General features: G+C 63.1%; 50 protein-coding genes and 2 pseudogenes (1 of these 52 running past the window's edge). 30 read left to right on the plus strand and 22 right to left on the minus strand.

Annotation, left to right across the window (positions count from 1 at the left end):
* Positions 1-116 precede the first annotated feature (116 nt).
* Positions 117-590, minus strand: a complete 474-nt coding sequence (locus NKI50_RS24190; RefSeq protein WP_023717939.1) for a VOC family protein — start codon at positions 588-590, stop codon at positions 117-119.
* Positions 591-872: 282 nt separating this feature from the next.
* Between NKI50_RS24190 and ilvD the strand changes: the two genes are divergently transcribed.
* From ilvD to NKI50_RS24205, 3 genes are all read left to right on the plus strand, one after another.
* Positions 873-2,717, plus strand: coding sequence for a dihydroxy-acid dehydratase (gene ilvD / locus NKI50_RS24195; RefSeq protein ID WP_352548904.1), 1,845 nt, complete (start codon positions 873-875; stop codon positions 2,715-2,717).
* Positions 2,718-2,745: 28 nt separating this feature from the next.
* Entirely contained in the window at positions 2,746-4,020 is a 1,275-nt protein-coding gene (locus NKI50_RS24200; protein ID WP_352717808.1) for an amidohydrolase family protein, read from the plus strand.
* A 114-nt stretch (positions 4,021-4,134) separates the two neighbouring features.
* Positions 4,135-5,055, plus strand: coding sequence for a DMT family transporter (locus NKI50_RS24205; RefSeq protein ID WP_352483994.1), 921 nt, complete (start codon positions 4,135-4,137; stop codon positions 5,053-5,055).
* On the opposite strand, the gene NKI50_RS24210 is transcribed toward NKI50_RS24205, so the two are convergent.
* Complete coding sequence (locus NKI50_RS24210; protein WP_352483993.1) at positions 5,052-5,954, minus strand: phosphotransferase; 903 nt, start codon at positions 5,952-5,954, stop codon at positions 5,052-5,054. The genes NKI50_RS24205 and NKI50_RS24210 overlap by 4 nt on opposite strands.
* 104 nt (positions 5,955-6,058) lie before the next feature.
* On the opposite strand from NKI50_RS24210, the gene NKI50_RS24215 reads away from it, so the two are divergent.
* A complete protein-coding gene (locus NKI50_RS24215; protein ID WP_023717942.1) occupies positions 6,059-6,691 on the plus strand; it encodes a class I SAM-dependent DNA methyltransferase in 633 nt (210 codons plus the stop codon).
* A gap of 18 nt (positions 6,692-6,709) precedes the next feature.
* Here NKI50_RS24215 and NKI50_RS24220 read toward each other — a convergent pair whose 3' ends face one another.
* Positions 6,710-9,163 (minus strand): GcvT family protein, encoded by a 2,454-nt coding sequence (locus NKI50_RS24220; protein WP_352483992.1) that lies wholly within the window; start codon positions 9,161-9,163, stop codon positions 6,710-6,712.
* Positions 9,160-10,044 carry a phosphotransferase family protein gene (locus NKI50_RS24225; RefSeq protein ID WP_023717944.1) on the minus strand — a complete coding sequence of 295 codons (885 nt, stop codon included), beginning with the start codon at positions 10,042-10,044 and terminating at the stop codon, positions 9,160-9,162. The genes NKI50_RS24220 and NKI50_RS24225 overlap by 4 nt, the downstream gene beginning before the upstream one ends.
* A 435-nt stretch (positions 10,045-10,479) precedes the next feature.
* Here NKI50_RS24225 and NKI50_RS24230 point away from each other — a divergent pair, with 435 nt between their 5' ends.
* The 7 genes from NKI50_RS24230 to NKI50_RS24260 all read left to right on the plus strand — a co-directional run bounded on the left by NKI50_RS24230 (position 10,480) and on the right by NKI50_RS24260 (position 18,006).
* Positions 10,480-11,256: a DeoR/GlpR family DNA-binding transcription regulator gene (locus NKI50_RS24230; protein WP_352484001.1), complete on the plus strand. Its 777-nt coding sequence runs from the start codon at positions 10,480-10,482 to the stop codon at positions 11,254-11,256.
* A gap of 66 nt (positions 11,257-11,322) precedes the next feature.
* Positions 11,323-12,249, plus strand: coding sequence for a LysR family transcriptional regulator (locus NKI50_RS24235; protein WP_023717947.1), 927 nt, complete (start codon positions 11,323-11,325; stop codon positions 12,247-12,249).
* A 198-nt stretch (positions 12,250-12,447) separates the two neighbouring features.
* Positions 12,448-13,602 (plus strand): ABC transporter substrate-binding protein, encoded by a 1,155-nt coding sequence (locus tag NKI50_RS24240; RefSeq protein ID WP_352483991.1) that lies wholly within the window; start codon positions 12,448-12,450, stop codon positions 13,600-13,602.
* Between the two features lie 182 nt (positions 13,603-13,784).
* The gene (locus NKI50_RS24245) at positions 13,785-14,783 is read left to right on the plus strand and encodes an ABC transporter ATP-binding protein (RefSeq protein WP_352483990.1); all 999 of its coding nucleotides are present in this window, start codon (positions 13,785-13,787) and stop codon (positions 14,781-14,783) included.
* Between the two features lie 14 nt (positions 14,784-14,797).
* Positions 14,798-15,748, plus strand: a complete 951-nt coding sequence (locus tag NKI50_RS24250) for an ABC transporter permease (RefSeq protein ID WP_352484000.1) — start codon at positions 14,798-14,800, stop codon at positions 15,746-15,748.
* Positions 15,738-16,553 carry an ABC transporter permease gene (locus tag NKI50_RS24255; protein WP_352483989.1) on the plus strand — a complete coding sequence of 272 codons (816 nt, stop codon included), beginning with the start codon at positions 15,738-15,740 and terminating at the stop codon, positions 16,551-16,553. Before NKI50_RS24250 ends, NKI50_RS24255 begins: the two co-directional genes overlap by 11 nt.
* A gap of 25 nt (positions 16,554-16,578) precedes the next feature.
* Positions 16,579-18,006 (plus strand): gamma-aminobutyraldehyde dehydrogenase, encoded by a 1,428-nt coding sequence (locus NKI50_RS24260; RefSeq protein ID WP_352717812.1) that lies wholly within the window; start codon positions 16,579-16,581, stop codon positions 18,004-18,006.
* A gap of 49 nt (positions 18,007-18,055) precedes the next feature.
* On the opposite strand, the gene nhaA is transcribed toward NKI50_RS24260, so the two are convergent.
* The 5 genes from nhaA to NKI50_RS24285 all read right to left on the minus strand — a co-directional run bounded on the left by nhaA (position 18,056) and on the right by NKI50_RS24285 (position 24,933).
* Complete coding sequence (nhaA, locus tag NKI50_RS24265; protein ID WP_352640675.1) at positions 18,056-19,249, minus strand: Na+/H+ antiporter NhaA; 1,194 nt, start codon at positions 19,247-19,249, stop codon at positions 18,056-18,058.
* Between the two features lie 91 nt (positions 19,250-19,340).
* Positions 19,341-19,904 (minus strand): ActR/PrrA/RegA family redox response regulator transcription factor, encoded by a 564-nt coding sequence (locus tag NKI50_RS24270; RefSeq protein WP_023676342.1) that lies wholly within the window; start codon positions 19,902-19,904, stop codon positions 19,341-19,343.
* Between the two features lie 63 nt (positions 19,905-19,967).
* Complete coding sequence (locus NKI50_RS24275) at positions 19,968-21,293, minus strand: ActS/PrrB/RegB family redox-sensitive histidine kinase (RefSeq protein WP_352717814.1); 1,326 nt, start codon at positions 21,291-21,293, stop codon at positions 19,968-19,970.
* Between the two features lie 91 nt (positions 21,294-21,384).
* Positions 21,385-23,967, minus strand: coding sequence for an ATP-dependent helicase HrpB (gene hrpB / locus NKI50_RS24280; protein WP_352717816.1), 2,583 nt, complete (start codon positions 23,965-23,967; stop codon positions 21,385-21,387).
* A gap of 75 nt (positions 23,968-24,042) precedes the next feature.
* A complete protein-coding gene (locus NKI50_RS24285) occupies positions 24,043-24,933 on the minus strand; it encodes a DMT family transporter (protein ID WP_352640679.1) in 891 nt (296 codons plus the stop codon).
* Positions 24,934-24,959: 26 nt separating this feature from the next.
* Between NKI50_RS24285 and NKI50_RS24290 the strand changes: the two genes are divergently transcribed.
* The 14 genes from NKI50_RS24290 (at position 24,960) to dhaK (ending at position 37,678) form a co-directional block, all read left to right on the plus strand.
* Positions 24,960-25,649 carry a PIG-L deacetylase family protein gene (locus NKI50_RS24290; protein WP_352717818.1) on the plus strand — a complete coding sequence of 230 codons (690 nt, stop codon included), beginning with the start codon at positions 24,960-24,962 and terminating at the stop codon, positions 25,647-25,649.
* 210 nt (positions 25,650-25,859) lie between these two features.
* The gene (locus NKI50_RS24295; RefSeq protein ID WP_023717957.1) at positions 25,860-27,191 is read left to right on the plus strand and encodes an ABC transporter substrate-binding protein; all 1,332 of its coding nucleotides are present in this window, start codon (positions 25,860-25,862) and stop codon (positions 27,189-27,191) included.
* A 122-nt stretch (positions 27,192-27,313) separates the two neighbouring features.
* On the plus strand, positions 27,314-28,261 hold the full coding sequence (locus NKI50_RS24300) for a carbohydrate ABC transporter permease (protein ID WP_031211681.1): 948 nt from the start codon (positions 27,314-27,316) through the stop codon (positions 28,259-28,261).
* A complete protein-coding gene (locus tag NKI50_RS24305) occupies positions 28,258-29,208 on the plus strand; it encodes a carbohydrate ABC transporter permease (RefSeq protein ID WP_023717959.1) in 951 nt (316 codons plus the stop codon). The genes NKI50_RS24300 and NKI50_RS24305 overlap by 4 nt, the downstream gene beginning before the upstream one ends.
* Positions 29,205-29,405 carry a hypothetical protein gene (locus tag NKI50_RS24310; protein WP_352640685.1) on the plus strand — a complete coding sequence of 67 codons (201 nt, stop codon included), beginning with the start codon at positions 29,205-29,207 and terminating at the stop codon, positions 29,403-29,405. Before NKI50_RS24305 ends, NKI50_RS24310 begins: the two co-directional genes overlap by 4 nt.
* A 3-nt stretch (positions 29,406-29,408) precedes the next feature.
* The gene (locus NKI50_RS24315) at positions 29,409-30,521 is read left to right on the plus strand and encodes an ABC transporter ATP-binding protein (RefSeq protein WP_352495753.1); all 1,113 of its coding nucleotides are present in this window, start codon (positions 29,409-29,411) and stop codon (positions 30,519-30,521) included.
* Positions 30,514-31,527, plus strand: a complete 1,014-nt coding sequence (locus tag NKI50_RS24320; RefSeq protein ID WP_352717820.1) for an ABC transporter ATP-binding protein — start codon at positions 30,514-30,516, stop codon at positions 31,525-31,527. Before NKI50_RS24315 ends, NKI50_RS24320 begins: the two co-directional genes overlap by 8 nt.
* 67 nt (positions 31,528-31,594) lie before the next feature.
* Positions 31,595-33,238, plus strand: coding sequence for a dihydroxyacetone kinase subunit DhaK (locus tag NKI50_RS24325; protein ID WP_352717822.1), 1,644 nt, complete (start codon positions 31,595-31,597; stop codon positions 33,236-33,238).
* An 81-nt stretch (positions 33,239-33,319) separates the two neighbouring features.
* A complete protein-coding gene (gene dhaL / locus NKI50_RS24330) occupies positions 33,320-33,922 on the plus strand; it encodes a dihydroxyacetone kinase subunit DhaL (RefSeq protein ID WP_352717824.1) in 603 nt (200 codons plus the stop codon).
* Positions 33,919-34,308 carry a dihydroxyacetone kinase phosphoryl donor subunit DhaM gene (gene dhaM / locus NKI50_RS24335; protein WP_006325214.1) on the plus strand — a complete coding sequence of 130 codons (390 nt, stop codon included), beginning with the start codon at positions 33,919-33,921 and terminating at the stop codon, positions 34,306-34,308. Before dhaL ends, dhaM begins: the two co-directional genes overlap by 4 nt.
* Before the next feature lie 23 nt (positions 34,309-34,331).
* Positions 34,332-34,634, plus strand: a complete 303-nt coding sequence (locus NKI50_RS24340) for an HPr family phosphocarrier protein (protein ID WP_352717826.1) — start codon at positions 34,332-34,334, stop codon at positions 34,632-34,634.
* On the plus strand, positions 34,618-36,234 hold the full coding sequence (ptsP, locus tag NKI50_RS24345; RefSeq protein WP_352717828.1) for a phosphoenolpyruvate--protein phosphotransferase: 1,617 nt from the start codon (positions 34,618-34,620) through the stop codon (positions 36,232-36,234). Before NKI50_RS24340 ends, ptsP begins: the two co-directional genes overlap by 17 nt.
* A gap of 8 nt (positions 36,235-36,242) precedes the next feature.
* Positions 36,243-36,665 carry a hypothetical protein gene (locus tag NKI50_RS24350; protein WP_352717830.1) on the plus strand — a complete coding sequence of 141 codons (423 nt, stop codon included), beginning with the start codon at positions 36,243-36,245 and terminating at the stop codon, positions 36,663-36,665.
* 26 nt (positions 36,666-36,691) lie between these two features.
* The gene (gene dhaK / locus NKI50_RS24355; protein WP_352717832.1) at positions 36,692-37,678 is read left to right on the plus strand and encodes a dihydroxyacetone kinase subunit DhaK; all 987 of its coding nucleotides are present in this window, start codon (positions 36,692-36,694) and stop codon (positions 37,676-37,678) included.
* Between the two features lie 282 nt (positions 37,679-37,960).
* On the opposite strand, the gene NKI50_RS24360 is transcribed toward dhaK, so the two are convergent.
* Positions 37,961-38,758 (minus strand): DUF2259 domain-containing protein, encoded by a 798-nt coding sequence (locus NKI50_RS24360; protein ID WP_352591612.1) that lies wholly within the window; start codon positions 38,756-38,758, stop codon positions 37,961-37,963.
* Positions 38,759-38,929: 171 nt separating this feature from the next.
* Between NKI50_RS24360 and NKI50_RS24365 the strand changes: the two genes are divergently transcribed.
* Positions 38,930-40,837 (plus strand): propionyl-CoA synthetase, encoded by a 1,908-nt coding sequence (locus tag NKI50_RS24365; protein WP_352591609.1) that lies wholly within the window; start codon positions 38,930-38,932, stop codon positions 40,835-40,837.
* A gap of 128 nt (positions 40,838-40,965) precedes the next feature.
* A complete protein-coding gene (locus NKI50_RS24370) occupies positions 40,966-41,730 on the plus strand; it encodes a metallophosphoesterase family protein (RefSeq protein ID WP_352495745.1) in 765 nt (254 codons plus the stop codon).
* 103 nt (positions 41,731-41,833) lie between these two features.
* Here the strand turns inward: NKI50_RS24370 and NKI50_RS24375 are convergent, their stop codons facing one another.
* Complete coding sequence (locus tag NKI50_RS24375) at positions 41,834-42,001, minus strand: Thivi_2564 family membrane protein (protein ID WP_023717974.1); 168 nt, start codon at positions 41,999-42,001, stop codon at positions 41,834-41,836.
* A gap of 222 nt (positions 42,002-42,223) precedes the next feature.
* On the opposite strand from NKI50_RS24375, the pseudogene NKI50_RS24380 reads away from it, so the two are divergent.
* Positions 42,224-42,556: pseudogene (locus NKI50_RS24380) on the plus strand (BA14K family protein); the annotation flags it as partial.
* Between the two features lie 109 nt (positions 42,557-42,665).
* On the opposite strand, the gene NKI50_RS24385 reads toward NKI50_RS24380, so the two are convergent.
* A complete protein-coding gene (locus NKI50_RS24385) occupies positions 42,666-42,854 on the minus strand; it encodes a hypothetical protein (RefSeq protein WP_352495744.1) in 189 nt (62 codons plus the stop codon).
* Positions 42,855-43,016: 162 nt separating this feature from the next.
* Positions 43,017-44,087 (minus strand): sensor histidine kinase, encoded by a 1,071-nt coding sequence (locus tag NKI50_RS24390; RefSeq protein ID WP_352640702.1) that lies wholly within the window; start codon positions 44,085-44,087, stop codon positions 43,017-43,019.
* A gap of 166 nt (positions 44,088-44,253) precedes the next feature.
* Here NKI50_RS24390 and NKI50_RS24395 point away from each other — a divergent pair, with 166 nt between their 5' ends.
* Positions 44,254-45,534 carry a glucoamylase family protein gene (locus NKI50_RS24395; RefSeq protein ID WP_352717835.1) on the plus strand — a complete coding sequence of 427 codons (1,281 nt, stop codon included), beginning with the start codon at positions 44,254-44,256 and terminating at the stop codon, positions 45,532-45,534.
* 65 nt (positions 45,535-45,599) lie between these two features.
* Here NKI50_RS24395 and NKI50_RS24400 read toward each other — a convergent pair whose 3' ends face one another.
* The 6 genes from NKI50_RS24400 to NKI50_RS24425 all read right to left on the minus strand — a co-directional run bounded on the left by NKI50_RS24400 (position 45,600) and on the right by NKI50_RS24425 (position 53,211).
* On the minus strand, positions 45,600-48,020 hold the full coding sequence (locus tag NKI50_RS24400; protein WP_352717837.1) for a polysaccharide biosynthesis tyrosine autokinase: 2,421 nt from the start codon (positions 48,018-48,020) through the stop codon (positions 45,600-45,602).
* A 148-nt stretch (positions 48,021-48,168) separates the two neighbouring features.
* Positions 48,169-49,065: a UTP--glucose-1-phosphate uridylyltransferase GalU gene (gene galU, locus NKI50_RS24405; RefSeq protein ID WP_352483974.1), complete on the minus strand. Its 897-nt coding sequence runs from the start codon at positions 49,063-49,065 to the stop codon at positions 48,169-48,171.
* Between the two features lie 76 nt (positions 49,066-49,141).
* Positions 49,142-50,092 (minus strand): glycosyltransferase family 2 protein, encoded by a 951-nt coding sequence (locus tag NKI50_RS24410; RefSeq protein ID WP_023717979.1) that lies wholly within the window; start codon positions 50,090-50,092, stop codon positions 49,142-49,144.
* Positions 50,082-51,032, minus strand: a complete 951-nt coding sequence (locus NKI50_RS24415; protein ID WP_023717980.1) for a glycosyltransferase family 2 protein — start codon at positions 51,030-51,032, stop codon at positions 50,082-50,084. Before NKI50_RS24415 ends, NKI50_RS24410 begins: the two co-directional genes overlap by 11 nt.
* A complete protein-coding gene (locus tag NKI50_RS24420; protein ID WP_352483973.1) occupies positions 51,032-52,027 on the minus strand; it encodes a glycosyltransferase family 2 protein in 996 nt (331 codons plus the stop codon). The genes NKI50_RS24415 and NKI50_RS24420 overlap by 1 nt, the downstream gene beginning before the upstream one ends.
* A gap of 11 nt (positions 52,028-52,038) precedes the next feature.
* Positions 52,039-53,211, minus strand: a complete 1,173-nt coding sequence (locus NKI50_RS24425; RefSeq protein ID WP_023717982.1) for a glycosyltransferase family protein — start codon at positions 53,209-53,211, stop codon at positions 52,039-52,041.
* Positions 53,212-53,503: 292 nt separating this feature from the next.
* On the opposite strand from NKI50_RS24425, the pseudogene NKI50_RS24430 reads away from it, so the two are divergent.
* A pseudogene (locus NKI50_RS24430) lies at positions 53,504-54,556 on the plus strand (polysaccharide pyruvyl transferase family protein); the annotation flags it as partial.
* A 222-nt stretch (positions 54,557-54,778) separates the two neighbouring features.
* Here NKI50_RS24430 and NKI50_RS24435 read toward each other — a convergent pair.
* From NKI50_RS24435 to NKI50_RS24445, 3 genes are all read right to left on the minus strand, one after another.
* Positions 54,779-56,242, minus strand: a complete 1,464-nt coding sequence (locus NKI50_RS24435) for a lipopolysaccharide biosynthesis protein (protein WP_352717839.1) — start codon at positions 56,240-56,242, stop codon at positions 54,779-54,781.
* A complete protein-coding gene (locus NKI50_RS24440) occupies positions 56,239-57,408 on the minus strand; it encodes a glycosyltransferase (RefSeq protein ID WP_352483999.1) in 1,170 nt (389 codons plus the stop codon). The genes NKI50_RS24435 and NKI50_RS24440 overlap by 4 nt, the downstream gene beginning before the upstream one ends.
* 187 nt (positions 57,409-57,595) lie before the next feature.
* Positions 57,596-57,671: the end of a glycosyltransferase gene (locus NKI50_RS24445; protein WP_023717986.1), read on the minus strand. 1,004 nt of this gene lie beyond the right edge of the window; only the last 76 of its 1,080 coding nucleotides appear in the window; the start codon falls outside the window, past its right edge; the stop codon is at positions 57,596-57,598.

Here is a 57,671-nt window from a genome sequence, read left to right on the forward strand (position 1 = left end):
GTTCCCATCAGCCATCGCATCAAGAAATGCGCCTGGAACGACGACTATCTCATCAATGCCATCACTCATATGCGATAGCCCTGCCTTACAGGGGGAGAAGGGAAGATCGCGTTCGTTCACGCCTTGGCCGCCTCTTCGATCTTGGCGACGTCGATCTTGGTCATCTGCATCATCGCCTGCATCACGCGGCCGGCCTTTTCCCTGTCGGGGTCCAACAGCAGTTTGGGCAGCTGCTCGGGAACGACCTGCCAGGAGAGGCCGAATTTGTCCTTCAGCCAGCTGCACTGGCTGGGCTCGCCACCGCCCGCGATGAGCCTGTCCCAGAAATAGTCGACCTCTTCCTGCGTCTTGCAGTCGATGGAGAGCGAGACCGCCTCGGTGAACTTGAATTGCGGGCCGCCGTTGAGGGCCTGGAACGGAACGCCGTCGAGCTCGAATGAGACCATCAGCACCTTGCCCTCACGATCGCCGCTGCCCTTGGGCCAGCGCATCACGCTCAGCACCTTCGAATTCTTGAAGATGGAAACGTAGTGGTTCATGGCCTCCTCGGCCTGGTCGTCGAACCACAGGCAGGTGGTGATCTTTTGCATTCTCTTGCTCCTCGGGCTGGTTTGTTTGCTTTCGAAACGGCCGGCTGGTGATTGATGCCCCGCTCCTGCCGTCTGCCCAAGGACGCTCGAGTAAAACACGATCCGACAGCACCTCTGACTTTTTTGCGGTCTGGACCGGCTGCGTCTTTGGCTGGCCGTTCGTTCCGCTACCTGGCGCAGCGCAAAATTGTGGCCAGACCAGAGCGTGGCGTCTATAAGGCCTGCGGCTCAATTCCGGTTTTCCGCACCTTTGGGTGCGACGCAGACAGCAAGGACAGTTCAATGCCCGCCTACCGTTCCCGCACCACCACCCATGGCCGCAACATGGCCGGCGCCCGCGGCCTGTGGCGCGCCACCGGGATGAAGGATTCGGATTTCGGCAAGCCGATCATCGCCGTGGTCAATTCCTTCACCCAGTTCGTGCCGGGCCACGTCCATCTCAAGGACCTCGGCCAGCTGGTTGCCCGCGAGATCGAGAAGGCCGGCGGCGTCGCCAAAGAATTCAACACCATCGCCGTCGACGACGGCATCGCCATGGGCCATGACGGCATGCTGTATTCGCTGCCGTCGCGCGAATTGATCGCCGATTCCGTCGAATACATGGTCAACGCGCATTGCGCAGACGCCATGGTCTGCATCTCGAATTGCGACAAGATCACGCCGGGCATGCTGATGGCGTCGCTGCGCCTCAACATCCCGACTGTCTTCGTCTCCGGCGGACCGATGGAGGCCGGCAAGGTGGTGCTCGCCGGCAAGAGCCAGGCGCTCGACCTAGTCGACGCCATGGTCGCCGCCGCCGACGACAAGATCTCCGACGAGGACGTCAAGATCATCGAGCGCTCGGCCTGCCCGACCTGCGGCTCGTGCTCGGGCATGTTCACCGCCAATTCGATGAACTGCCTGACCGAGGCGCTCGGCCTCTCGCTACCCGGCAACGGCTCGACGTTGGCGACGCACGCCGACCGCAAGCGCCTGTTCGTCGAGGCCGGCCATCTGATCGTGGATCTCGCCCAGCGCTATTACGAGCAGGACGACGACACCGCGCTGCCGCGCAGCATCGCCTCGAAGGGCGCCTTCGAGAACGCCATGACGCTCGACATCGCCATGGGCGGTTCGACCAACACCGTGCTGCACATCCTTGCCGCAGCTCATGAGGGCGAGGTCGACTTCACCATGGAGGACATCGACCGGCTGTCGCGGCGGGTACCGGTGCTTTGCAAGGTGGCTCCGGCCAAGGCCGACGTCCACATGGAGGATGTCCACCGCGCCGGCGGCATCATGGCGATCCTCGGCCAGCTGGATAGCGCCGGGCTGATCAACCGCGACCTGCCGACGGTGCACACCGCGAGCCTCGGCGAAGCGCTCGACCACTGGGATATCTCGCGCACCACCAGCCAGAATGTCCGCGATTTCTTCCTGGCGGCACCCGGCGGCGTGCCGACGCAAGTCGCGTTCAGCCAGGACCGCCGCTGGGATGATCTCGATCTCGACCGCGAGAAAGGTGTCATCCGCTCGGCCGAACATCCTTTCTCAAGGGATGGTGGCCTCGCCGTGCTGAAAGGCAATCTCGCATTCGACGGCTGCATCGTGAAGACTGCCGGCGTCGATGAATCGATCCTGAAATTCACCGGTCCGGCAAGGGTGTTCGAAAGCCAGGACGCCAGCGTCAAGGCGATCCTGTCGAACGAGGTCAAGGCCGGCGATGTCGTCGTCATCCGCTATGAAGGGCCGCGCGGCGGCCCCGGCATGCAGGAAATGCTCTATCCGACCAGCTATCTTAAATCGAAGGGTCTCGGCAAAGCCTGCGCACTGATCACCGACGGGCGCTTTTCCGGCGGCACCTCCGGCCTGTCGATCGGCCACGTCTCGCCGGAAGCGGCGGAAGGCGGGCTGATCGGGCTGGTCAGGGAAGGCGACACGATCGAGATCGACATCCCCAACCGCACCATCCGGCTGGCTGTCGACGACGCGGAACTCATCGCCCGTCGCGCGGCGATGGAGGCGAAGGGAACGGCTGCCTGGAAGCCCGAGGAAAAGCGCAAGCGCAAGGTGACGATGGCCTTGCGCGCCTATGCGGCGATGGCAACCAGTGCTGCCAAGGGTGCGGTGCGGTACGTGCCGGAATAGGCATCATTCTTCAACGAGGTGGCGATAAATGGATTTCGACCTTGTGGTGCGCGGCGGGACGCTGCCCGACGGCAGGATCGCCGATATCGGCATCGTCGGCGAGACGATCGCGGCGATCGAGCCTGAGCTCAACATCAGCGCCGGCACGGCGATCGATGCCCATGGCAATCTGGTCTCGCCGCCTTTCGTCGATCCGCATTTCCATATGGACGCCACGCTTTCGCTCGGCATTCCCCGCATCAATGTCTCGGGCACCTTGCTCGAAGGCATTTCTCTGTGGGGCGAGCTGAAGCCGCTTCTGACCCACGAGGCGGTGCGCGACCGTGCGCTTGCCTATTGCGACTGGGCGGTGTCGATGGGCCTGCTCGCCATCCGCACCCATGTCGATGTCTGCGACGATCGCCTGCTGGCGGTGGAAGCGCTGCTCGACGTGAAGAAGACGGTTGCGCCGTATATCGACCTGCAATTGGTCGCCTTCCCGCAGGACGGGTTTTACCGCTCGCCGACGGCGCGCGACAACACCACCCGCGCGCTCGACATGGGCGTCGATGTCGTCGGCGGCATCCCGCATTTCGAGCGCACCATGGCCGACGGTACGCGCTCCGTCACCGAGCTCTGCGAGATCGCGGCCGAGCGCGGCCTGATGGTCGACCTGCATTGCGACGAGACCGACGATCCGCTGTCGCGCCACGTCGAGCAGCTTGCCTATGAGACGCAGCGGCTTGGATTGCAGGGCAGAGTGGCCGGCTCGCACCTCACCTCGATGCATTCGATGGATAATTACTACGTCTCGAAGCTGTTGCCGCTGATCGCCGAGGCCGGCGTTTCGGCGATCCCCAATCCGCTGATCAACATCATGCTGCAGGGCCGCCACGACACCTTTCCCAAGCGCCGCGGCTTGACGCGGGTCAAGGAAATGCTGGCGCACGGGATCCGCGTCGGCTTGGGCCAGGATTGCGTGCTCGACCCCTGGTATTCGCTGGGCACCGCAGACATGCTCGACGTCGCCTTCATGGGCCTGCATGTCGCGCAGATGTCGAGCCCAGCCGAGATGGCGCGCTGTTTCGACATGGTCACCAACGTCAATGCCGCCATCATGGGTCTCGACCACCTTGGCCTGGCCGTCGGCAAGCGCGCCAGCCTGGTCGTTCTCGATGCCGGCAACCCGCTCGAGGCGCTGCGCCTGCGCCCCGAGCGGCTCTGCGTCATTGCCAAAGGCAAGGTGGTGGCCGAGCGGAGCCGGCAGGACACGCGGCTTTCGATCGCCGGAAGGCCGGGCACCGTGAATCGGCGCCACGCTTAGACCAGCCGATTTCCGGCGCTGGTCTTACCGAATTCTCGATTTTCGCCTCGTCACGGCCGCTGCTAGCGACTACGACGCGGGTCACCGTAGCCACGGCGAGGAACCGGTAACGGAATGGCGCAGCCCGCAGCCCAGAACTCGACGATCAGGAACGTGCTGCTGGCCGGCATCCTGCTGATGCTCGCCGGCGATTTCCTGTTTGCCTTGAACGACGCGATGGGCAAGTGGCTGGTCGCCAGTTTTTCCGTCGGCCAGGTCGTGCTGATCCGCTCGATCGGCGCCTTTTTCATACTCGGGCCGATGATTGCACATCAGGGTGCGGCCAAGCTGTTTCGCATGGAGCGGCCGGAGCTGCAGCTGCTGCGCGTGGTGATGACGACGCTCGACACGGCGCTGTTCTACGCGGCGGTCGTCTATCTGCCGCTCGCCGACGTGATGAGCTTCTACATGGCCGGGCCGATCTATGTCGCGGCGCTGTCGCACTTCTTGCTTGGCGAAAGGGTCGGCTGGCGCCGCTGGGCGGCTATCCTGGTCGGTTTCTGCGGCGTGCTGATCATGCTGAAGCCGTCTTCGGCCGCGTTCTCGCTGTCGTCGATGTTCGCGCTCGCCGGCAGCATTTCCTTTGCCTTCGCCATCATCCTCAACCGGCGACTGCGCGGCACCAGCGACACCTCGCTGGTCACCTGGCAAACCATCGGCACGCTGCTGGTCGGCGCTGCGTTGACCATCGGCAGTTGGAAGACGCCGTCCTCGCTCGATTTCGGCGCCATGCTGCTTCTCGGCATTGTCTCCTGCGGCGCGCATCTGATGATCACTAGGGCATTGAAGCTTGCGCCTGCCTCGACCTTGGCGCCGCTGCATTACAGCCTGCTGTTGTGGGCAGTGGTCTTCGGCTCGGCCTTCTTCGGCGATGTGCCTGGGCCACGCATCCTGGTCGGCTCGGCCATTGTCGTGCTGGCCGGCCTGTTCATCTTCCACCGCCAGAAGGTGGTCGACACGGTGCCGCCCGAAAACGTGCCGAAGGGTGTGAACTAACCCTGGCGCACCGCCGCGAGATGCCGTGAAAATTCCGGCGTCTCCATCAGTGCCTTGCAGCGCGCGAAGCGGCCGTCGGCGTAGGCGCGGAAATCGTCGACCGGATTGCCGTTGGCAAGCTGGATCAAGCCCCACAGCGTCCACAACAGGTCGCACATCGCCTTGTAGATGACGATGCGGGCGCGCTCCGCCGGTCTCGGCTCGCCGCCGAAATAGGCCAGCATCATCTCCTCGTCCTGCGCGGCGTCGAATTGCCCTTCGACGCTGAGGTCGCCGAGATCCCAGAGCGGATCGTTCATCCCGGAATATTCCCAGTCGACGATCCACATCCTGTCGCCCGTATCGAGAAAGTTTTCGCAGAGCGGATCGCAGTGGCAGGCGACGATTGGCAGAGGATGAGCCGCAAGTGCCGAGCGCACGGTTTCCGCTTCGCGGACCCCATCGTGGTAGCCGGCAGGCAGGGCGACGTCCTTGGTCGACAGCACTTTCAGATAATCATCGATCATCGCAAACAGTTCAAAGCGGAAGGGGAACACCGCGCCGGATGTGTGCAGTTTGCGAAAGGCCTTGCCGGCGCGTGCCGGGCTGCCCGGTCGGGTCTTGAATTTTTCCGGCGACATCGTCTCGGCGCTGGCGATGAAGCGGGTCACCAGCACGCCGGTCTCGGCATCGACATGCAGCACTTCCGGGCTGACGCCGGCCTTCGCCGCTTCCCGCGCCGCCACTGCCTCGTTGGCGCGGTTGATGTATTCCTCGGTACCCTTGCCGGGGATACGCAGGCAGAAATCCTTACCCCTGAAGACGAGGTTGGTCAGGCCGCCGAGCCGTTCCAGCGGGCCGTCATAACCGGCCAGCATCGGAATGGCCGCAAGTGCGGCGCGTGCCTGGTCGTCCGCCATGGCTTTCGCTCCTTTTCCAGTCTTTATTGTCGCGACGACGGTTCCACAGTTTTCGCCGTTTGGCTATGATCGCGTCGCAGATCGATACCAGGCGACGGAAAGCGATGACGGACAGCAAACAGCAGAGCGCGCTCGCCGCAGCCTATGCGGCGAAGCGACCGGAAGACGTCGCGGCGCTCTACGACAGCTGGGCCGGCACCTATGACGCCGACATGTCGGCGGCCGGCTATCGCCATCCGACCATCTGCCTTGCCTTGCTGGCCCGCCATCTGCCGCGCGGCGCCGCTCCTCTCCTCGATGCTGGCGCAGGCACCGGGCTCATCGGCGAATGGCTTGCCATCACCGGTTATCCGCAGGTCGAGGCGCTCGACATTTCGGAAGGCATGCTGGCGCAAGCCGCGCGCAAAGGCGTCTATTCGGCCCTTCATTGCCTGGCGCTTGGCGCGCCGCTGCCTTTCGTGGACGATGCCTATGCCGGGATCATCTCAGCCGGCGTCTTCACGTCCGGCCATGTCGGGGCCGAGGGTCTGGACGAGCTGATCCGCATCTGCCGGCCGGGCGGGGTGATCGTGCTGACGGTGAAGAACACGCTGTGGGATGCGGGTTTTGCCGCGCGGATCGCCGAGCTCGAGGCGCAAGGCACCGTCACCCGCGCCGAGGAGACGCCGCCCTATGTCTCGATGCCAGGCGAGGCCGATACGGTGCCCAGCCGGGGGCTGGTGCTCATCGTGAACTGAGGCTGAAACCGGAAGGCTCTAGGCCTTCACCTTTGCTCCCGCCGGATCGTAAAGCGGCTCGAGGTGGATTTTAGCCGGCGTCCGTTCCATCGCCACCACCAGCTCGTAATCGCCGGAGGTGAGGAAATCATCGCCGACGCCATCGGCATTGCGCACATAGCCGTAGCCGATGTTCTTGCCGACGGTGTAGCCATAGCCGCCGCTGGTGAGATAACCGACGGCCTCGCCATTGCGCAGGATGGTCTCACGCCCGAGCAGCACGATATCCGGATCATCGACTGTGAAGCCGGCAAAACGTTTCCTGAGCGCCGCGCCGTCGAGCTTTTCAAGCGCCCGCCGGCCGAGGAAATCGGTGTTCTTCCTGAGCTTCACCGCCCAGCCGAGGCCGGCCTCCTGCGGCGTGTCGTTGGGCGTGATATCGGCGCCCCAGGCGCGGTAACCTTTTTCCAGCCGCAGCGATTCTAGCGCCCGATAGCCGACCGGGCGAATGTTGTGGACAGCGCCCGCCGTCATCAGCGCGTCGAAAACCTCGCCCGTCGCCGCGATCGGCGCATGCAGCTCCCAGCCGAGCTCGCCGACATAGGTGACGCGCAGTGCCCGAATGACGTGGCCGGCAATGGCGATCTCGCGAACATGGCCGAACGGAAAGGCGGCGTTCGAGACGTCGGCATCGGTCACCGCTGACAGCACGTCGCGGGCGCGCGGCCCCATCAGCGACAATGTGCCGAACTCCTCGGTGACGTCGGTCAGCGTCACGTCGAACTCGCTGCCGATATGATCGGCAATCCAGGAGAAATCATGCGTGCGGAAACCGGTGCCGGTGACGATGTAGAATTTCTCCTCATCGAGCCTCGCCACGGTCAAATCGGCCTCGATACCGCCGCGCGTGTTGAGGAGCTGCGTGTAGGTCAGCCGGCCGACCGGCTTGGCAACGTCGTTGGCGCAGATCCAGTCCAGCGCCTTCAGCGCGTCGGCACCGGTCATTTCGTATTTGGCGAAAGACGACTGGTCGAAAATGCCGATCTTTTCGCGCACGTGGCGGTGCTCGTCGCCGACGGGTGAAAACCAGTTCTGCCGGCCCATCGAATAGAGGTCCTTCGGCTCGATGCCTTCCGGCGCGAACCAGTTCGGCCGCTCCCAGCCAAGTTTCGAGCCGAACACGGCGCGATGTTTTTGCAGCCGTTCGTATAAAGGCGAAACGATGCGTGGCCGGCCGCTGACATATTCCTCGTGCGGGAAGCCGATCGTGTAGTGCTTGCCGTAGGCTTCCAGCGTGCGGTCTCGGACCCATTGCCGGTCGCGGTGCAGATCGGAAAAGCGGCGGATGTCGACCACCCACAGATCGAGCGGCGCCTCGCCGTCGACCACCCATTGCGCCAGCACCCAGCCGGCGCCGCCGCCGGATGCAATGCCGAAGGCGTTGAAGCCGGCGCCGACGAACATATTGGGGCATTCCGGCGCCACACCGAGGATGAAATTGCCGTCCGGCGTAAAGCTCTCCGGACCGTTGATCATCTGCTTGACGCCGACATTGGTGAGCGCCGGGACACGCTCGATCGCCTGGCTCATATGCTGCTCGAAATGATCGTAATCATCGTCGAACAGCCGGAACTCCCAATCGTCCGGCACATCGCCGCCGGGCAGACCGGTCGTCCAGGCCTGCGGGTTCGGCTCGTAGCCGCCCATCACCAACCCGCCGACCTCCTCCTTGAAATAGGTGCGGCGATCGGGGTCGCGAATCGTCGGCGCATCGGTCGCCAAGCCGTCGATCCTCCCGGTGATGATGTACTGGTGCTTCACCGGCTGCAGCGGCACGTTTATGCCGGCGAGCGCACCCACCTGCCGCGCCCATTGCCCGGCGCAGTTCACCACCTTGTCGCAGGCGATATCGCCCTTGCTGGTCTTCACCGCGGTGATGCGGCCGTCTCTCATTTCGAAGCCGGTGACCCGCACCTCCTCGAACAATTTTGCGCCGTGCATGCGCGCGCCTTTGGCCAGCGACTGGGTGATGTCGGAAGGGCTTGCCTGACCGTCGCTCGGCAGCCAGGAAGCGCCGACGAGGTCGCCGGTTTCCAGCAGCGGCCACATTTCCTTGACCTCGGTCGGCGACAGCAGATGCATGTCCATGCCGAAGCTCTTTGCCGTCGTTGCCAGCCGCTTATACTCAGTCCAGCGGTCGGCATTGGTGGCAAGCCGCAGGCAGCCGGTCATCTTCCAGCCGGTGGCAAGGCCGGTTTCGGCTTGCAGCCCTTTGTATAGATCGACCGAATATTTGAGCACCCGCGTGATCGACGCCGACGAGCGCAGCTGGCCGACCAGCCCGGCAGCATGCCAGGTCGAGCCCGAGGTCAGCTTGCCCTGTTCGAGCAGCACGATTTCGGCCTTGTGGTCGCGCGCCAGATGATAGGCCGTCGAACAGCCGATGATGCCACCGCCGATGACGACGATGCCGGCCTGGGCGGGCAAGGTCATGGCCGCATCCCGTATTTTGTCCTGTAGTTTTCCAGGGCGGCTTCGAGCCGCGCCAGGTTTTCGTCGGCGTAGGCGGCGTAGTCGACGCCGGGCGCATCGAGGTAGAGCTCGGAAACCATGCCCCACATCGCCTCGCGCAGCAGCGACGCGCATTGCATGGCGGCGTGCGAGCGCCGTATCGCTTCGTCCGGCTCCTTCATGAAGTAGGCGGTCAGGAAGGCGAAGGATTCCTCGTCGCTCATGCCGGCATTGGAAGCCGCGCCGGCAAGGTCGAACATCGCGGTGTTGAAGCCGGCATATTCGAAATCGATGAGCCATAGCCTGTGACCGTCATCGATTATGTTAGCCGGCAGAAGATCGTTGTGGCCGAAGACGATCGGCAGCAGTTTTTGCGCGCGCTCGAGCTCGTCCGCCAGCGTCAGCAGGCGTGGCAATTCGCCCAGCTTGCGGCTGCCGCCTTCCTCCAGCGTGCGCGCATAGTCGCGAATGACGTGGAATACCCAGAACATGAAGCCGGCGCCGGAGACATGACCGGGCATCTCCCGGTGGAAACCGCGCAGCAACGCGGCGACGCGGCCGAGATCGGCGCGCACGTCTTGCGCGACATAGGCCTTGGCGCCGAGATACTCCGTCACCATGACGCCGGGTCCGGTGTAGCGGACGGCCGGAGCGAAGCCTGCCGCGTGTGCTGCCCGCGCGGTCATCATCTCGCGCTCGCGAAAGACATGGTGGAACGGATAGTCCTGCCCGATGCGCACGACGTGCCGCCCGGCCGCGTCCTTGACCAGGTAATTGGCATTGCTCAACCCGCCCGGCAGCGGCGCAATGTCGATGCTGCCGGTCCAGCAAGGCAGCGCGCGGATGCGGTCTTCGACAGTCACGATCTCGTCCAACATTGGGTCAATTTTCCACGCATGTCATGGCTGGCCAGCGATGACAATCGGACGGAGGAATGGAGGCAACGCGAAGATCTCGTCGGTGCAGATCTCGGGATCGGTATCCCGCACCGCACCGACGAGCCCCTTTGTGCCGGGTTCTTCGACGCCGGCATCCGCCCCCGCGGATCCTAATTTTCGGTTCCCTCGCACCCGAGGATTTCCCAGGCGTTCAGGCAAGCAATTTTTCGTGCGGCTCAGCCGTCGGCCTCCGTTCCGAGCCTGTCACAGCGATAATGTCGCGCCAGGCTGGAGACGTTGTCAACGCGAAATTGTGGTGTTTTCTGCTTTTTTGCCCGAATTTTGCGAAATATCTTGGAGTAAGTGGCATTTATGCTGTAGAAACGGTCAATGGTGCAACAATTCGACCGGTTGGAACCGATGGGCCACTCGAAGCGGCATGGCGAAATCCTGCGCCTCCTCAAGGAGGAAGGCACCGTCACCATTGCCAGCCTGGCTGACCGGCTGGGCGTCTCGCTGGAGACGGTACGCCGCGATGTCAAGCCACTGACCAGCGATGGTTCCATCCTCAAGATGCATGGCGCCGTCGGCCTGCCGTCGATTGCCGGCGAAGCGCCGTTCGAGCGGCGCATGCGTGAGAACGCCGATGCCAAGCGGGCAATTGCCCGCATGGTCGCTGCCACCATCCGCGACGGCGAGTCGATCATGCTCGACACCGGCACGACCACGAGCTTCCTGGCCCGCGAGCTGCTCGGCCACCGGCGGCTGACGGTCGTCACCAATTCCTCCGACATCGCCCGCACGCTGGCCACCGTCAACGGCAACAAGGTCTATATGGCCGGCGGCGAGCTGCGCAGCGATTCCGGTGCTGCTTTCGGCGTCTCAGCCATCGAATTCGTCAGCCGCTTCTCCGTCAGCCACGCGGTGATTTCGACCGGCGCGGTCGATGCCATCACGGGTGTCATGGACTATGACCTCGAAGAGGCTGAGTTCGCCCGCATGGTGCTGTCGCGCGGCCAGCGTTCGCTTGTCGTCACCGACCACAGCAAATTCGGCCGGCAGGGTCTGGTTCAGGTCTGCGGCTTCGACGGCTTTTCCGAACTCGCGACCGACCGTCTGCCGCCGCATGACATCGCCGCCGCCCTTGCCCAGGCCGGCGCGCGGCTCAGCATTGCGGATGGCGGAAGCGAGGACTGAGCTCTATCGGGAGAACGGCACCAGCACCCACTTCCCAGCGCCGCCTCTGCCGTGTTTAGTCCGGCCATGGCTTTCACCATCCGCCAATTGCAGTTCTTCATCGCCGTCGCCGAGCAAGGCACGGTGTCGGGCGCCGCCCAGAATCTGTCGATCTCGCAATCCTCGGTCACCGAGGCGATCAAGGAGCTGGAGCACGATCTCGGCGTCGAGCTGTTCGAGCGCCACCCGCGCGGGCTGAACATCACCCACAAGGGCCACCAGTTCCTGCGCCATGCGAGGAAGATCCTTGCCGACGTTTCCGATGCGCGCCGCGCCTTCTTCGGCGAACAGATCGCGGCAAGCGGGCGGCTGCAACTTGGCGTCACCTCGCTGGTCGCCGGCTATGTGCTGTCCGATCTTCTTGCCCGCTACCGCCGCGCCTATCCGGGTGTCGAGGTCTCGGCGATCGAGGACAATGGCGACTATCTCGAGCACCTGTTGATCGGCGGCAAGCTCGACATTGCGGTCATGGTCACCTCGAACCTGCGCGACCGCACCGCGCTGCAGTCCGAAATCCTCGAAGTCTCGGCCTACCGGCTGTGGCTGCCGCTCGGCCATCCGTTGGCCGGTGCCGACATCATCGGCATCGGCGATATCGCCTCGGAACCGCTGATCATGCTGACCGTCGACGAGATCGAGGAGAATACCGGAAAGCTGCTGACGGCGATCGGCGCCAAACCGCACGTCGCATTCCGCACCCGCTCGGTCGAAGCGGTGCGCAGTCTCGTCGCCACCGGCGCCGGCGTGGCGCTGCTGCCGGACCTCGTCTACCGGCCATGGTCGCTGGAAGGCGACCGCATCGAATCGCGCGATATTTCGGGATCGTTGCCGGTCGTCCAAGTCGGCATGGTCTGGCGGCGCGGCTCCGGCCTGCCGCAGGCGGCGCGCGACTTCATCGGACTTGCCCAGTCGCAGCGCATGGTGCGCCAACGGCCCGAGAAGATCGGCCGGTGATGTATCGGAAAAACCGATATCGGCTTTCTGATAAATGAATTTGCGAAACCGGAAATTTCGCAGCACTTTTGAGCCAGGGAACAAAGCTGCCGCAGGAGCACGGCCCCTTAGAGCCGCGCATCCAACGTTTGAACGGGCGCATGACCTTTTCCGAAAACCGAAACCGGTTTCGAGGTCATGCAAAATGGGAGATCGACGATGAATTCATTGCTGAAATCATGCACTGCCTTGACGGTCGCGCTGACCTTCTCCGGCCAGGCCATCGCCCAGGTCAAGGAGCTGGGCAAGGGTGAAGGCGAGGTCAATATCGTCGCCTGGCCGGGCTATATCGAGCGCGGCGAAACCGACAAGGGCTATGATTGGGTCACCTCGTTCGAGAAGGAAACCGGCTGCAAGGTCAACGTCAAGACCGCCAACACCTCCGACGAGATGGTTTCGTTGATGAACGAAGGCGGTTTCGACCTTGTCACTGCCTCCGGCGACGCCTCGCTGCGCCTGGTTGCGGGCAAGCGCGTCCAGCCGATCAACACCGACCTCATCCCGAGCTGGAAGACGGTCGACGACCGGCTGAAGGATGCGCCCTGGTTCACCGTCGGCGGTGTCCATTACGGCGTGCCGTACCAATGGGGGCCGAATGTGCTGATGTACAACACCGAAGTGTTCAAGGAGGTGCCGAAGAGCTGGAACATCGTGTTCGAGGAAATGAAGCTACCCGACGGCAAGTCGAACAAGGGCCGCGTCCAGGCCTATGACGGGCCGATCCACATTGCTGATGCCGCCAACTACCTGATGGCCCACAAGCCGGAGCTCGGCATCAAGGATCCGTACGAACTGACTGAGGACCAGTACAAGGCTGCGCTCGACCTGCTGCGCGTCCAGCGTACGCTGGTCGGACGCTACTGGCATGACGCTGCCATCCAGGTCGACGATTTCCAGAACGAAGGCGTCGTCGCCTCCGGTTCATGGCCCTATCAGGTCAACACGCTGATCGCGGCCAAGAAGCCGGTCGCCTCGACCATTCCCGAGGAGGGCGTCACCGGCTGGGCCGACACCACCATGATGGAGGCCGATGCGGCCCACCCGAACTGCGCCTACATGTGGATTGAGCATTCGCTGTCGCCGAAAGTGCAGGGCGACGTCTCCGCCTGGTTCGGCTCGCTGCCGGTGGTGCCCGCCGCCTGCAAGGGCAACGAACTGCTCGGCGAAGAGGGCTGCAAGACCAACGGCTACGACAATTTCGACAAGATCAAGTTCTGGAAGACGCCGGTCTCGAAATGCGCCACCCAGAACGACCAGTGCGTGCCCTATTACCGCTGGGTGTCGGACTATATCGGCGTCATCGGCGGACGGTGAGTTCGTCTCACCTACGAAGCTCGGCGCTGCCCCTCACCCTTACCCTCTCCCCGTGAAGAACGGGGGGTCGCCAGCGTTGGAGCGCCTCCCTTCTCCCCGTCCACTACGGGAGAAGGTACCGGCAGGCGGATGAGGGGCAGCGCTACCCTGAATTTGATGAGCCTGACAGATCAGGACAACCCATGACCCCCGCCGTTTCTTTCCAAAAAGTCTCCCGCCATTTCGGCAGCGTGCGTGCCGTCGACGCGGTCGATCTCGACATCGTGCCGGGCGAGTTCTTCGCCATGCTCGGGCCTTCCGGCTCGGGCAAGACGACGTGCCTGCGCCTCATCGCCGGGTTCGAGCAGCCGACGGCGGGCTCGATCTCGATCTTCGGCGAACGCGCCGAGGGCGTGCCGCCCTATCGCCGCAACGTCAACACCGTGTTCCAGGATTATGCGCTGTTCCCGCATCTCAACGTGCTCGACAACGTCGCCTATGGGCTGATGGTCAAGGGCGTCGGCAGACCGGAGCGGCAAAAGGCGGCGGAAGAAGCGCTGGCGCTGGTGCGGCTTCCCGGCTACGGCGCGCGTCGCCCTGGCCAGCTTTCCGGCGGCCAGCGCCAGCGCGTCGCGCTCGCCCGTGCGCTGGTCAACCAGCCCAAGGTGCTGTTGCTCGACGAGCCGCTCGGCGCGCTCGACCTCAAGCTTCGCGAGAACATGCAGGAGGAGTTGAAATCGCTGCAGAAGGCGCTCGGCATCACCTTCGTGTTCGTCACCCATGACCAGGGCGAGGCGCTGTCGATGGCCGATCGCGTCGCCGTCTTCAACGACGGCAAGATCATGCAGATCGGCACGCCGGAAGACATCTACCAGCGCCCCAAGACCCGCTTCGTCGCCGATTTCGTCGGCTCGTCCAACGTACTGCCGCCGGATTTCGTCCAGCGCTATGCCGGCCAGCATCGCTGGGGCAGCCTGCGCCCTGAATCCATTCGCATCGGCCGGGCGGCCAAGGGCGACGGCGTTGCGGCTCGCCTGGTGTCGACCAACTATCTCGGCGCGACGATAAGACTGGCGCTCGATGCCGAAGGCTTGCGGCTGCATGCCATCGTGCCGGCGGGTGCTGCCTTGCCCCGGGAAGGCGAGGCGGTGGTGCTCACCTTCAACCGCGAGCATTTGCATCTGATGGACGAGCTGGGATGAGCCTGGACGCCGCCATGCCGCGGGCCACGACCCCCGCCATCCTGCCGGGAAGCGGCGGCCTGCGCGGCGCGCTCTCCGACCTCTTCTGGCGCCGGCCCCAACTCCTGCTTCTGCTCATGCTGCTGCCGCCGGTTCTTTGGCTCGGCATCGTCTATATCGGCTCGCTGTTCGCGCTGCTTTTGCAGAGCTTCTTCTCGATCGACGAGTTCTCCGGCCTCATCAACCGCGAGTTCACGCTGAAGACTTATGGCGACCTGCTGCAGGCCGCCAATCTCGACATCATCCTGCGCACGGTAACGATGGCGGCGCTGGTGACGTTTGCGTCGGCGGTCATTGCCTTTCCCATCGCCTATTACGCGGCGCGCTATGCGCGCGGCCGTTGGAAGGCGTTGTTTTATCTCGGCGTCATGCTGCCGCTGTGGTCGAGCTACCTGGTCAAGATCTATGCCTGGAAGCTGATCCTCGCCAAGGAAGGCATCCTGACGTGGCTGCTGACCAAATTGCATCTTCTGTGGCTGCTTGATGCCTGGCTGTCGCTGCCGATCGTCGGCGGCAACTCGCTGTCGGTATCGTCCACCGGCACCTTCATCGTCTTTGTCTATGTCTGGCTGCCGTTCATGATCCTGCCGGTGCAGGCGGCCCTCGAGCGCGTGCCGGGCAATCTGGTCGAGGCTTCTTCCGATCTCGGCGCGTCACCCGGCCAGACCTTCCGCAACGTGCTGTTCCCGCTGGCATTGCCGGGTATCGTCGCCGGTTCGATCTTCACCTTCTCGCTGACGCTCGGCGACTACATCATTCCGCAGATCATCGGCACCTCGCGGCTGTTCATCGGCCAGGCCGTCTATTCGCAGCAGGGCACCGCCGGCAACATCCCGCTCGCCGCCGCCTTCACTGTGGTGCCGATCGTCATCATGGGCTTCTATCTCTGGGGCGCCAAGCGCATGGGGGCCTTCGATGCGCTCTGACCGCGGCCAATCCGCGCCGATCGGCCTGAAGCTCGCTGCCACCGGGGGCCTGCTTTTCCTGCACCTGCCGATTCTGCTGATCTTCGTCTATGCCTTCACCACCGAGGAGAAGAGCTTCGTCTGGCCGCCGCCGGGCCTGACCACGCAATGGTTCGCCGTCACCTGGAACCGCCCCGACGTCTGGCAGGCGCTGTCGCTGTCTGTACGGGTCGCGGCGATCTCAACCGCCATCGCGCTGGTCCTCGGCACGCTCTGCGCCGCCGCCGTGTCCCGCACAAAATTCTTTGGCCGCGAAACCATCTCGCTGCTGGTCATCCTGCCGATCGCGTTGCCCGGCATCATCACCGGCATTGCGCTGCGCTCGGCCTTCGCGCTGGCCGAAATCCCGTTCTCGTTCTGGACGATCGTCCTCGGCCACGCCACCTTCTGCGTGGTCGTCGTCTACAACAATGCGGTCGCCCGTTTCCGCCGCACGTCCGGCTCGATGATCGAGGCGTCGATGGATCTCGGCGCCGACGGTTTCCAGACCTTTCGGCATGTCGTGCTGCCCAACATCGCAACCGCGCTGCTGGCCGGCGGCATGCTTGCCTTTGCGCTGTCCTTCGACGAGGTCATCGTCACCACCTTCACCGCCGGCCAGCAGCAGACGGTGCCGATCTGGATGCTCGAAGAGTTGATCCGTCCGCGCCAGCGTCCGGTCACCAATGTCGTGGCCATGGTGGTGGTGCTGGTGACGCTGCTTCCCATCCTCGCTGCCTATTACCTGACCCGCGACGGCGACCAGATCGCCGGTTCGGGCAAATGATCTCGTTCATAAGGGAGAGACTTCCATGGACACGCAGATGCTGATCGGCTCGAAATTCGAAAAAGGCACCGAGACCGAGGAACCGATCCTCAACCCGAAGACCGGGGCGAGCATCGTCAATCTGCCCGAGGCCAGCCCGGCGCAGATCGAGGCGGCGGTGCTTGCCGCCGAAAAAGCCTTCGTCACCTGGTCCCGCACAACGCCGGCGCAGCGCGCCGGCTATCTCCTGAAGATCGCCGATCGCATCGAGGCCGCGGCACAGGATTTCGCGGCGCTCGAGGCGCTGAACTGCGGCAAGCCGATCAATGCCGTGCTTAATGACGAGATCCCGGCGATCGTCGACTGCTATCGCTTCTTTGCCGGTGCGGTCCGCTCGATGCCCGGCCAGGTCGCCGGCGAATACATTCCCGGCCACACCTCGATGGTCCGCCGCGACGCCATCGGCGTTGTCGCGTCGATTGCGCCGTGGAACTATCCGCTGATGATGATGGCCTGGAAGCTGGCGCCGGCGATTGCCGGCGGCAACACCGTCGTCTTCAAGCCGTCGGAACAGACGCCGCTGACCGCGCTGAAGCTGGCGAAAATCCTTGCCGAGATCCTGCCGGAAGGCGTCGTCAACGTCGTGCTCGGCCGCGGCGACAGTGTCGGCAACACGCTGATCAACCACCCGAAGGTCAACATGATCTCGATCACCGGCGACGTCGCCACTGGCAAGAAGGTGCTGCAGGCCGCCGCCAAATCGGTCAAGCGCACACATCTCGAGCTCGGTGGCAAGGCGCCCGTCATCGTCTTCGACGACGCCGATCTCGGTGCAGTGGTCAACGGTCTGCGCGCCTTCGGCTATTACAATGCCGGCCAGGACTGCACCGCCGCCTGCCGCATCTATGCCGGCAAGAAGATCTACGACAAGCTTGTCGCCGACCTCTCCGCTGCGGTCTCGACCATCAAGTATGATCGCCCCGACGATACCGAGAACGAGATCGGCCCGCTGATTTCGCGTCGCCAGCGTGATCGCGTCTCGAGCTTCGTCGAGCGCGCGTCTGAGCTCAAGCACATCGAGATCACCACGGGCGGCAAGCCGGGCGAGGGCTCCGGCTTCTTCTACCAGCCGACCGTCGTCGCCGGCGCGCTGCAGGAAGACGAGATCGTGCGCCGCGAAGTGTTCGGCCCGGTGGTTTCGGTCACCCGTTTTTCCGAAGTCGACGAGGCGGTGAACTGGGCCAATGACTCTGACTATGGCCTGGCGTCATCGGTGTGGACCAAGGACGTTTCGCGCGCCATGGCGACGGCCGCCCGCCTGCAATATGGCTGCACCTGGATTAACACCCACTTCATGCTGACAAACGAGATGCCGCATGGCGGGTTGAAACAATCCGGCTACGGCAAGGACATGTCGCTCTATGCGCTGGAGGATTACACAGCCGTCCGCCACGTCATGATTGCGCACGGGTAGGGTCCAGATGCGGGAGAAGGTGGCCTGAAGGCCGGAAGTGGCGGCGCGACTATTCTTCCGCCTCGTCCGTCCCGTCCGCCGCCGGCGCCACCAGCAGCACGGTGGCGCCGAGGAGCGCGGCGATGAAGGAGCCGGCGAGGATGCCGACCTTGACCGCGTCCTGCAGAGCGACGTCGCTGGCGAAGGCGAGCAGGCCGATGAACAGGCTCATGGTGAAGCCGATGCCGCAGAGCAGCGAAATGCCGATCATGTGCAGCCAGCCGGCATTGACCGGCAGATCGGCGAAGCCGAGCCGGATGGCAAGCGCAGAAGACCCGAACACGCCGACCAGCTTGCCGGCGACGAGGCCGGCGGCGACGCCGAGCGTCAGCGGCTCGGCCAGGGCGGCAGCGCTGAGACCGCCGAGCGAGACGCCGGCGTTGGCAAAGCCGAAAATCGGAATGACGAAAAAGGCGACGACTTTGTGCAGGCCGTGTTCGAGCCGGTGCAGCGGCGAATGGTCGAGATCGTGGCCGCTGCCCAGCGATATCTTCAATGGAATGGTGAGGGCCAGCGCGACGCCGGCAAGCGTCGCATGGACGCCCGATTTGAGCACCAAAACCCACAGAACGATGCCGAGCAAGACGTACGGCAGCAACGTCAGCACCCGCATGCGGTTGAGCACCACCAGCAGCGCGATGACCGAGAAGGCGGCGCCGAGATAGGCGAGCGACAGGCCGCTGGTATAGAACACCGCAATGATGAGCACGGCGCCGAGATCGTCGATGATGGCGAGCGCGGTGAGGAATATCTTCAGCGAGCCCGGCACGCGGCTGCCGAGCAGCGACAGCACTCCGAGCGCAAAGGCGATATCGGTGGCGGTCGGGATCGCCCAGCCGGACAGAGCGGCCGGATCGTTGCGGTTGATGGCGACGTAGACCAGTGCCGGCACCGCCATGCCGCCGGCGGCGGCGATGCCGGGCAGCACGCGGCGCGGCCAAGTCGAGAGCTGGCCGTCGAGCATCTCGCGCTTGATCTCGAGGCCGACCAGCAGGAAGAACACCGCCATCAGGCCGTCATTGATCCAGTGCGAGACGCTGAGCGGTCCGAGATAGGCGTGGAGGGCGGAGAAATAAGCCTCGCCCAGCGGCGAATTGGCGACGATCAGGGCCAGCGCCGCCGCAGCCATCAGGATGAGGCCGCCGGCCGCCTCGCTGTCGAGGAATTCGCGCAGCATGGAGACCAGCCGCTTTTCGTCCTGCATGTCGCCTCCGTCGTATCAGCGGCAAGGTCCGACACCGCCAAGCGATGATGCGCAAACAGCGCTGGCCGGGCAAGCCTGCAGTCAGAGCCTTTTAGCGCGGCGCGCGCTTGGCGAGGATACGCTGCAGCGTGCGGCGATGCATGTTCAGCCGGCGCGCGGTTTCCGAGACGTTGCGGTCGCACATTTCATAGACGCGCTGGATGTGCTCCCAGCGTACCCGGTCGGCCGACATCGGATTTTCGGGCGGTGCTGCGCGTTCGCCCGCCGTGCGGGTCAGGGCTGCAAAGATGTCGTCGGCGTCGGCCGGCTTCGACAGATAGTCGATAGCGCCGAGCTTCACCGCCGTCACCGCGGTGGCGATGTTGCCGTAGCCGGTGAGGATGATGGCGCGGGCATCGTCGCGCTTCTCGCGGATCGCGGCGACGACGTCGAGGCCGTTGCCGTCGGCCAGCCGCATGTCGACCACCGCATAGGCCGGCGGATTGGCGCGCGCCTTGGCAACCGCTTCCTCGACGCTCTCTGCCGTCTCGACGACAAAACCCCTGGTTTCCATGGCGCGGGCAAGCCGCGTCAGGAACGGCTTGTCGTCGTCGACGATCAGCAGCGAGGTGTCCTCGCCTTCGACCATTGCGCCAATCGTTTCGTCAGTACTCATCGTGCTGAAAATCCTGCTGCCTGATTTTTACGCAAATACAGTTTCGCAACGCTATTGTCCAATTTAGGCCGTGTCGAACATGGTGGCCGAAGCCTGCTCGGGATTGAGGAAGACGCTGCGCGGCCACGATATCTGCACGATAGCGCCCTCGCCGGGCTCGCTCGAATTGCGGAAATCGAGCGTCGCGCCGGAGCGTTCGAGCAAGGTCTTGGCGATGAATAGGCCGAGGCCGAGGCCGCCGCCGGCTTCGGTGCCTTGTCGCGTTGACATATAGGGTTCGCCGATGCGGTCGATGATCTCGGGCGGAAAGCCCGGCCCGTCGTCGATGATCGTGAAGCTGACAACGGCCTCGTTCCAGCTCCAGCGCACGGTGACATTCTTGTGGGCGAAGTCGACGGCGTTCTCGACCAGATTGCCGAGGCCGTAGATGACGCCGGGATTGCGCCGGCCCACCGGTTCCGGGCCGATGCGCTCGCCCGGCCGAAGCTTAATCGAGATGCCGAAATCGCGGTGCGGTGCCGTCACTTCCTCGACCAGTGAGGTCAGCGGCAGGCGCGAGAGATGCACCTCGCTCTCGGAGGACAGGCTGGTCAGGCGCTTCAGGATTTCGCGGCAGCGCTCGCTCTGCGAACGCAGCAGCTTCACGTCCTCGCCGTATTTGGGATCTTCGCCAAGCGCCTTCTCCATCTCCTTGGCGACAAGCGCGATCGTGGCGAGCGGCGTGCCGAGCTCGTGCGCGGCGGCGGCGGCGAGGCCGTCGAGGGCCGAGAGATGTTGCTCTCGCTGCAGCACCAGTTCGGTGGCGGCAAGCGCGTTGGCAAGCAGCCGCGCCTCCTCGGCCACCCGGAAGGCATAGATCGCGGTAAAGGCGATGGAGCAGAACACCGCCATCCACATGCCGGCGACATAAATGAACGGCATCGCCAATGGCGCGCCCTCATGCCAGGGCAGCGGCAGGTGGTAAAAGACCAGCAGCGTCGCCGCCACGATCACCAGCGCGCCGAGCATGGCGGTCAGCCGTAGCGGCAGCGACGTCGCCGAGACGACGACGGGCACGGTCATCAGCAGCGAAAACGGATTGGTGAGGCCGCCGGTCATGTAGAGCAGGCCGGCAAGCTGCAGGCTGTCGAAGGTCAGGATGGCAAAGGCCGAGGGCGGGGTAAGCCGATGCGCCGCCGGATAGCGGAAGGTCAGCAAAAGGTTCATCCAGGCCGAACAAGCGATCAGCGCAAAACACATGCTGACCGGCAGCGGAAATTTCAGCCCGTAAGCGACGACAAGCACGGTCAGGCTCTGGCCGACGATGGCAAGCCAGCGCAACCTGATCAGCGTGTTGAGGCGCAGCCGCTGGCTTTGCTGGAAGTCGGGTGCGTGCAGGATGTTTATCATGGCCAATGATTATAGAGGGGAAACAGCCGGAGGTCTTTTCCGAAAAAGCGCCGAAGCTGGCCTTCCGTTCGGGATAACAGTCCGGGAATCATTAGGTACCGCGCGGTTTGGCGCGGCTCGTTGCGGCGGCGAGAAGCGGGTTCTCCGGCCAGACATGCCTGGGATAGCGGCCGCGCATGTCTGTCCGCACATCGGCCCAGGAGCCGCGCCAGAACCCGGGCAGGTCGCGCGTCGTCTGGATCGGCCGGCGCGCCGGTGACAGCAATTCGAGCGTCAGCGGCACAGTGCCGTTGGCGATCGCGGGATGCCGGTCGAGGCCGAACAGCTCCTGCACGCGGATTGCCAGTACCGGCCATTCGCCGTCATAGCGGATCGGCAGCCGACTGCCCGACGGCGCGTCGAAATGGGTCGGCGCCAATGTGTCGATCTTGCGCTGCAATTCGTGCGGTACCAGCGTCATCAGGCCTTGCGAAAGCACGCTGGGATCGATCGCGGCAAAGGATGCGGCGCCGGAAAGGAACGACAGCAGCCAGTCGTCGAGGCGCTCGACGAGCGCCGCATCGGAGACATCGGGCCATGGCGCACCGAGGCCGCGATGCAGCCAGCCGAGCCGCTGCCGCAACGTCTCCGCTTCCCTGCTCCACGGCAGCAGCGACAGGCCGTGTTCGCGCAAGGCGTCGAGAATGGCGCTGTCTGCGTCGGCACCGGTCGGCGCCGGCAGCATGCGTTCGGACAACGTGATGGCGCCGAGCCGAGCCGTTTCGCGCACCCGCACCGCGCGCCTATCGCGGTCGAAGCTCACCTCGCGGCGAGTCTCGATCTTTTCCGCCAGCGCGGTGCGGATGTCGGCCTCGTCGAGCGCCGCCGCCGCGGTGATGCGGGCGTTCTGCGCCTTACCCTGCAGATCGGCGACGACGAGCCAGGTCTCGCCGGCCAGCGGGTCGGAGGCGTCGAGCATGGCGCCGGAGCCGTTGGCAAGCACGAAGCGGCCACGCTCGCCGCGCGCTTTAGCGACCCGGTCCGGCCAGGCATGGATGAGGAGAGCGCCGGCGGTGCTGCCCTCTCCCTTGAGGGGAGGGTCGATCCGCGTAGCGGACCGGGGTGGGGTCGGTTCGGGCACGCCATCGGCGACCCCGCCGCGTCTCCCTCGTCTCGCTGCGCTCGGCTCGCTCGCCGACCCTCCCGTCGAGGGGGAGGGTGAAGCCTGCTTTGCCAACCTCTCGGCCAGCTGCCGGGCAGCGGTGGCACGCGGCGATCTTTCGGCATGAAAGCGCATCAGCCGCCGTTCGAGATCGGCACCATCGCCGCCAAGGCCGCGCTCGGTGAGCAGCATGGCCAGCATCGCCGCCTCGAGCGCCTGGCCGGTCCTTGCCGCCTCGGCGACCATGTGGGCGAGCCGGACCGGCAGAGCCAGCTTGCGCATCGCGGCACCGGCCTCCGTCAAGCGCCCTGCCGCATCGACGGCATCGAGCGCGCGCAGCAGCGCCCTTGCCTCGTTGAGCGCCGGAGCCGGCGGGGGGTCGAGGAAGGACAGGCTCGTCGGATCGGCAACGCCGAACGCCGCGCAATCGAGCAACAGGCCGGAGAGATCGGCTTCGAGGATTTCCGGTGGCGTGAAGGCCGGCAGTGCCGCTGTCTGCTCGGCCCGCCACAGCCGGATAGCGACGCCCGGCTGTGTGCGCCCGGCCCGGCCGGCACGCTGGTCGGCGGAAGCGCGGGAAGCACGCACCGTCTCCAGCCGCGTCAGGCCGCTGGCCGGCTCATAGCGCGGCAGCCGCGACAGGCCGGAATCGATGACGACGCGCACGCCGTCGATGGTGATGGAGGTTTCGGCGATCGACGTCGCCAGCACGACCTTGCGACGGCCGGGCGGCGCCGGCTTGATCGCTGCGTCCTGCGTCCTGTTGTCGAGCATGCCGTAGAGCGGCACGATGTCGGTGTCGGCGCCGACCTTGCCCGCCAGCCGCTCGGCGGTGCGCTCGATCTCGCGCTGGCCGGGCAGGAAGACAAGCACGCTGCCCTCCTCCCCGGCAAGCGCCGAGCGGATCACCCTGGCCATGGCATCCTCGATGGTGACGCCGGCCGGCCGCTCGTCATAGCGGATGTCGACCGGAAAGGCGCGGCCTGCGCTCTCGATCACCGGCGCGCCGGAAAGCAATTTTGCGACACGCGCGCCATCGAGCGTCGCTGACATGACCAGCAATCTGAGGTCGGGCCTCAGCGCACCCTGCACGTCGAGCGCCAGCGCCAGCCCGAAATCACCGTCGAGCGAACGTTCGTGGAACTCGTCGAACAACACCGCCGAGACACCAGGCAGCTCGGGATCGTCGAGGATCATGCGGGACAACACGCCTTCGGTGACGACGACGATCCTGGTCTTCGCGGAAGTCCGGTTTTCCATGCGCATGGCATAGCCGACGGTTTCACCGGGCTCTTCGCCAAGCAGTTCGGCCATGCGGCGGGCGGCAGCGCGGGCGGCGAGGCGGCGCGGCTCGAGCAGGATGATCTTTCCGGCGCCGAGCCATTGCGCATCGAGCAGCGTCAGCGGAACCAGCGTCGTCTTGCCGGCGCCGGGCGGAGCCACCAGCACGGCGCTGTTACCATGGCTCAGCGCTTCATTGAGCGCCGGCAAGACCGCGGAGACCGGCAGGTCCGGCAAAGGTTTTGTCGTCATTGTCCTATGATGTGCAGCCAGTTGGCAGCGATCGCATATCAGCGGTGGCGGTCGCCGCGCAACCTTGGTACCAGCTCAAAGTCGGGTCCGCGAAAAAGGGTTCCAGCGCACCGTGCCAAGCCGCACCTCCTCGCGCACCATCGTCAGCAGGCCCGAGCCGCCGACCACGGCGAGCCCGACCAGCGACAGAAAATCGGGATATTCCCTGAAGAACAGCGCGCCCAGAACCACCGCCCAGACGATTTGCGAATAATGCGTTGGCGCGATGCGGTTGGCCGGCGCGTATTTGACCGCCAGCAGATGCAGCAACTGACCGCCGGCGGTAAAGGCGCCGGCCAGCACCAGCCACGCCCATTGCCTGCCATCCGGCAGCGAGAACGAGGTAGCCGCCGCACCGACGCCGTTGAAGAGCAGGCCGTAGCCGATCAGCACGCCGAGCATCGTCGTGCGCTTTTCCTGCGCGGCGAGCGAACGCATCAGGATGACATTGGTGGCGGCCAGGAAGGCGATGATGAACGCCGCCAGATGACCAAGATGCAACTCGCGAAACCCAGGCCTGACGACCAGCATCACCCCGGCAAAGCCAGCGACGACCGCCAGCCACCGCCATGGGCCGACCTTCTCTTTGAGGACGAGCGTGGCCAGGATGGTGACGAACAGCGGCGCCAGGAAGATCAGCGCATAGACTTCCGCCAGCGGGATGGTGGTGAAGGCGTAGACGCTGAGCACGCCGGAGGCGATGCCGGCCCAGGCGCGGGCCTGTACCGCCCAAGGCCGTGTCGTGCGCCAGAAATCGCGCCAACGCTCGCCTGGCGGCCTGGCAAAGAGCAGAAAGCAGCCGGCAAACAATGTCGAGAAGAAGCCGATCTCGAAGACGTTGAACTGCCCGCCCAGGCTTTTGACAACCGCGTCGCTGCACGAATAGCTTGCATAGGCGATGAGAGCGAGCAGAATTCCGTTGGGCACGTTTTCCATTTCCGGGAGGGATGAGAGTGAAGATATTGGCGCTTGGCGCGCATCCGGACGACATCGAGATCTTCATGTTCGGTACGATGGCCGCCTATGCCGCGCAAGGCGCAGAACTCTTTTTTGCCGTAGCCACGGATGGCGCCAGGGGCGGCTACGGCGATCCGGCCGCGCTTGCCCGCACGCGCCGCAAAGAGGCGACGGCGGCGGCCGGTCTGCTTGGCGTGACGCCGCGCTTCATCCATTTTCCCGATGGCGCGCTGGTGGCGGACGCCGCCCTGATCGGGGCGCTGAGAGCACTGATCGGCGAGATAGGGCCGGATCTGGCGATTACCCATGCGCCGAACGACTATCATGGCGACCACCGCGCGCTGTCGGACGGCGTGCGCATCGCCGCGTCATTCTCGGTGCCGGTACTGCATGCCGACACGCTCGGCGGCACCGGGTTTTCGCCGACGCATTACGTCGATACCTCCAGGCATTTCGATCTCAAGGCGGAGGCGATCCGGGCGCATCAGTCGCAGGATCCCGAGCGTTTCGTCAATGCGGCGCGCACGCTGAACGCCTTTCGCGCCGGCCAGTGCAACGGCCCAGCCGGAGCGTTCGCGGAGGCCTTCCGCTTCGAGCCGGTCTTCCCCTTCGCCGACATCCGCGCCCTGCTGCCGCCGCCCCCAGCGATCCGTCCGGTGACGGTCAGCAACAAGACGGTGACCTAGGCGGGCGCCGCAACTCCGACATTGCTCCCCGATTCGACATGCTGCGGTGCAGCAACGAATTCGCTTGCCTTGTTTAGTAAAAATTGCATCACTAAACAAATTACTAAACATCCGACGTGTTGCCGCGCCGTTGTGTTTAGGCCCCGGAGGAGGGGTTTAGCGGGCTCTTGAAACCGTCATCCGGACGCGTTTCGCAAATGGGAGGAAGGCATGAAATCGACCTTGAAACTGGCGTTGGGACTGGCATCGACACTCCTCGCGTCGACAGCCGTTTCGAACGTCGCGCAGGCAGAAGATCTGACGCTTTGCTGGGCAGCCTGGGACCCGGCTAACGCGCTCGTGGAATTGTCCAAGGACTTCACCAAGGAAACCGGCATCGGCATGAAATTCGAATTCGTGCCGTGGACCAACTATGCCGACCGCTTTCTCAACGAGCTGAATTCGCACGGCAAGCTGTGCGACATGATCATCGGCGACAGCCAGTGGATCGGCGGCGCCGCCGAGAACGGCCATTACGTCAAGCTGAACGACTTCTTCGACAAGGAGAAGATCAGCATGGACGATTTCGTGCCGGCGACTGTCGTCGGCTACTCGGAATGGCCGAAGAACTCGCCGAATTACTGGGCGCTGCCGGCTATGGGCGACGTCGTCGGCTGGACCTATCGCAAGGACTGGTTCTCCAAGCCGGAACTGCAGAAGGAATTCAAGGAGAAATACGGTTGGGATCTCGGCCCGCCGACAACCTTCGACCAGCTGAGGCAGATCGCCGAATTCTTCCAGAAGCGCGAGATCGACGGCAAGACCGTCTATGGCGCGTCGATCTACACCGAGCGCGGCTCGGAAGGTATCACCATGGGTGCCATGGACGTACTCTACAGCTTCGGCTTCCAGTATGAAAATCCGAAAAAGCCCTACGAGATGGAAGGTTTCGTCAACTCCGATAAATCGGTGAAGGGCTTGGAGTTCTACAAGGCGCTCTATGATTGCTGCACCCCTCCCGGCGCCTCGAACAGCTACATGGGCGAAGGCGTCGACGCCTTCAAATCCGGCCAGGTGGCGATGCACATGAACTTCGCCTTCACCTGGCCAGGCCTGCAGAAGGACGAAAATGTCGGCGGCGACAAGATCGGCTATTTCGTCAATCCCAAGGGTCCCGACGGCGACCAGTTCGCCCAGCTCGGCGGCCAGGGCATCTCGGTGGTCTCCTATTCCGACAAGCAGGAAGCCGCGCTCAAATACATCAAATGGTTCGCCAACAAGGACGTGCAGTCCAAATGGTGGTCGCTCGGCGGCTATTCCTGCCTCAACGCGGTCGTCAAGGACCCGGGCTTCCCGGCCAGCCAGCCTTATGCGCAGACCTTCCTCGACTCTATGGCCATCGTGAAGGATTTCTGGGCCGAGCCGAGCTACGCACCGCTGCTGCAGGCATCGCAGAAGCGCTTCCACGACTATGTCGTTGCCGGGCAAGGCTCGGCCAAGGACGCGCTCGACGGCCTCGTCAAGGACTGGACCGAGGTCTTCCAGGACGATGGCAAGATGTAATCGGATGTAACCGGCTCCTCCCGAGCCCATGACCGAACCGTCCCGTGCCGCCCTTGGCACGGGACACAGTTCAGATAAATTCCATTCTCGAGACGATCCAAGTGACCGAAGCAGGACTGACTATGCTCAATCGGACGGCGGACAGCGTTGCCCGGGCTACGCCTGAGCCGTTGGCCCGCAAGGTCCGGGGCATCAGCGACAAGGGCCTCGCCTGGCTGTTCATCTCGCCGACGATCCTGTTGCTTCTCGCCATCAATATCTTCCCGCTGTTCTGGGCGATCTATCTGTCCTTCACCAACTTTCGCGCCAATCGCCCCAACGAGGTGGTGAAGAACCTTGGGCTGGCCAACTACAAGCGCATCCTCGCTGACCAGGACATCTGGATCGCCATGCAGACGACGGCGCATTTCGTGTTCTGGACCATCCTGCTGCAGACGCTGATCGGCTTCACGCTGGCCTGGCTGATCGACCGTAAGTTTCGTGGCCACGCCTTCTGGACGACCATCATCCTGGTGCCGATGATGCTGTCGCCGGCGGTGGTCGGTAATTTCTGGCGCTTCCTCTACGAGCCACAGATCGGGCTGTTCGCCTACGCCGTTTCGTTCGTCACCGGCATTCCGGCAACCGAGATCAGCATGCTGTCCAACGTCTCGCTGGCGCCATGGTCGATCATCATCGTCGATACCTGGATGTGGACTCCCTACGTGATGCTGATCTGCCTCGCCGGCCTGCGCTCGATCCCCGAATACATCTACGAAGCGGCCGAGGTCGACCGCGCCTCCAACTGGCGGCAGTTCTGGTCGATCACGCTGCCGATGGCGCTGCCCTTCATCATGCTGGCGGTGTTGTTTCGCGGAATCGAGAACTTCAAGATGTTCGACATGGTCAATTTGCTCACCGGCGGCGGGCCGGGATCGACCACCGAAGTGGCCTCGATCACGCTGAAGCGGCAGGCCTTCGAAAGCTGGCGGACGGGCTATTCCTCGGCCTTCGCCATCATCCTGTTCGTCGCGGTGTTCGGCCTGGCGAACATCTACGTCAAGGCGCTCAACAAGGTGAAGCAGAGATGAGCCTGACGTCAGCCCATTCGGTCGTCGCACCCTCGGCCACGTCGAAGCGCGTCGCCGGCACGATTATCGTGGCCTACGCGCTGATCTCGATCGTACCGCTGCTGTGGATCTTCGCGACAAGCTTCAAGACGCCGCCGGATTCGATTGCCTATCCGCCGAAGATCCTGTTCCAGCCCAGCGTTGAGGGCTACTGTAACCTGTTCACGACGCGGACAAGGCAGACGCCGGAATACATCAACTCGCTGGGGCCGGCGACGGGCCTTTGCGACGAGACGGTGCGCAAGCGCAACATGGTGATCGCCGGCCCCTCGAACTTCATGCCGCGCTTCGTCAATTCGCTGATCATCGCCTTCGGCTCAACCTTTTGCGCAGTGTTCCTCGGCACGCTGTCGGCCTACGGTTTTTCGCGCTTCAAAGTGCCGCTCGCCGACGACCTTTTGTTCTTCATCCTGTCGACGCGGATGATGCCGCCGATCGCGGTCGCGATTCCCATCTACCTGATGTATCGCGAGCTTGGCCTGTCGGACACGGCTCTCGGCATGATCCTGCTCTATACGGCGGTTAACGTGTCGTTGGCAGTGTGGCTGCTGAAAGGCTTCATCGACGAGATCCCGCGCGAATATGAAGAAGCGGCGATGATCGACGGCTACACCAGGCTGCAGGCGTTCTGGCGCACGGTACTGCCGCAGGCGACCACCGGTATTGCCGCAACCGCCATTTTCTGTCTGATCTTTGCCTGGAACGAATATGCCTTCGCTGCGCTACTGACCTCGGGCACGGCGCAGACCGCGCCGCCCTTCATCCCGACCATCATCGGCGAAGGCGGCCAGGACTGGCCGGCGGTCGCGGCCGGCACAACGATCTTCCTGGTGCCGATCCTGGTCTTCACCATCCTGCTTCGCAAGCAATTGCTGCGCGGCATCACCTTCGGCGCGGTGCGCAAATGAGCATGACCGCAAAACGCAAATCGCGCTGGCCCGTTTGGGCCAGGCGCGGGCTGATGGAAAACGTCGCCACGGCGATCATCGCCATCGGCTTCCTGATGCTGTTCCAGCCCTTCGCGCTGGCGCTCTACACCTATTCCTTCATCACCATGCTGGCCGGCACGGCGATGTTCATCATCGTCTCGAAATTTCCGGAGTAGACGATGGCCGAGATCAGGGTCGAACATCTGAGAAAGGCATTCGGCGATTTCGTCGCCGTGCAGGATTCCAACTTCGTCGTCGAGGACGGCGAATTCTTCGTCATGCTAGGGCCGTCGGGCTGCGGCAAGACGACGACGCTTCGTATGATCGCCGGGCTCGAACTGCCGACCGGCGGCAAGATCCTGCTTGGCGGCGAGGACGTCACCATGCGGCGTGCCCGCGAGCGCGACATCGCCTTCGTATTCCAGCTGTTCGCGCTCTATCCGCACATGAATGTGAGGAAGAACATCGGCTTTCCGTTGCTGGCGCAAGGCATGCCAGGCGCTGAAATCCGGGCCAGGGTGGAAGAGACGGCGAAGCTTTTGCGGATCGACCATCTGCTCAACAAATCCGTCTCCGGGCTTGCCGGCGGCGACCGCCAGCGCGTAGCGCTCGGCCGCGCCATCGTGCGGCGGCCAAAGTGTTTCCTGATGGACGAGCCGCTCGGCACGCTCGACACCGAATTCCGCGACCTGATGGTCCATGAGCTGCGCGACCTGCACAACCGCATCCACGCCACCACCGTCTATGTCACGCATGACCAGATGGAAGCGATGTCGATGGCCGACAAGATCGCGGTGATGAACCATGGCGTCATCGAGCAGTTCGGCACGCCGCGCGAAATCTACGACCGGCCGGCAACGATGTTCGTCGCCGACTTCATCGGCTCGCCGCCGATGAATTTCCTCGGCTTCGGCGGCGGCCTTTCAAAGGGCGCCAGGGAAATTGTTGTGCAAGGCGCGAAGGTGGCCGTGCCGGAGGTGCGGGAGGATATTGCGCCGGCCGAGATGGCGCTTGGCATCCGGCCGGAGCACATCCGTTTCGATGACGCTTCGAAGCTGCGCGGCGCCATTTATGGCACCGAATATCTCGGCACCACGCAGATTGTGGCGGTGGAGACGGCAGACGGCATCATCAAGGCCAGGGTACCGGCCGAAATCCGGCTCAATCCGGGCGATCATGTCGGCCTGGCGCTGAGCAGCGCGCGGCTGTCGCTGTTCGCAAAAGGATCCGGCCGTGCGGTGCGCACCGAAATCCATGAGTCGGCCTCCCAGGGGAGAGCGCATCATGGCTGACGTTCACATCAAAGGCGTGACCAAGGTTTTTGGCGAGCATGTCGCCGTCGACAATCTCGACCTGCATATCGCCGACGGGGAATTCGTCGTGCTGCTCGGGCCGACTGGCGCCGGCAAGACGACGACGCTCAGGCTGATCGCTGGGCTGGAGCGGCCCGAAGCGGGCTCGATCCATATTGCCGGCCACGACACGACGACGCTGTCGCCGGCCGAGCGCGACACCGCTTTCGTGTTCCAGCAATATTCGCTCTATCCGCATCTGTCGGTCTACGACAACCTCGCCTTTCCGCTACGCTCGCCGGCGCGCAAAATGCCGGAGGATCAGATCCGCCGCCGCGTCGAGGACGTGGCCAAGATGGTGCGCATCCACCACAAGCTGAATAGTCGCTCGACCAAACTGTCGGGCGGCGAGATGCAGCGCGTCGCCATCGGCCGCGCTCTGGTGCGCAAACCGTCGATCTACCTGATGGACGAGCCGCTGTCGTCGCTCGACGCCAAGCTGCGCGCCGATCTCAGGCTCGAGCTGAAGCGCATCCAGGCCGAACTCGGCGCTACAATGCTCTACGTCACACACGACCAGATCGAAGCGATGACCATGGCCGACCGCATCGGCATCCTCGCCGACGGCGTGCTGGTGCAGATCGGTTCGCCGCGCACGATCTATTCTGAGCCGGCAAACCTTCACGTCGCGGCAAGGCTAGGCCAACCGGCCATCAATTTGTTGCCGGTCGGACTGCTGCCGGATGGCGGCGCGCCGGCGGGAACCAAGACGATCGGAGCGCGCACCGAACATCTTTCGATCGAGAAGGCGGCGAACGGCCATGCCGACGGCGTCGTCGATTGGGTCGAGCATCTCGGCGACCAGAACCATCTGCACGTGACGGTGGGGACCAGGAAGCTGGTGACGCTGACCGACCCCGACACCGACCTGGCGCAGGGCGACAAGATCATGATCCGCTATCGCTCGCCGCTGTATTTCGGCGCCGATGGGCGACGGCTGATGTGAGCGCTGCGCGAGTGTTTTCCTGGCACCTTTCAACCGGCAATTTCGGGCACCGGACTGGACCAATTCGATGAAGCATTTTTTCAATCGCAGGGATACGATCGTAACTGAGGCACTGGACGGCTTTCTCGGCACGACCGGCGCCGGCGATCTCGCTCGCCTCGAGGGCTATCCCGAAATCAAGGTCGTCCTCCGTGCGGACTGGGATAAGAGCAAGGTCAGCATCATCTCCGGCGGCGGGGCCGGGCACGAACCCGCGCATGCCGGCTTCGTCGGCGTGGGCATGCTGACGGCGGCAGTATCAGGCGAGATCTTTGCTTCGCCGAGCGTGGAAGCAGTATTGGCCGCCATCCGCGCGGTAACCGGTCCCGCCGGGTGCCTGCTGATCGTCAAGAACTACACCGGTGATCGCCTCAACTTCGGCTTGGCAGCCGAGAAGGCGCGCGCCGAAGGCTTCCGCGTCGAGATGGTGATCGTCGCCGACGACATTGCCCTGCCGGATATTGCCCAGCCGCGTGGCGTTGCCGGCACCTTGTTCGTGCACAAGATCGCCGGCCACCTGTCGGAAGCCGGCAACGATCTGGCGACGGTTGCCGCTACGGCGCGGGCCGCGGCGGTGGACATCGTTTCACTCGGCATATCGCTGTCGTCCTGCTCGATCCCCGGCCAGAGCCATGACGAAAGATTTGGCGCCGACGACGCCGAACTCGGCCTCGGCATCCATGGCGAACCGGGCGTTGAGCGGATTGCGGTGCAAAGTGCCGAAAGGCTGGTTGCGATCATGTCGGAGCGCCTTGCCGCGCGGCTCGATCCCGCCAGTGACTACGCCTTGCTGATCAACAATCTCGGTTCGGTGCCGCCGCTGGAAATGTTGCTTGTCACCAATGCGGTGTTGGCTTCACCGCTGGCACGAAAGGTGACGCTGACGATCGGGCCCGGGCAGCTTATGACGGCGCTCAACATGAACGGCTTTTCCCTGTCGCTGATCCGGCTCGATGCGCCTCGCGAAGTAGCCTTGCGGGCGCCGGTCGGCCCTCACGCCTGGCTGCCGGCAAGAGCCGTTCGCCCAGTGAGCGTCGTGCCGGTGGCCAAAGCCACCGGCCCGAACAACGCGTCAAAAGCCAGCCAGGATGCACGCACCGAGCAGTTGGTTGTCGCGGTCTGCGAACGGCTGATCTCGCTTGAAGGCGCGTTGAACGGACTGGATGCCAAGGCGGGAGACGGCGACACCGGATCGACTGTGGCGGCCGGTGCGCGGAGCGTGCTTAGCCGCCTTGAGACACTGCCGCTCGCCGACCCTGCCGCAACGCTCGCCACCGTCGGCGACATCCTGAGTACCAGCATGGGCGGCTCCAGTGGCGTGCTGCTGTCGATCTTCTTAACCGCCGCCGCGCAGGCGTCGAAATCTGGCGAAACGCTTCCCAAGGCGCTTCTCGTCGGCCTGGATCGGATGTCCTTCCATGGCGGAGCGAGGGTCGGCGATCGCACGATGATCGATGCCCTGGAACCCGCCTTGAGGGCGTTGGATAGCGGCAGTCTGGAGGACGCGGCGGTCGCGGCGCGACGCGGCGCCGAGGCCACCGCGGCCATGCGCAAGGCCAAGGCCGGGCGGTCCGCCTATATTGGCAGCCAGCTCGACGGCGTGGTCGACCCCGGCGCCTTTGCCATCGCCGAGGTCTTCACTGCCCTCGCTGCGTTGCTCGAACCCGCTTGACTGGGGAAAAGAATGCTTCAATTGCCGGATATGCAATTTTCTCGTACTGCCGGCAGCGCGGAGGCCAGGAGCATGGGTGATATGGCGGTAGCGGATCTTTCCAGGCTAATCGAGGCGGCGGCAAACACCATCGCCGCCCATGCCGAAGAGCTGACCGGGCTCGACCAGGCGATCGGCGACGGCGACCATGGGCTCAACATGAAACGCGGCTTCGAGGCCGTGCGGGCCGAGGCCGGCGCGTTCGCGGCAAAGCCGTTGCCCGAGGCGCTGAAGGCGGTCGGCACCAAGCTGGTGATGACCGTCGGCGGAGCCTCCGGACCCCTGTTCGGCACGCTGTTCATGGCGCTCGGCAAGGAGATTTCCGCCGCGCCGGATCGCGCCAATCTGGCTGCGGCCTTCGGCAAGGCGATCGAAGCGGTGGCCGCCAGAGGCAAGTCGCAGGCCGGGCAAAAAACCATGCTCGATGTGCTGCAGCCGGTGCATGAGGCCCTGCTGCAGGGAAGGGCGGCAGCGGACATCGCCGAGGTCGCTGACAACGCAGCCGAGGCGACCGTGCCGATGAAGGCGTTGCGTGGGCGCGCCTCCTTCCTTGGCGACCGTTCGATCGGTCATATGGATGCCGGCGCACGCTCGACCGCGCTTCTGGTGCGGGCCGTAGCCGAGATAATCGAGAGGCGCGCATGAGCAATGTCGGCATCGTCATCGTATCGCATTCGCCGCTGGTCGCCGAAGGCACCGCCGATATGGTGCGGCAGATGGTCGGCGACGAAGTGCCGCTTGCATGGTGCGGCGGAAACGGCCATGGCGGGCTGGGAACCAATGTCGAGGCGATCATGGGCGCCATCGACAAGGCCTGGTCGGAGGCGGGTGTCGCCATCCTCGTCGATCTCGGCGGCGCCGAGACCAATAGCGAGATGGCGGTCGAGATGATCGGCGAACCACGCGCCCAGAAGATCATCGTCTGCAATGCGCCGATCGTCGAAGGCGCGGTGATGGCGGCGACCGAGGCTTCCGGCGGCGCCTCGCTCAGGGAAGTGGTAGCGACGGCGCACGAATTGTCGCCGTCGTGAAACGAACGGGAATTTTGACAAGCATGTCCGCAGCAGCCGAAGCCAGCGTCCTGATCACCCATGAGGTAGGCCTGCATGCGCGTCCTTCGGTGAAGTTCACCAAGCTTGCCAAGACGTTTTCGGCCGAGGTCGAAGTGGCGGTCGCCGCCAACGGGCCGTGGTACGACGCCAAGAGCATCGTCAAGGTGATGGCGGCCAAGGCGCCGAAAGGCACTGTGCTGCATATCCGAGCCAGAGGCGACGGCGCCGGCGAGGCGGTCGACGCGCTGGTCGAGCTGGTGCGGCGCGATTTCGACGAGGGCAAGGACCATGCCCGAACCGCTTAGGCTGCAGGGCATTTCGGCATCGGCCGGCTATGCCGAGGGGCCGCTGTTCGACCTCGACCAGGCTGCTGTGCGTTATGTCCGCAAGGCGACTGCCGCGGACGAGAAAGCGGCGCTTGAGGTCGCCATCTCCATTGCCGCAGGCCGGCTCGCGACATTGATCGAAACCAGCGACAGCGAGGCGGCCGGGATCCTCGAATTCCAGCTCGCCATGCTGGAGGACGACGCGCTGACCGGCCCGGCTTTTTCGCACATCGCCGAGGGCATGGCTGCTGATGTGGCTTGGCGAACAGCGCTCGACGCCGAGATCGCCGGCTACGAAACATCCGAGCAGGACTATTTCCGGGCGCGCGCGGCCGATATGCGCGATATACGCGACCAGGTGCTACGCGCGCTGACCGGGGGCGGCGACATTGCCGCGCCGGCGGGTGCGATCTTGTATGGCGAGGATATCGCACCGACGCGCTTCCTCGAGACCGACTGGAGTGCCGGCGGCGGCATCGCGCTTAAGGCCGGAAGCGCCGCAAGTCATGTCGCAATGCTGGCACGCTCGCGCGGCGTGCCCATGGTGGTGGGGCTTGGGCTCGTGGGGCGTGGGGTAGCCGGGCCTGGTGCTTCGCCGGCTCACCTTGCCGGAATCGCACTGCTCGATGCCGAACATGGCGGCATCGTGTTGGGGCCTTCGAAAGCGGAGATCGACGCGTTCCGGCGATCGTCGTCGTCTTTCGCGGCGCATCGCGGCAAAGCGGCAGCCTATCTGACAAGGCCGGCGGCAACGAAGACCGGCATAGCGATCGGGGTGCAGGTGAATATCGCCGATCCGTCCGATGTAGACAGCATCGATGTCGCGACGTGCGACGGTGTCGGGCTGATGCGGACCGAATTCCTGTTCGGCAAGACGCTGCCGCACGAGGAGACGCAATATCACGCCTACCGCAAAGTGCTGGAATGGGCCAGCGACAGGCCGGTAACAATCCGTACCGTCGATGCCGGCGGCGATAAGCCTGTGCCGGGCCTGACCGTCGAGGAAGGTAATCCATTCCTTGGCCTGCGCGGGATCAGGCTGTCGCTGGCGCGCCCAGAGGTCTTTCGCGTGCAGATCCGCGCCTTGCTCCGCGCCGCCATGCACGGCAATCTGAAGGTGATGTTCCCGATGATCGCCGTTCCGGAAGAGTATGAACGCGCCACCGCGCTGTTCGCTGAGGAGCAGGCTGACCTTTTGGCGCGCGGCATCGCGCAAAAAATGCCGCCACTTGGCATCATGGTCGAGGTGCCTTCGGTGGCGATTGCGCCGGAGGCATTCGCCAGGGCCGCCTTCTTCTCGATCGGTTCGAACGATTTGACCCAATACGTGATGGCCGCCGCTCGCGATAACATTTCGGTCGCACATCTGAATTCCGTCAGGCACCCGGCCGTACTCCGGCTGATCGCGTCGGTTGCCGCCTTCGGGCGCGAGCATAATATCCCGGTCAGCCTGTGTGGCGATGCCGGCGGCGACCCCGCCTCGATCCCGGCGCTGCTCGAAGCCGGCCTGCGTGACCTCTCCGTCGCTCCCGCCCAACTCGCGATGGCCAAGGCGGCCATCGCGGACGTTTGGATCTAGGGCCCGGCATGTCAGACAAGGCGTCGCAATCCGGCCCCGAAGAGGCTATCCGCGCCTACAAGACGATCCTGTCGCAGGTGATCGATCAGCGCCCGTCCGGCATGCGCCAGCGCCTCGCCGACGCGCTGGGCAAGCATCGCAGCTTCGTCACGCAGATTTCCAGCCCGGCCTATTCGACGCCAATTCCGTCAAAGCATTTGCCGACCATCTTCACCGTCTGCCATTTCAGCCCGGCCGAACGCGATCATTTCCTTGAAGCTTACCATCGGGCGCATCCGGGAAAGATGTCTGTGGCATCAGGCATGCGCAAGACACGCCATGTCTCCCTGATCGTTCCCGATTTCGGCGACGACAAGCAGAACGCGGCGCTCGACCGGGCGGTCAATGATTTCATCCAGAAGATCACCAGCATTGCCGGCAAGGGCAGCTGACGCTGGGCTATTTCGGGAGGACAGCCATGAAGAAATTTCTGAATTCGGTCGACACGGTGCTGACCGAGAGCCTTGACGGCTTCGTTGCCGCGCATGCCGGTATCCTGGCGCTTGGCGAGGAACACAAATTTGTCCGCCGCAAGCTGCTCAAATCGGGCAAGGTGGCGCTGATCTCCGGTGGCGGCTCGGGTCACGAGCCGCTGCATGGCGGGTTCGTCGGGCACGGCATGCTGGATGCCGCCTGCCCCGGGCAGGTGTTCACCTCGCCGACGCCGGACCAGATGATGGCGGCCGTGGAAGCCGTCAATACGGGCGCCGGCTGCCTGTTCATCGTCAAGAACTACGAGGGCGACGTGATGAATTTCGACATGGCCGCTGAAATGACAGAAGGCGTCATGCAAATCGTGACCAATGACGATGTCGCGGTCGAAAACTCGTCCTACACCACCGGCCGGCGCGGCGTCGCCGGCACGCTGGTGGTCGAGAAGATCGTCGGCGCGGCGGCCGAGCAAGGCATGGCACTGGAGCCGTTGAAGGCGCTCGGCGAGCGCGTCAACGGAGCGACGCGCTCGATGGGCGTGGCGCTGACCAGCTGCACCGTGCCGGCGGCGGGCAAGCCGACCTTCGACATCGGCGACGGCGAGATGGAGTTCGGCGTCGGCATCCATGGCGAGCCCGGAAGGCGGCGCGACACGTTGAAGAGCGCCGACGCTATCGTCGAGGAGATCTGTACCGCGATCCTCGGCGATCTGGGCGACAGCGCCAAAGGCCGGGCGCTGCTCTTCGTCAACGGCTTTGGCGGCACGCCGCTGATGGAGCTTTATCTGATGTACAACAGCGCCCGCAAAACCTTCGAGAAGCACGGCGTGACGGTGACCCGGTCGCTGGTTGGGTCCTATGTGACTTCGCTCGACATGGCCGGCTGCTCGATCACGCTGAGCATGTTCGACGACGAGACGGCAGCGTTTTGGGATGCGCCTGTGCACACCGCCGCGCTGCGCTGGGGCATGTAGCGGCGGAGAATGCCCCAGAAATAGTCGGTGATAAGACCGACAGCAGCAGCGTGGTGCATCGCCAGACTGTTGTCCTCCTCACCCTAGGTAAGATAAGGGGCTCAGCGGGCTTGGGGAGTTGGGGCATGCGTTACAATTGGGATCGGGCGCCGACAGGTTTCGAGCGTCATGGGAAAATGCTGGCAGCCGCCTTGCTGATCGCCGGCGGGGTTGGCCTTATGCTCGCTGCGCTGCCGCTTTAGGAATCAACTCGAGTAGGAGATTATTTCTCAGCGGGTTATCTCAACGCGCCTGCCCTGTCACGGCGATGAAACGGCGGTCACGCCCTTCAAATCCCTGGCTGAAACGCTGCACGAGCATGACAAGCACGCCTGCTTTGCGGTCGGGGGTGAATGCGTAAGATTCCGACAGGCTGTAAGAAGTCGGGCAATTCCTCGAACCCGGCACCGCCTTGTCCTCATGCAGCAGCTTGATCGGCTTGCCGTCCTGACCCTGCAGCGTCAGGCGAAAGCCGAGCGCCTTGCCGGTCGTTTCGCCTTGCTGCGTCCTGTCGAAACTCGATGAACAATCCGCCGTGCTGTCGGCAAGGATCTGGTCGAGCTGAATGGTCGAGATGCCAAGCTCGTCATAAGTCGGCCAAAGCCATTTCTGCGAGACTTGCTCGAGGCGCGCAATGTCGTTGTAGGCGACCATGTCGTCGGGAAAGGTGAATTTGTCGAAGCCCGTCCGCTCGCCGCGCAGTGCGATGGCATATTTGGCCAGCAACGGCGCTGCCAGCTCGGCGGCCTGTGCCCTCGCCTGCGCAAGTGTCAGCGTCGAATCCTCCGTCTCGTCAACGATGAGGATCGGCTTGCCGCCGACGAACTCATCGGTGCGGGTGTCGATGATTTCGATCTCCGACCAGCCCGAATCCGAAGCACCGGCATCGAGCGTGCCGTACTGCTCGAAGGCGAAATAGTTACCGTCGGGCGAAAAGCCGATGATGCGCCGTGCCGCCGCATCGCCGGCCTGAGCAGCTGAAGCGAGTGCGAACGCCAGCGTCGCAACGACCGCAAATCCAAGCTCGTATCGCAGTTTCATCGCGCCCTGCCCCCAATGTCGAAAATTCGGCCGTATCAGCCCCGCAGGCCACGACGACCCTGCATTTGCGGCCGAATTAGACCGACGGCAAACGAAAAGCACAAATACATGGTTACAGAAAGCAGCATACGCTATTTCAAGGACAGCAAACATTCCTGGGGAGGAAGCTGGATGGCGTCACGCTACCACGAGGTCTATGATGGCTGGAAACGCGACCCGGAAAAATTCTGGGCCGATGCCGCCGGCGCAATCGACTGGTTCTCGCCCTTCGAGACCGTGTTCGATGCCAATGCCGGCGTCTATGGCCGGTGGTTCAATGGTGCCTCGTGCAACACCTGCTTCAATGCCGTCGATCGTCATGTGGCGGACGGCCGCGCCGACCAAATAGCGCTTATTCATGACAGCGCGATTTCGGGCACAATCAGGAAATTCACCTATGCCGAGTTGAAGCGCGAGGTGGTCGCACTGACCTCGGTACTCAAGAATCGCGGCATCCAAAAAGGCGATCGCGTCATCATCTACATGCCGATGGTGCCGGAAGCAGCCTTCGCCATGCTTGCCTGCGCGCGGATCGGCGCCGTGCATTCAGTGGTCTTCGGCGGTTTTGCCTCACATGAGCTCGCCACGCGCATCGACGATGCCAAGCCGAAGCTGATCATCTCGGCGTCCTGCGGCCTGGAGCCCGCGCGTGTCGTTGCCTATAAGCCGCTGCTCGACAAGGCGATCGAGATGTCGCGGCACAAGCCCGAAGCCTGCCTCATCCTGCAGCGCGACCAATTGCGCTGCGAGCTCAGGGAAAACTACGACATCGACTATGCCGACGCTGTGGCGCGGGAGCGGGCCGCGGGTGCCAATGTCGACTGCGTTCCGGTGCTTGCCACCGATCCGCTCTACATCATCTACACGTCCGGCACGACCGGCCAGCCAAAGGGCATCGTGCGCGACAATGGCGGCCACATGGTCGCGTTGAAATGGTCGATGGAAAACGAGTTCGGTGTGAAACCCGGCGAAGTGTTCTGGGCGGCTTCGGACGTCGGCTGGGTGGTCGGCCATTCCTACATCGTCTACGGCCCGCTGCTGCATGGCTGCACGACGGTGCTGTTCGAAGGCAAGCCGGTCGGCACGCCCGATGCCGGCACCTATTGGCGTGTGATCGCCGAGCATGGCGTGGTCGCACTTTTCACCGCGCCAACCGCCTTCCGCGCCATCAAGGGACAGGACCCGAGGGGCGAGTTCGTCCCGAAACACGATCTGTCCCGGTTCCGCACGCTGTTCCTTGCCGGCGAGCGCGCCGATGCGGAAACCATCAAATGGGCCGAGCAGAAATTGAACGTGCCGGTGATCGACCACTGGTGGCAGACCGAGACCGGTTCGCCGATGACCATCAATCCCGCCGGACTGGGCCTGCTGCCTGTCAAATACGGCTCGCCCGGCATGCCGATGCCCGGCTACGACATTCGCGTGCTCGACGATGCCGGGCATGCGGTCAAGCGCGGCACACTGGGCAACGTTGTGGTCAAACTGCCATTACCGCCCGGCTGTCTGCCGACGCTGTGGAATGCCGACGAGCGGTTTCGCCAAGCCTATCTCGAGGAGTTCCCCGGCTTCTACAAAACGGCGGATGCCGGCATGATGGACGAGGACGGCTATCTCTATGTCATGGCCCGCACCGACGACATCATCAACGTCGCCGGCCACCGGCTGTCGACCGGCGCCATGGAGGAGGTGTTGGCCGCGCATCCCGACGTTGCCGAATGCGCCGTCGTCGGCATCGCCGATGCGATGAAAGGCCAGGTTCCGCTCGGCTTCGTCGTGCTGAATGCCGGCGTCGACCGCGACGCGGGCATCATCGAAAACGAGGTGGTCGCGCTGGTGCGCGAACGGATCGGCCCGGTCGCCGCCTTCAAGACGGTGGTGACGATCAAGCGCCTGCCGAAGACGCGCTCCGGCAAGATCCTGCGCGGCACCATGCAGAAGATCGCCGACAAGGAGGCATGGGCCATGCCGGCAACGATCGACGACCCGGCCATCCTCGACGAGATCACCGCCGCGCTGAACGGCCGTGGCATCGGCGTGTAGGAGGCCGAAGCCGAGTTGCGTCCGAAGCTCCGGTATGGAACGACCGGCGCCAGACATGGTATCCAGGCGCTGCGTCTTCATGTTGTTTCGGAAGCGAGACGCCCCCACAGCCATGCGAGACGCCATTCGTGACCCTGTTCCAACGATCGAGAAAGCCCCCGACGGCGGCGCGCCAGCGGCTCGAGATGGATCTGCAGGACACGGTCGTCTATGCGATCGGCGACGTGCATGGCTGCTATAAGGAGCTTCGCTCCCTGGAGCAGAACATCCTGGTCGATTCTGCGTCTTTCGAAATGCGCAAGCTCATCATCATGCTCGGCGACTACGTCGATCGTGGCCCCCAGTCGGCGCGCGTGCTCGATCATCTGCTGGCGCCGCCACTCCAAGGCTTCCAGCGCATCTGCCTTGCCGGCAACCACGAAGTCGTGATGCTGAACTACCTCGACGGGATCATTTCGAGAGAGTCGTGGCTGGCGATAGGTGGCCTGCAAACGCTGTTTTCCTACGGCGTTGATCCGTCGCGCATGGCCGATCTCTACGGTTCAAGCGAGGAGGTCGACCGGCGCATTCGGGAGATCATTCCAGCCGGCCATGTCAGCTTCATGCGTGCGCTGCCGGTCATGGTCTATTCGGCCAAATTCGTGTTCGTACACGCCGGCATCAGGCCCGGCATCGAGCTGGCCGCGCAAGACGAGGACGACCTGCTCAACATCCGCTCGGAGTTCTTCGAAGCCGCGCATCTTCTCGAACGTTATGTCGTGCACGGGCATACGCCGGTCGACATTCCGAAGCTCGAGGGACGCCGGCTTGGCATAGACACCGGCGCCTTCCAAACCGGCCAGCTGGCCGCCCTCAGGATCGTCGACAACCGCGCGAGGCTGATATTTTCCTAGAGCGGGAAGGTCTCAAGCCGCCTGCTCATGAGTGGGTGTAAAGCGCTGGGTTTGTCTTGCTCGCTCGGACGCCAGCAGCGTCGCATATCCCAACCGTGATGGCTTAAAACACTGCGAGGTACTTCAGCAGCGAAATGATGCCAATAATGATCACGACAATCTGGGCAATCTGACGAGTGCGACCATCAAGCGGCAACCGATTGACCAGATACAGCACCAGAATTATGACAAGGAAAGTGATCAGAATGCTGATCAACGGAGTGCCGGCCATTGTCCCTCACTGTATGAAACGTAGAAAAAAGCCAGCACACCGCATCGTGTGAAGATTGCCCATGCTTGTTCGAGCCGTAGCACCTGACAAGTGATTCGAACAGCCTGGCTGGCGGTGTCGAAGGCTGTCTGGCACGCCACAGAACCTTAACCTCCTTAAATCGTTTTAAATCCGAGAAGGGATATCAACCATTCCTTCAAAGGAGATTTATGAACAAGATATGTGGCGACGGTCGACTACAAGCCGTGGATGAAGCGGAAATTCAACCGCAATCGCAATTTTTCGCGCAACGATGGCGTAAACTGGACCGGTCATCGCGGCTATCGTGAATACCATCACGGTTATCGCCGTCATGGTGACTACTGGTTTCCTCTGGCGGCCTTCGCTGCCGGCGCGGTGATCAGCGGCGTGATCATTAACAACAACCAGAACCCGGTCGATCGCGGCGATTCGCATGTACAGTGGTGCTACGACCGATACCGGAGCTATCGAGCTTCAGACGATACATTCCAGCCTAGCTATGGCCCTCGGCAGCAGTGTAATTCGCCGTACTGAAATGTAAGGTTTTTGACCGCATCAACAACCTCGCATCGCGCGGGGTTTTCGAAGCGGCGCCAAGGCGGCGATAGAAAAGCGAAAGTAGCGTGGATCTCGGCTTGAGTGTCTATTCCAGACGGAATTCGACAGCGTGCGCTTCAGCCTCGGCAATGAGGCCGCCGTCGACGGCGGCTTCGAACGCTTTGGCAAAATACTGATCATCGGAAGTCTGGTGATCCTGGCCCGAAAGATCGATCGGATACGCGCCGATCACCCGGCCCGTAATTTTCTCGATTACTGTCACGGTCCGCTGCATTGGTTTCTTCTTCAATTAAACGGAACCTATAGCACAGAGAATAGGAACATCAGCGACAGCCGCTAGCGAGCGGCTTCGAAAAATTCGAGCTACACCACCTGATGGGATGATCTTCAAGGCGCAATTCGGACAACCGCTTGAAGCGTACGCCAGGCGACCAAGCTATGCTGCTTTCGGCATCCGCGACGTGAATGTCGCTCTGGTAATGGCAATCGTCGTGCCAGTATTGCCCGTGACCGTGTCAATGCGTGCTTCAAGCTGTTTGACAAGCGCCTCGACGATCGCTGTCCCCAGTCCCGCACCTGGAATGTCGCGAACGGGTTTGCCCCACCCGTTGTCCGATACGGTCAACTTCCAATCCTCCGCATCGGTCTCATAGGTCACCAAGATCAGCGCATCGACCTTTTCTGTCGAGAATGCATACTTGATGGCGTTGAGAACGAGCTCGGTAACGATCAGGCCAAGGCTGACCGCCTTCTGGGAATCTATCCTTCCATTTTCCGCCATAACGTTTACAGCAATAGCCTGTGCTTCCCCGATCATCGAAGCGGCCAAACTGCTGCAAAGCTTGGACAGATAAGAACCAACCTCGATTTCGTCGGCACCGGTTGAGGCATGGAGATGCCGCTGCACTTCTGCTACCGACAGCACGCGTTGATGGGCATCCTTCAGGTGCTGCCGCGTTTCATCTGAGGTGACGGACCGAGCCTTCAGCAGCAAAATGCTGGCGATGATCTGCAAGCTGTTGGCGACCCGGTGCTCCATTTCGCGCAGCAGCACATCCTTCTGCCGCAGCAGGTCTTCGGTGCGGCCGAGAAGTTCTTCCTTTTCCCTTTCTATGGCGCGGCGCGCCGTGATGTCATTGAAGGCGAGCAGGATGGTCGCGGCTGAACTGTGGTCGTAAAGGACCTTCCGCGCGTTGAGCAGCATCGTGCGCCGGCCGATATCGGGGAAATCATGCTCGACCTCGAAGCCGTCCATGGCGGTCTTCTCGGGAATGATCGTCTCCAAGAGCAGGTGAAGCGCTGGAATGTCCCACTGGCCGTCGCCCAGCGCGTAGAGCAGCGAGCCGTGCGTCTGCTCGGGGTCGACCCTGAAGGTCTGATAGAAGGAGTGGTTGGCCGCCAGCACGCGAAAGTTCTCATCGAGAACGAGGAAGGGTTCGACCATCGTATTGACGATGGCCTGCGCCAGCGTCTGCGCGTCTTCGATATTCGCAATGGGATGGAACATAGGCTTCGAGGCCAATCCAGGGGCTGTTTCCCCTTGATTTTCTTTCTACCGGGTCGCCAAGCACCTGTCGCGAATTGAATCGGCCTGACACGAGTGAGCGGCCGGTCCGTGCGCACAATTGTTTTAGGAATGGCCTTAGGACACCCGAGGCACTAACACCAGCTCGATGATTCCAGCACTCGACCTCCCGGAAAATACTCTCGAGCTCGACGATGATGCGCTGTTGGATGTCGTGCAGCGGCAGACGGTGCGCTATTTCTGGGAAGGCGCGCATCCCGTCAGCGGTCTTGCCCGCGACCGGCAAAAGACCACAGGTGATCCTGCCAACGATCTGGTGACGATCGGGGGGGCCGGTTTTGGCATTGCAGCCATCATCGTTGCGGTCGAGCGGGGATGGATCGACCGCACTGCGGCTTTGCTGCGATTGCACGGCATGCTCGATTTCCTGGAGAACTCCCCGCGCTACCACGGCGTTTTTCCGCATTTTATCAACGGGCGAACTGGTGCGACGATCCCGTTTCGTCGCAAGGACGACGGCGCTGATCTCGTCGAAACCACCTTGCTGTTTCAGGGTCTGATTTGCGCCCGTGAGTATTTCGCCGGGATGACAACTGGCGAAGTGCGCCTGCGCCAGCGCGTGGACGCGCTGTTGCTACAGGCCGAATGGAACTGGTTTACACGCGGCGCTCGGCAACTCATGTGGCATTGGAGCCCTAATTTTGGCTGGGCGATGGACAGCCCGATCAGGGGTTGGAACGAATGCCTGCTCACTTTCGTGCTGGCGGCGGGATCGGCGCGCCACCCTATTGATCCGGGAATCTATCACGAGGGTTTTGCTGTAGGACTTGGCTTTCGAAACGGGCGCGACCATGACGGGATCGTGCTGCCGTTGGGAATGAATTCTGGTGGCCCGCTCTTCTTTTCGCACTATTCTTTCTGCGGGCTCGATCCCCGGGGCCTAAGTGACCGCTACGCCGATTACTGGCAACAGAACGTCAGTCATACGCAGATCAATTATCGGCATTGCGTTCGCAATCCCCATAGCCATTTGGGATATGGACCGGACTGCTGGGGTCTGACCGCGAGCCATGGGCCGCGAGGATACGTCGCGCATGCACCCGACAGGGACTTTGGCGTGATCACTCCGTCTGCTGCCCTGTCGAGCTTTCCCTATGCCCCGGCGGAGGCGATGCGCGCACTGCGTGGCTTCCTGGGCAAGCCTCGAAAACGCATATGGGGCCGCTTCGGCTTTGTTGACGCGTTTTGCGAAAGCCGCAACTGGTACTCCCGAACCTATCTGGCGATCAATCAGGGGCCGATCATCGCGATGATCGAGAACCATCGTACAGGGCTGTTGTGGCGGCTTTTCATGAGGGCGCCGGAAGTGCGCAGAGGCTTGGAGAGGCTTAGCTTCATCAGCAAGCATCTCAGAATGTCAACACCCTAATAGATCTTTGCGACGCCGGGTGATTCCGCTTCGGTGCAAAAATGCTCGAAACGCGCGGACCGCACTCAGGCAGCCGCCTTTGTGCGCGCTTCTGATTTTTCCAGATAATAGCTCGAATATTTGTCGAAGAATTTTTCCGAGCCGCCGATCGCGCCATACTTGGCGAGTTTCTTCAGCTCGACCTTGTTCAGGACCGCGCCAATGATCTTCTTCGCGATATAGGATTCCGAGCTGAGCATCGATTGCACCATCGCACGCGGCGTGCGTCCCCACTCGGTGACCAGCACGAAGCCGTCGACAAGCGGAGCGAAGGCCTTGGCGTCGACGACAGGCCCGAGCGGCGGCAGATCGACGATGATGTACTCGAAGGTTTCCTTGGCGTTGTCGATGAAGCGCCGCATGCCGGCCGAAGACAGAAGCTCGCTGGTATGCGAAAACTGGCCACGCAGGACGGCCGGGATGATCACCAGTTTGGTCTGCCGGTCGATCTTGCCGACCGACTGCCAGGTCTGCCCGCTCACCACCGCTTCCATCAAGCCCTGCTCGGCCTCCATGCCGAGGCTGCGGCTGAGGCCGGGATTGCGCAAGTCGCCGTCGATCAGCAGCGTTTTCGATCCGTTGGCGGCAAGCAGCCCGGCAAGATTGGCCGCCACCGTCGACTTGCCTTCGCCCGGAAGCACCGAGACCACGCCGATGACCCGGCTGCCCTGGCCTTCTATCACGACGTCAAAGGCGATCTTTGCGTTGCGCAGCGTCTCGGAGAACATCGATGCCGGTGCATCAACGGTTACCCGCATGCGCGCACGTTTTTCGGCTGCCGACAATGTTTTGGAGGGCTGGGATTTGGACGACTTGGCGGTCTTGGATTCAACGACTTTGACGTCAGGCTGACCGCCATTGCGCTGGTCATCCTTGCCAGCCTTGCCGATGACCGGGAGATAGCCGAGGAATTTGAGGCCGACACGGTCGCGCACATCCTCGCCGGTCCTGAAGAAGCGTTCCCTGAATTCATTCAGACCACCAACCCCTGCCCCCATCATTATGCCAAGCGCCAGCGAAAGCCCCAGCACGATGGCCGTTCGCGGGGTTGCGGCCGACTGTGGCATCGTCGCGTCCGAGATGACCCGGATCTTGCCGACTGGGAAGGATTGCTGTTGGGCGGCCTCCTCATAGCGGTTCAGGAATGTCTGGTAGAGTGTCGAGAGCGCCGTCGCCTTCTGGTCCAGTTCACGCAGCTTGACCTGCGACTGGTTGTCGATGGAGCTCTTGCCTGCCGCCAGGGCGACATTTGCGCGGAGCGCGGTTTCGCGCGCCAGAGCGACCTCGTATTCGTTGCGGTAGCTTTCGGTCAGTTGCTTCAGCTCGCCGAAAATCTGCGCCGATATGTCGGCCTTCTCCTTGGCGAGCGCGACGGCCTGCGGATGTTGCGGGCCGAAATTGGCTTCGACGTCCTGCTGCCGCTTGGCGACTGTGAGATAGCGGTTCTTCAGCGTCGTGATGACGGAGCTGCTCGGCTGGTCGTTCGATATCGCGGCGTCCTTGAACGCATTGTCCGACCCGCTTTCGACGATCGACTTGTACTGCTGATAGCGGGCGCCGGCACGTGCGGTATCGGCCTGTGCGACGATCAGCTGAGTGTTGAGATCGGACAGTTGCTTGTCGCTGATCAGCTGGCCGTCATTGACGGCCAATCCATGTTCGGCCCTGAACTTTTCGACCGCCAGTGCGGCCGCCTGGGAGCTCTCACGAAGCTCGGTCAGCCGGCCCTGCAGCCAGACAGCCGCCCGCTCGGTCGCGTCGAAGCTGGCATCAAGCTGATCGGCGAGATAGGCGTCGGCATAGGCCTTGGTGATGGCGGTCGCAAGCGCCGGATCCGTCGCCTGAAAGGAGATGCTGATGACAAAGCTTCGGCCGATCCGCTCGGCATCGAGTTGGTTCTGCAGTTTGAAGATTGCGTAGTCGCGGGACGACGACGATGCGGTGATCGCGTCACGCGTCGCGGCATCAAGCTGAGTGACATCGGTTGTGCTCGCGGCGCGCTTGGGGCGGACAGACTGGATGATACCGCGTACAAAGCTTGCGACCTTAGACAGGGCCGATGTCGGAGGGTTCATGAAAGCGTCGTTCTGATCGAGCTTCAGCTTGTCGACGACCACCCCCGCCAGCCTGGCCGACTGTAGAATTTCGATCTGGCTCAGAACGGCGGAGTCGGTCTGCATGCTGACCGACGCCGCCGAAATATCGTCGACGACCTTGTTCAATCCTTCGTCGATCAGCACGCTGCTCGTCGCCACATAGGTAGGAGGCGTGGTCTGCAAATAGAGCACGCCGAGAAAGAGACCGATGATGGCGCAGGCGGCAACCACTTTCGCCTGCCGCGCGGCCATGCCAAGCAGACGCTCGATGTCGATGAAGTCTTCGGCGTTTGCCGCACTCGAAGTCGGCAATGGCGTCCTCTTGTCGACAGGAAAATTGGCATAGTTCATCTTCGGTCCAATTCTAGTTTGCAGGCGCTACCGCCTCGAAGATCGGCACATAGGGTGCAAACCTTGCGCCGGACAGTGCGCGTTACACGCGGCGCAACGGCCTGTCCTGCGTCATCAGCCGCACCCACAATGCCTCGAAAAATGGACATTATGCGGCTTCTTCCCGACGCTGATGCGACCGGACGAATTCCTGCAGCATCTCGAAGATCGGACCCTTCATGTCCTCACGCGCCAGCGCGAAAGCGACATTGGCCTGGATGAAGCCCTCCTTCGAACCGCAGTCGAACATGCGGCCGTTGAAAGGCTGGGCGAAGAAGGCCTGCGTCTGTGCGAGACGCACCATTGCGTCGGTCAGTTGGATCTCGTTGCCGGCGCCGCGTTGCTGGCTGCCCAGCAGCGAGAATATCTCGGGCTGCAGGATGTAGCGGCCGTTGATGTAGAAGTTCGACGGCGCGTTGGCCGGTGCCGGCTTTTCGACCATGGCCGTCACCTCGAAGCCGGTGCCGACATCCGCGCCGCGCCCGACAATGCCGTATTTGTTGGTCTCGGTCGGATCGCAACGCTCGACGGCGATAACGTTTGCGCCAGTCTGCGCATAAAGATCGGCGACTTCGGCAAGACACCCTCGCCCGCCAAAGGACACCATATCCGGCAACAGCAACGCGAAAGGTTCGTCGCCGATGACCTCTCGCGCGCACCAGACGGCGTGGCCGAGGCCTTGCGGCGACTGCTGACGGATGAAGCTCGTCGCGCCGGCGACGGGAAGCAGGCTCTCGAGTGATTCGAGCTGCGCCTTCTTGCCGCTCTGCTCCAGGGTTCCGATCAGTTCAGGATGCAGATCGAAATAGTCCTCGATCACCGCCTTGTTGCGGCCGGTGACGAAGACGATGTGCTCGATGCCGGCCTCGAATGCCTCGTCCACCGCATATTGCACCACAGGCTTGTCGACCACCGGCAGCATTTCCTTCGGCATGGATTTGGTCGCCGGCAGGAACCGCGTTCCAAGCCCCGCCACCGGTATGACTGCCTTCCTGACTTTTTTCATTGCATGTTCCTTCTGAGGAGATCGATTTCAACCCTGTCGCAGGCGGCGAAATTTGTCTTCATTCGCCTGCAGCCCTTTACCTCCCCGCCACCACGGCAAACTGTGCCGCTACCCTTCGCAGCCGGACGGCGATCGGCATGCTCATATGCCGAACCGCCGCCGGATCGCTGAGCGCCGTCCATATCGCCTTGAGCGGGGACCGCGCCTTGATGTGCTGAACCAGCGACAGGAATGATGCCGCCCGCCGCAGGCTGCGAGCGCGCCTGGCGAACGCCGCCGCGGCCGCAGCATCCATGGAATGGGTCGCGGCGAAGGTGGCATCGGCCCGGCGCATCGCCTCGACGTGATGAAGTTCGAGCACCCGGGAGATGGAACCGGTGCGAATGTGGTAAATATAGCCCGTCGTCGGCTCGACCACGCATTTGCCGCCTTTGGCCAGAGCACTGGCCAGGAGGATGTAGTCTTCGCCAATGATCAGGCTTTCATCGTAACGAAGCCCGTTCTCGTTCAGGAACCGGCGCTGGAAGATCGGCTTGAGATAGCCGAGATTGAACCTCGATTCGAAGAGGACATTGCCGCCGATGTAATCCGCCAGCGAGATTTCACTGAGCCCTTCCAGATAGTCGGCCGGGAACATCGTCTCTTCCGCAACGCCGTCCTCCCGAACGACCTGCAGATTATCGACCGCGATCTCGGCGCCGGCTTTTTCCGCGCGTTCGATCATGGTGCAGATTCGCCCGGGATAGACCGCGTCGTCGGAATCGAGAACCGCTACCCACCTGCCGCGGGCAAGCTCAAGGCCGGCATTCCTGGCGCCGCCAGGCCCACGGTTTTGCTCAAGCGCGACAACGCGTACGATGTCTTCGGGGTAGGATCTCGCCAGGTCGAGCGTCCGGTCGCGCGACTTGTCGTCGACGACGATGACCTCGAGGCTGACATTGCGCTGGGCGACGGCGCTGGCAATCGCCCGATCGATGGTCGCCTCGGCATTGTAGGCGGCAATCACGAAGCTCACGTCAGGCTGCACGCTTGCCCCCTTGCTGCGGCGAAGACAGGCCGTATTGGCGGATTTCACGAACCCCGACGAGGCCGCTGACGACGCCGACATGCATAATGCCGCGAAGGACGCTGCGGTTCCGTCGGACGGGGTCGATGGCGACCGGAATTGCCGACAGGAAACTATAGCCGGCCTTTGCCGCGGCAATGCCGACCTGCTTGAGCCGGGCAAGGCCGCGCGCGTTGCGCCCCAGGAGGTGGCCATGCGTCTGTCCGACGCGGAACCGGCGGCGGCCGAGCCAGTCGAATGCCGCCCTGGCAGGCGGCACGACTTCATCGACCCAAGCCTCTGGCGAAAAGGCGATACTGCCGCCGGCCTTGACCATCTGGTCGAAGAATTCCGTATCTTCGCCGCCGGTCTGGCCACGTGCCAGGCTGAAGCGCCGGCCGCGCAGGCTCTCAGCGCCAATTCTGAGCAGGACGTTGCAGGTGTAGCCGGTGCGGATCTCGCCGCGCACCCAGACCGGCGAGGTCGAGTGGAAATCGCCTTTGCGCATCCAGTCGGGCGCATCCGGCAGGTAACGGGCTTGCACCGGCCCGAGCACGGCCGCAGCACCAGTTGCTTCCACCGCCGCCACCAGTTCGGCAAGCCAGCCAGCGGTGGCCGTCTCGTCGTCGTCGATAAAGGCGACGAAATCCGCCGCACTGGCATCGAGGCAAGCGTTGCGCGCGATCGAAATGTTGCGGGCCGGGGCGTGCCGGTAGGTCACCGGCAGCTTCAACTCCCCCGCTAGCTTGGCGACCAGCGTTTCGGCCGTCGGCGTATCGTCGTTGTCCGCGATGATGACACCGACATCGAATCCCGCGGGCATATCCATGGCTGCTACGGAGCGGAGCGTGTCGACAAGCTCCGGCCGGCGAAATGTGCAGACGCAAATATCGATGCTTCGATTTTTCTTGACCGGGTCCATCACGCTACCCCGCGCTGCGGTCGCGGTGCTAGCAGCTGCAGCCAGAAGCCGACCGACCAGCCGAAATGCATGACCATTGCCGAGACCCCGGCAAGCGCAATGTCGGGTTTGCGCTGACTGACCGCGGTCCAGAAGCCGTAGCCAAGGCAGACCGAGACCCATAGCAAAAGCGGCACGGCCGCCAGCCAGTGGACGAAGGAAAAGGCGGCGAGAAGAACCACGGGAAACACCAGAAGCGGCACCATCTGCCGGATCTTCGGGATCATGCGGTGCTTGAGAACGTTCTTCGCCCGGCCGCGGCCATAGCCGAGATACTGAAAATAGAGGCCCTTCAGCGAGGAGCGCGGGTAGTAGACCATTTGTGTCTTACCGGTCATCCAGATCCGGTAACCGGCCTGACGGAGCCGATAGTCGAGTTCGGCATCCTCATTGTGGCTGAACGTCTCGTCATAGCCGCCGACCGCGGTGAAGGCCGATATCCGGATCAGCGCATGGTGGCCATGATCGACCCATTCCCCCGCCGAAAGGTGCCGATGCTTGGAGCCGCCGGTGCCGAGCCTGGAATTCTGGGCCGCGGCCGCCGCCTTCTGCACCATGCCGCTGCCACTGGTCAGCATCGAGACGACGACCGAATCCGCCCCGGTGGCCTGCGCTTCTTCGACCAGCCGGTCGCAATAGTCGGCGGGATAGCCGCCATGCGCGTCGATGCGAATGAGATAGTCGACGCCCTCCCCGAACCTGGCAACGGCGAGATTGATCGCCGCGCTCTGCAAGCGCTTTTCATTGTGGAGCAGGACCACCCGCTGATCTTTTGCGGCGATATCCGCGACGATCGTCCTGGTGCCGTCCGTACTGCCGCCATCGGCAACGATGATCACGGCGCCCAGCCTCTTGGCCGCAGGGCGGAGCTCTCGAAGCAACGCGCCGATATGGGGCGCTTCGTTCAGGCACGGAACCACGATCATGCAGGATGGGAGCGTTTCGGTTTGCGTCATCGGCCGTCCTTCTATGCCAATGCTTCGGCAGCATATGGACCGGGCGCCGCGGCAAGGCCGCGGAGTTTTTCGACGAGCGCCCGGCAATCGGCGCGGTCGTAGCTCCAGGTGCGCGGATTGCGGGCGAGAACACGTGCCCTCAATGTCTCGAACCGATGCTGCTCCATGGTGCCGAGGGCAGCTTCGAGCGCCTCGGGCGTGGCTTCTGGCAAAAGAACGCCGATGCCTTGCCGATCGAGGAACCGGCCGGTCTCGGTGTTGCCCATCGAGATCGGCACGGCTCCGAAGCGGCAGCCCTCATAGAGACGGTTGGGCAGCAGCCATTCGGAATTCAGGCCCTGCTCAAAAAAGTCGATGGCCCAGGAAAAGTGAACCTCGCGGTAGATCGCCGCCATATCCTCCGGATTGCGATAGGGTCCGCCAAACGAGAGCCAGGGTTCCGATTCAACAAAACCGTGGAAATCGGGAAATTCGGACAACGCCGGGCGGCCTCTGAGGACGATTTCGAAGCGGCCGTCGAGGCGGCGCGAAAATTCGGCCAGAAGCTCCAGGGAGCGGCGGCAGCGGAGCGCCCCGAACCAGCCGATTCGCCAAGGCGGCGCAACAGGATTCTCCTCCGTCATGCGGTCATCCAGGGAAGCCGCGGCTGGCTCGAAATACTTGTTTTCGAGCAGTTCGACCGGCGCGGCAATCTGTCCGAACGGCTTGAAATAATTGGCGATGAAGGCCGGAGAGCTGGTCACCAGAAGCTTCACATCCCTGGCCAGGAAGCGTTCTGCGCCGCGCATCGCCCAGCCCAGCGGATCGTCGCGAAGCAGCAGACGATGGATGTCGAGGCACTCGTAGACAATCGGCACCGTTGCCTGGAAAGCCGACCTGGCCCGCCGGGCAAGCGCCAGCATTTCCAAATTGCGCGCGATAATGAGGTCGGGCCGTTGCATTGAACCCAGCTTGGAGCCGGTCGAGACCACCGCCTTCATGATCGCCGCCAGACGCTGGGCGAATCGGCCATCACGCGTCGGGCCGAGATCGATCGGCTGCAAGCCCTCGACATCAGCAACCGCGCTTGCCGTTCGCCGAAAGCCCGCCAGCGTAACCTGGGCGCCGCCTGCCTTGAGCATTATGATCCGCCGGCGCACTGCCGGGTCGGAGACGTCGTGTACCAAGTACAAGACATGCAGCATGAAAACTCGACCGCTGTTGGCCCGCCCGCGACAATGCTAGTACAGCTCTTGCTGCATCGCAACATTTTTGGTTGCAGCGTAGCAAAGATCCACATTTTTTGTTGCACTGCAAAATCGATGGGTTAATCTCGCTCTGCTTGGGCCGCATGGACCGCGCGTTGGCCCTGCCATTGGGCTGCGCGCCAATAATCACGACGCGAGGACCATCCTTGGCGTGCAGCATTTTCGGCCAACCCGCACCTCGGCATCCGTCGACCGAACCGCGGGACTACTCACGAAATGAGGTCATTCAATGAAGATCGCGGTTGAAAACACCGTCTGCCTGAATACCGGAGACGCAGCGATTCTCCTGGCGATTCGCCATGTTTTCAAGACGATCGTGCAGGACGATATCCAGTTCTACGTCTTCGACAGCCAGCCGGAGGTGGCGGCGAGGCTCTACACGAAGAAGGAGTATCCAGATCTCGAATTCCACAAGCTGCTGTCGGAATCGCTGTTCCGCTACAAATACGGCAGTGGGCTGAAGAACCTGTTCAAGCCGATCTACAATCGGCTCGTACTCAATGCCCTGCGGCGGTTCGGCATCCGCGGCGTTCTCGGGCGTTTGTTCAGCTCAAGCAATCGCCGTGGTCTCGAGATCTACAAAGACGCCGACCTCGTGGTCACGACAGGCGGAACCTATCTCGTCGAGACCTACAATCTGGAACGGCGCCTCAATCAATTCCGGATCGACGCGATTCTGGGCAAGGACCCGGTCTTCTTCACGCAATCGCTCGGCCCGTTCAACAAAAGTTACAATCGCCAGGAGTTGAGCCCGATCTTCGACCGGAGCCCGCTCATCCTGCTGCGCGATGAACGTTCGAGAGGCCACATTGTGGACATGGTGAAAGACCCCGGCAAATGCCACGTCGTGGCCGACGCCGTCTTTGCGCTGGCCGATACCGACAGGATCGGAAGTTTTCTGGCCTCCGGCCAGTCGGCGACTGTCACCGGCCGCGTCGCCATTTCCGTCCGTCACTGGAACTATGTCAGCGACGGCGAGGGCGGCATGCGCCGCTACATCGACTCGATCCGCGAGATTGCGACCATCCTGGTCAGGGACCACGCCAAGCAGGTGACCTTCGTCTCTACCTGCCAGGGCGTGCCGGAATACGCCCATGACGATTCCAAGACGGCGCGGGCGATCGTTGCCGAACTCGATCCGGAGATCGCCAAGCATGTGAGCGTGGACGCTTCGTTCCACACGCCGGAGCAACTGATGGCCCTGGTGAAAGGCTTCGACTTCGTCGTCGCGACGCGCATGCACATGATGATCATGTCGCTCTGCGTCGGCACGCCGGTGCTGCCGATCGCCTATGAATTCAAGACCAAGGAACTCGCCAAGCGGATCGGCGTCGCCGACCTGCTGCTCGACATCGACACGGTAACGCCCGAGGAAGCGAGCGAGAAGCTCGGCAGACTTACCGCCAATCTCGACCTCTATCGCAGGACGAGCCTTCAGGCAGTGCTTGAGGAGCATGCGTCGGCGATGTCGGCAGGTGAGCTTTTGAGGCCGGTGATCGCCGGCCTAGCGGGCGTTGCGCATGGCGCTGGAAAGCGTGGTGAACATGGCGCTGCGCGACTGGCGAAGGGCAAGCATGAGGACCAGTCCGATCGAATAATTGAGGGCAACCGCCAGGACCACCGCGAGCAGGTCTGACTGGCCGGTCAGCGATACGGGCAACTCCCGGTAGACGGACCAGGCAAGCAGCGACGACATGATGAAAAGCCCCTGCATGATCAGGAAGTCGGCTGCGGTCACCGGACCGACCCGATGGACAAGAACGGCAAGCACCGGGACGCGCAGCATATAGCCGCTGATCGCGTAGGCCGCGGCGACACCGACGGCGCCCCAGTGCAGGCCGATGATGAAGGCGGCGACCGTCGTCAGCGACGAGTAGATGCCCCAGTGGAACATGGTCTTGGTCTTGCCCTGGCAGATGAAGATCCATCCGGTGGTGCTCGAGACGGACTGGATCAGGCTGGCGATGCCCAGCCAGGCGAAGATCGGCGCCACCGCTGTCCAGCGCTCGCCGAAGAGAAGCCCGACGACCTGGTCCGACGTCAGCGTCAGCGCCGCGATGCCGGGCATGGTGATGGCCGCCAGCATCCAATTGGTCCGCACATAGATGTCGCGAAACCGCGCCTTGTCCTCATGGATGCGGCTCAGCAGCGGCACCATCACGCGTGTCAGCGGCTGGTTGATGTTCTGCAGCGGAAACAGCAGGAGCTTATAGGCGCGGTCATAGTAGCCGAGTTCGATCGCGCCCGAATATTTTCCGATCAGGATGTTGTCGAGATTGCGCGAGAAGAAGTTGGCCAGATTGAAGCCGGTCAGATTGGCGCCGAAGGACAATATGTCGGTATCGACCTTCAGGTCCGGCCGCGACGGCGTCCAGCGCGCCACCTGCCATGCCGCGGCCAGCGCGACAACAGCCGAAACCGCCGGGCCGATGACCAGCGACCAGTAGCCCAGTCCCGCATAGGCGGCGATTGCGGTAGTCGCAAGTCCGGCAGCGGCGGTTATCACATCGTTCAGCGCGAGCTGGCCAAAGCGCAAATGACGGTTCATCAGCGCCAGCGGCACCGCGGCGAGGCTGCCAAGAAGCAGCGGCAAGGCAGAGCCGATGGTGATCCCGACCATGCGTTGATCGCCGTAGAAGGCGGCGATGGCGGGCGCCAGGCATGCCACCACCACGGCACTGCCCAGCCCAACCAGCGCACTGATCCAGAATACCTGGTTGAGCTGTTCGGTGCTGATGTCCTTGCGCTGGACCACAGCCTGCTGCAGGCCTAGGTTTTGAAGCAATCCGACAAAGGCCACGATCGGCCCGACGGAAGCCACGAGACCAAAATCCTCGGGGACCAGCAGACGCGCAAGCACGATGACCGAGAGAAACTGGATCGCCATCTTGAAGCCTTGCGCGCCGATCGTCACCACGCCGCCGCGCAGAGCGACGCGACCGAACTGGGGGGGCGGGTTGGCGTTCATGCCGGGCGCCTGGCTTCGGCGAGTTGAGCAACGATCTGCGCAAAACGTTCGTTGAGCAGGTCCGCGTTGAAATCCTGCTCGATCTTGCGGCGCGCCGCACGTGCGATGCGCTCGCATTTGTCCGGGTTCTCGGCCACCCAGACAAGCTTGCGGGCCAACGCCGCAACGTCTCGCTCCGGTGCGAGGAAGCCTGTCTCCTGATCCTCGATCAACTCGGGGATGCCCGAGTGATAGGTGCTGACAACAATCAGCCCGGCGGCCATTGCTTCCATCAGCGCCACCGGAATACCCTCGAGATCGCCGTCCTGTGCAGCAACGCTGGGCAGCAGGAATACGTGGGCATCGCGCAGGCGCTGCTTGACCTCGGCGTGCGGGCGCGGCCCGAGGAAAGTCACCCGGTCGGCAACGCCGAGATTTGCGGCGAGCTTCTTCAACTCTTCCAGCAATTCGCCGCCGCCAATCACCGTATAGACCCAGTTGCGCCGCGGAAGGCCGGCGAGGGCGCGCAGGGCGAATTCGATGCCCTTCTTTTCGGTCAGCCGGCAGACCGAGATGAAGGACAGCGTGTCCCGGTCCCAGGAACGCCAATGATAGCTGATCTCGCCCGGCCGCACGCCCATATGGTGAACCATGACTTGCGCGGCAGGCGCGCCGACGCCGATCAGGGCGTCGCGGAAAAACGCGTTCACCGGCAGCTGGAGAACGCCCTTTTCGAAAACAACCTTGTAGCGCGTGAGCGTGTCGTCATGCAGCGGTTCGCCGACATCGCGGCCGTGGAATATGGTTACCAAAGGAGCGGAAATCCGGCCTCGTTTCATGGCGCGGGCAACGCGCATGCCGTTATTGCCGAAATGCGCGACGATCACATCGGCGTTCTGCAATTTGCGCGCAAAGGCGATGTCGATAACGGTCGAGAGCTTATCCCAGAACCTGCCCGACCATCTCCTGAGCGTCGGGCGAAAGCGCCCCAGTCCGCCCCACCAGCAGACGACCTTGCCAGGCAGCGCCTGCCAGCGGCGATCGTCGATGTTGCTGTCCTTGCCGAACGACGTCTCGTTGCAGACGACGCCGACTTGCATGCCGCGCTCGAGGCACCCTTCTATCTGGTCGAGGACGAAGGTCTCCGACAAAGAGGGGAACTTATCAACTACGAAGCAAATCTTCATCGAATGGACGATCTTTCGAGGCCGGTCGGCGATCTGCTCGCGCGGATGAGGGCTGAAGCCCGTCGCCGCCGTGCGAGGCGCCCCAAGCGTCTGGTGTTGTGCGTGCCGTTGTCCCAAAGCAGCTCCCACCCCGGTCAGGCGCGAGAGCCGGCTTTTGGGCAACGTGTATGGTTTTGGACGAAATGCATCAGGCGGCATGCTCCAGCGCGCCTTGCCTGGCGTTGTCGAGAACGCCGAGGAAGGTCGCGAACTGAATGTCTGGA

The sequence above is a fragment of the Mesorhizobium sp. M0563 genome, assembly GCF_040321065.1.
In the GTDB taxonomy this organism is placed as follows: Bacteria; Pseudomonadota; Alphaproteobacteria; order Rhizobiales; family Rhizobiaceae; genus Mesorhizobium.

Coding starts and splice junctions, on each gene's coding strand:
- NKI50_RS24275 (WP_352717814.1), bottom strand. CDS start 21,293: ATGATAAACATCCTGCACGCACCCGACTTCCAGCAAAGCCAGCGGCTG.
- NKI50_RS24320 (WP_352717820.1), top strand. CDS start 30,514: ATGGCTGACGTTCACATCAAAGGCGTGACCAAGGTTTTTGGCGAGCAT.
- NKI50_RS24255 (WP_352483989.1), top strand. CDS start 15,738: ATGCGCTCTGACCGCGGCCAATCCGCGCCGATCGGCCTGAAGCTCGCT.
- ptsP (WP_352717828.1), top strand. CDS start 34,618: ATGCCCGAACCGCTTAGGCTGCAGGGCATTTCGGCATCGGCCGGCTAT.
- NKI50_RS24385 (WP_352495744.1), bottom strand. CDS start 42,854: ATGCAGCGGACCGTGACAGTAATCGAGAAAATTACGGGCCGGGTGATC.
- hrpB (WP_352717816.1), bottom strand. CDS start 23,967: ATGACGACAAAACCTTTGCCGGACCTGCCGGTCTCCGCGGTCTTGCCG.
- NKI50_RS24325 (WP_352717822.1), top strand. CDS start 31,595: ATGAAGCATTTTTTCAATCGCAGGGATACGATCGTAACTGAGGCACTG.
- NKI50_RS24305 (WP_023717959.1), top strand. CDS start 28,258: ATGAGCCTGACGTCAGCCCATTCGGTCGTCGCACCCTCGGCCACGTCG.
- NKI50_RS24240 (WP_352483991.1), top strand. CDS start 12,448: ATGAATTCATTGCTGAAATCATGCACTGCCTTGACGGTCGCGCTGACC.
- NKI50_RS24420 (WP_352483973.1), bottom strand. CDS start 52,027: ATGACGCAAACCGAAACGCTCCCATCCTGCATGATCGTGGTTCCGTGC.
- NKI50_RS24415 (WP_023717980.1), bottom strand. CDS start 51,032: ATGGACCCGGTCAAGAAAAATCGAAGCATCGATATTTGCGTCTGCACA.
- dhaK (WP_352717832.1), top strand. CDS start 36,692: ATGAAGAAATTTCTGAATTCGGTCGACACGGTGCTGACCGAGAGCCTT.
- nhaA (WP_352640675.1), bottom strand. CDS start 19,249: ATGCAGGACGAAAAGCGGCTGGTCTCCATGCTGCGCGAATTCCTCGAC.
- NKI50_RS24295 (WP_023717957.1), top strand. CDS start 25,860: ATGAAATCGACCTTGAAACTGGCGTTGGGACTGGCATCGACACTCCTC.
- NKI50_RS24390 (WP_352640702.1), bottom strand. CDS start 44,087: ATGTTCCATCCCATTGCGAATATCGAAGACGCGCAGACGCTGGCGCAG.
- NKI50_RS24200 (WP_352717808.1), top strand. CDS start 2,746: ATGGATTTCGACCTTGTGGTGCGCGGCGGGACGCTGCCCGACGGCAGG.
- NKI50_RS24215 (WP_023717942.1), top strand. CDS start 6,059: ATGACGGACAGCAAACAGCAGAGCGCGCTCGCCGCAGCCTATGCGGCG.
- NKI50_RS24400 (WP_352717837.1), bottom strand. CDS start 48,020: ATGAACTATGCCAATTTTCCTGTCGACAAGAGGACGCCATTGCCGACT.
- NKI50_RS24365 (WP_352591609.1), top strand. CDS start 38,930: ATGGCGTCACGCTACCACGAGGTCTATGATGGCTGGAAACGCGACCCG.
- NKI50_RS24360 (WP_352591612.1), bottom strand. CDS start 38,758: ATGAAACTGCGATACGAGCTTGGATTTGCGGTCGTTGCGACGCTGGCG.
- NKI50_RS24310 (WP_352640685.1), top strand. CDS start 29,205: ATGAGCATGACCGCAAAACGCAAATCGCGCTGGCCCGTTTGGGCCAGG.
- NKI50_RS24270 (WP_023676342.1), bottom strand. CDS start 19,904: ATGAGTACTGACGAAACGATTGGCGCAATGGTCGAAGGCGAGGACACC.
- galU (WP_352483974.1), bottom strand. CDS start 49,065: ATGAAAAAAGTCAGGAAGGCAGTCATACCGGTGGCGGGGCTTGGAACG.
- dhaL (WP_352717824.1), top strand. CDS start 33,320: ATGGCGGTAGCGGATCTTTCCAGGCTAATCGAGGCGGCGGCAAACACC.
- dhaM (WP_006325214.1), top strand. CDS start 33,919: ATGAGCAATGTCGGCATCGTCATCGTATCGCATTCGCCGCTGGTCGCC.
- ilvD (WP_352548904.1), top strand. CDS start 873: ATGCCCGCCTACCGTTCCCGCACCACCACCCATGGCCGCAACATGGCC.
- NKI50_RS24350 (WP_352717830.1), top strand. CDS start 36,243: ATGTCAGACAAGGCGTCGCAATCCGGCCCCGAAGAGGCTATCCGCGCC.
- NKI50_RS24230 (WP_352484001.1), top strand. CDS start 10,480: ATGGGCCACTCGAAGCGGCATGGCGAAATCCTGCGCCTCCTCAAGGAG.
- NKI50_RS24375 (WP_023717974.1), bottom strand. CDS start 42,001: ATGGCCGGCACTCCGTTGATCAGCATTCTGATCACTTTCCTTGTCATA.
- NKI50_RS24210 (WP_352483993.1), bottom strand. CDS start 5,954: ATGGCGGACGACCAGGCACGCGCCGCACTTGCGGCCATTCCGATGCTG.
- NKI50_RS24250 (WP_352484000.1), top strand. CDS start 14,798: ATGCCGCGGGCCACGACCCCCGCCATCCTGCCGGGAAGCGGCGGCCTG.
- NKI50_RS24440 (WP_352483999.1), bottom strand. CDS start 57,408: ATGAAGATTTGCTTCGTAGTTGATAAGTTCCCCTCTTTGTCGGAGACC.
- NKI50_RS24340 (WP_352717826.1), top strand. CDS start 34,332: ATGTCCGCAGCAGCCGAAGCCAGCGTCCTGATCACCCATGAGGTAGGC.
- NKI50_RS24260 (WP_352717812.1), top strand. CDS start 16,579: ATGGACACGCAGATGCTGATCGGCTCGAAATTCGAAAAAGGCACCGAG.
- NKI50_RS24205 (WP_352483994.1), top strand. CDS start 4,135: ATGGCGCAGCCCGCAGCCCAGAACTCGACGATCAGGAACGTGCTGCTG.
- NKI50_RS24315 (WP_352495753.1), top strand. CDS start 29,409: ATGGCCGAGATCAGGGTCGAACATCTGAGAAAGGCATTCGGCGATTTC.
- NKI50_RS24190 (WP_023717939.1), bottom strand. CDS start 590: ATGCAAAAGATCACCACCTGCCTGTGGTTCGACGACCAGGCCGAGGAG.
- NKI50_RS24300 (WP_031211681.1), top strand. CDS start 27,314: ATGCTCAATCGGACGGCGGACAGCGTTGCCCGGGCTACGCCTGAGCCG.
- NKI50_RS24235 (WP_023717947.1), top strand. CDS start 11,323: ATGGCTTTCACCATCCGCCAATTGCAGTTCTTCATCGCCGTCGCCGAG.
- NKI50_RS24435 (WP_352717839.1), bottom strand. CDS start 56,242: ATGAACGCCAACCCGCCCCCCCAGTTCGGTCGCGTCGCTCTGCGCGGC.
- NKI50_RS24395 (WP_352717835.1), top strand. CDS start 44,254: ATGATTCCAGCACTCGACCTCCCGGAAAATACTCTCGAGCTCGACGAT.
- NKI50_RS24425 (WP_023717982.1), bottom strand. CDS start 53,211: ATGCTGCATGTCTTGTACTTGGTACACGACGTCTCCGACCCGGCAGTG.
- NKI50_RS24245 (WP_352483990.1), top strand. CDS start 13,785: ATGACCCCCGCCGTTTCTTTCCAAAAAGTCTCCCGCCATTTCGGCAGC.
- NKI50_RS24220 (WP_352483992.1), bottom strand. CDS start 9,163: ATGACCTTGCCCGCCCAGGCCGGCATCGTCGTCATCGGCGGTGGCATC.